The organism is Mycobacterium innocens (assembly GCF_900566055.1).
GTDB classification, from domain to species: Bacteria; Actinomycetota; Actinomycetes; order Mycobacteriales; family Mycobacteriaceae; genus Mycobacterium; species Mycobacterium innocens.
Map to the genome: position 1 here is coordinate 1 of NZ_UPHQ01000253.1, position 57,177 is coordinate 57,177.

54 protein-coding genes (1 of these 54 only partly in view) are annotated in these 57,177 nt (G+C 67.2%); 19 read left to right on the forward strand and 35 right to left on the reverse strand.

The window, feature by feature from the left end; genetic code table 11:
- The 4 genes from EET03_RS32535 to EET03_RS24110 form a co-directional block, all read right to left on the reverse strand.
- On the reverse strand, window positions 1-819 hold an 819-nt coding region (locus EET03_RS32535; protein ID WP_341868769.1), incomplete at its 3' end, for a PGRS repeat-containing protein.
- Window positions 813-2,507 (reverse strand): PE domain-containing protein, encoded by a 1,695-nt coding sequence (locus EET03_RS24100; RefSeq protein ID WP_099193775.1) that lies wholly within the window; start codon window positions 2,505-2,507, stop codon window positions 813-815. The genes EET03_RS24100 and EET03_RS32535, both read right to left, overlap by 7 nt.
- Before the next feature lie 156 nt (window positions 2,508-2,663).
- Window positions 2,664-3,812: a PE family protein gene (locus EET03_RS24105; protein ID WP_075543741.1), complete on the reverse strand. Its 1,149-nt coding sequence runs from the start codon at window positions 3,810-3,812 to the stop codon at window positions 2,664-2,666.
- Window positions 3,813-4,115: 303 nt separating this feature from the next.
- Window positions 4,116-5,021 carry a LysR family transcriptional regulator gene (locus EET03_RS24110; RefSeq protein WP_075543742.1) on the reverse strand — a complete coding sequence of 302 codons (906 nt, stop codon included), beginning with the start codon at window positions 5,019-5,021 and terminating at the stop codon, window positions 4,116-4,118.
- Between the two features lie 131 nt (window positions 5,022-5,152).
- Here EET03_RS24110 and EET03_RS24115 point away from each other — a divergent pair, with 131 nt between their 5' ends.
- Genes EET03_RS24115 through EET03_RS24125 form a run of 3 tightly spaced genes read left to right on the forward strand, consistent with a single transcriptional unit; the run spans window position 5,153 to window position 8,002 of the window.
- The gene (locus EET03_RS24115) at window positions 5,153-6,253 is read left to right on the forward strand and encodes a tartrate dehydrogenase (protein WP_075543743.1); all 1,101 of its coding nucleotides are present in this window, start codon (window positions 5,153-5,155) and stop codon (window positions 6,251-6,253) included.
- Window positions 6,254-6,285: 32 nt separating this feature from the next.
- A complete protein-coding gene (locus tag EET03_RS24120) occupies window positions 6,286-7,635 on the forward strand; it encodes a cation:dicarboxylate symporter family transporter (protein WP_082274751.1) in 1,350 nt (449 codons plus the stop codon).
- Complete coding sequence (locus tag EET03_RS24125) at window positions 7,613-8,002, forward strand: glycerate kinase (protein WP_075543744.1); 390 nt, start codon at window positions 7,613-7,615, stop codon at window positions 8,000-8,002. Before EET03_RS24120 ends, EET03_RS24125 begins: the two co-directional genes overlap by 23 nt.
- Window positions 8,003-8,209: 207 nt before the next feature.
- Here the strand turns inward: EET03_RS24125 and EET03_RS24130 are convergent, their stop codons facing one another.
- Window positions 8,210-9,604 carry a WS/DGAT/MGAT family O-acyltransferase gene (locus EET03_RS24130; RefSeq protein WP_075543745.1) on the reverse strand — a complete coding sequence of 465 codons (1,395 nt, stop codon included), beginning with the start codon at window positions 9,602-9,604 and terminating at the stop codon, window positions 8,210-8,212.
- A 288-nt stretch (window positions 9,605-9,892) separates the two neighbouring features.
- Here EET03_RS24130 and EET03_RS24135 point away from each other — a divergent pair, with 288 nt between their 5' ends.
- Entirely contained in the window at window positions 9,893-11,389 is a 1,497-nt protein-coding gene (locus EET03_RS24135) for an amidase (protein ID WP_099193776.1), read from the forward strand.
- Window positions 11,390-11,397: 8 nt separating this feature from the next.
- Here EET03_RS24135 and EET03_RS24140 read toward each other — a convergent pair whose 3' ends face one another.
- The 5 genes from EET03_RS24140 to EET03_RS24160 all read right to left on the reverse strand — a co-directional run bounded on the left by EET03_RS24140 (window position 11,398) and on the right by EET03_RS24160 (window position 17,071).
- Entirely contained in the window at window positions 11,398-12,876 is a 1,479-nt protein-coding gene (locus tag EET03_RS24140) for a glutamate-cysteine ligase family protein (protein WP_075543747.1), read from the reverse strand.
- A gap of 54 nt (window positions 12,877-12,930) precedes the next feature.
- A complete protein-coding gene (locus EET03_RS24145) occupies window positions 12,931-13,926 on the reverse strand; it encodes an NAD-dependent epimerase/dehydratase family protein (RefSeq protein ID WP_244232513.1) in 996 nt (331 codons plus the stop codon).
- Between the two features lie 93 nt (window positions 13,927-14,019).
- Complete coding sequence (locus EET03_RS24150; protein ID WP_075543748.1) at window positions 14,020-15,060, reverse strand: 4-hyroxy-2-oxovalerate aldolase; 1,041 nt, start codon at window positions 15,058-15,060, stop codon at window positions 14,020-14,022.
- Window positions 15,057-16,706, reverse strand: coding sequence for a thiamine pyrophosphate-binding protein (locus EET03_RS24155; RefSeq protein WP_244232509.1), 1,650 nt, complete (start codon window positions 16,704-16,706; stop codon window positions 15,057-15,059). The genes EET03_RS24150 and EET03_RS24155 overlap by 4 nt, the downstream gene beginning before the upstream one ends.
- Window positions 16,703-17,071 (reverse strand): cupin domain-containing protein, encoded by a 369-nt coding sequence (locus EET03_RS24160; RefSeq protein ID WP_082274756.1) that lies wholly within the window; start codon window positions 17,069-17,071, stop codon window positions 16,703-16,705. Before EET03_RS24160 ends, EET03_RS24155 begins: the two co-directional genes overlap by 4 nt.
- Before the next feature lie 94 nt (window positions 17,072-17,165).
- Between EET03_RS24160 and EET03_RS24165 the strand changes: the two genes are divergently transcribed.
- Window positions 17,166-18,827, forward strand: a complete 1,662-nt coding sequence (locus EET03_RS24165) for a DHA2 family efflux MFS transporter permease subunit (protein WP_075543750.1) — start codon at window positions 17,166-17,168, stop codon at window positions 18,825-18,827.
- A gap of 21 nt (window positions 18,828-18,848) precedes the next feature.
- Here EET03_RS24165 and EET03_RS24170 read toward each other — a convergent pair whose 3' ends face one another.
- Window positions 18,849-19,265: a hypothetical protein gene (locus EET03_RS24170; protein ID WP_244232511.1), complete on the reverse strand. Its 417-nt coding sequence runs from the start codon at window positions 19,263-19,265 to the stop codon at window positions 18,849-18,851.
- Between the two features lie 209 nt (window positions 19,266-19,474).
- Between EET03_RS24170 and EET03_RS24175 the strand changes: the two genes are divergently transcribed.
- Window positions 19,475-19,858 (forward strand): hypothetical protein, encoded by a 384-nt coding sequence (locus tag EET03_RS24175; RefSeq protein ID WP_075543751.1) that lies wholly within the window; start codon window positions 19,475-19,477, stop codon window positions 19,856-19,858.
- 236 nt (window positions 19,859-20,094) lie between these two features.
- Here EET03_RS24175 and EET03_RS24180 read toward each other — a convergent pair whose 3' ends face one another.
- Window positions 20,095-20,970, reverse strand: a complete 876-nt coding sequence (locus tag EET03_RS24180) for an alpha/beta fold hydrolase (protein ID WP_208649130.1) — start codon at window positions 20,968-20,970, stop codon at window positions 20,095-20,097.
- Between the two features lie 97 nt (window positions 20,971-21,067).
- On the opposite strand from EET03_RS24180, the gene EET03_RS24185 reads away from it, so the two are divergent.
- On the forward strand, window positions 21,068-24,214 hold the full coding sequence (locus tag EET03_RS24185) for a patatin-like protein (RefSeq protein WP_122508838.1): 3,147 nt from the start codon (window positions 21,068-21,070) through the stop codon (window positions 24,212-24,214).
- Here the strand turns inward: EET03_RS24185 and EET03_RS24190 are convergent.
- Complete coding sequence (locus tag EET03_RS24190) at window positions 24,209-24,898, reverse strand: GAP family protein (protein ID WP_075543752.1); 690 nt, start codon at window positions 24,896-24,898, stop codon at window positions 24,209-24,211. The two genes, EET03_RS24185 and EET03_RS24190, sit on opposite strands and share 6 nt — an antisense overlap.
- A gap of 85 nt (window positions 24,899-24,983) precedes the next feature.
- On the opposite strand from EET03_RS24190, the gene EET03_RS24195 reads away from it, so the two are divergent.
- Entirely contained in the window at window positions 24,984-26,213 is a 1,230-nt protein-coding gene (locus EET03_RS24195; RefSeq protein WP_244232512.1) for a multidrug effflux MFS transporter, read from the forward strand.
- Window positions 26,214-26,265: 52 nt separating this feature from the next.
- Here EET03_RS24195 and EET03_RS24200 read toward each other — a convergent pair whose 3' ends face one another.
- The gene (locus tag EET03_RS24200) at window positions 26,266-26,664 is read right to left on the reverse strand and encodes a hypothetical protein (protein ID WP_167470694.1); all 399 of its coding nucleotides are present in this window, start codon (window positions 26,662-26,664) and stop codon (window positions 26,266-26,268) included.
- 51 nt (window positions 26,665-26,715) lie between these two features.
- On the opposite strand from EET03_RS24200, the gene EET03_RS30455 reads away from it, so the two are divergent.
- Together EET03_RS30455 and EET03_RS24210 are read left to right on the forward strand one after the other, a co-directional pair.
- On the forward strand, window positions 26,716-27,207 hold the full coding sequence (locus tag EET03_RS30455; RefSeq protein WP_075543754.1) for an NHL repeat-containing protein: 492 nt from the start codon (window positions 26,716-26,718) through the stop codon (window positions 27,205-27,207).
- Between the two features lie 99 nt (window positions 27,208-27,306).
- The gene (locus EET03_RS24210; protein WP_075543788.1) at window positions 27,307-27,540 is read left to right on the forward strand and encodes a hypothetical protein; all 234 of its coding nucleotides are present in this window, start codon (window positions 27,307-27,309) and stop codon (window positions 27,538-27,540) included.
- Between the two features lie 24 nt (window positions 27,541-27,564).
- On the opposite strand, the gene EET03_RS24215 is transcribed toward EET03_RS24210, so the two are convergent.
- Together EET03_RS24215 and EET03_RS24220 are read right to left on the reverse strand one after the other, a co-directional pair.
- The gene (locus EET03_RS24215) at window positions 27,565-28,311 is read right to left on the reverse strand and encodes a DUF2510 domain-containing protein (RefSeq protein ID WP_075543789.1); all 747 of its coding nucleotides are present in this window, start codon (window positions 28,309-28,311) and stop codon (window positions 27,565-27,567) included.
- A 54-nt stretch (window positions 28,312-28,365) separates the two neighbouring features.
- Window positions 28,366-29,046, reverse strand: a complete 681-nt coding sequence (locus EET03_RS24220) for an LppP/LprE family lipoprotein (protein WP_075543755.1) — start codon at window positions 29,044-29,046, stop codon at window positions 28,366-28,368.
- Window positions 29,047-29,315: 269 nt separating this feature from the next.
- Between EET03_RS24220 and EET03_RS24225 the strand changes: the two genes are divergently transcribed.
- Complete coding sequence (locus EET03_RS24225) at window positions 29,316-30,893, forward strand: LCP family protein (protein WP_075543756.1); 1,578 nt, start codon at window positions 29,316-29,318, stop codon at window positions 30,891-30,893.
- A 28-nt stretch (window positions 30,894-30,921) separates the two neighbouring features.
- Here the strand turns inward: EET03_RS24225 and EET03_RS24230 are convergent, their stop codons facing one another.
- The 3 genes from EET03_RS24230 to EET03_RS24240 all read right to left on the reverse strand — a co-directional run bounded on the left by EET03_RS24230 (window position 30,922) and on the right by EET03_RS24240 (window position 33,753).
- The gene (locus tag EET03_RS24230) at window positions 30,922-31,713 is read right to left on the reverse strand and encodes an SDR family NAD(P)-dependent oxidoreductase (protein WP_075543757.1); all 792 of its coding nucleotides are present in this window, start codon (window positions 31,711-31,713) and stop codon (window positions 30,922-30,924) included.
- A 4-nt stretch (window positions 31,714-31,717) separates the two neighbouring features.
- A complete protein-coding gene (locus EET03_RS24235; RefSeq protein ID WP_075543758.1) occupies window positions 31,718-32,551 on the reverse strand; it encodes an SDR family oxidoreductase in 834 nt (277 codons plus the stop codon).
- 266 nt (window positions 32,552-32,817) lie between these two features.
- Window positions 32,818-33,753: an enoyl-CoA hydratase gene (locus tag EET03_RS24240; RefSeq protein WP_075543759.1), complete on the reverse strand. Its 936-nt coding sequence runs from the start codon at window positions 33,751-33,753 to the stop codon at window positions 32,818-32,820.
- A gap of 203 nt (window positions 33,754-33,956) precedes the next feature.
- On the opposite strand from EET03_RS24240, the gene EET03_RS24245 reads away from it, so the two are divergent.
- Both EET03_RS24245 and EET03_RS24250 read left to right on the forward strand, forming a co-directional pair.
- Window positions 33,957-34,121: a hypothetical protein gene (locus tag EET03_RS24245; RefSeq protein WP_099193779.1), complete on the forward strand. Its 165-nt coding sequence runs from the start codon at window positions 33,957-33,959 to the stop codon at window positions 34,119-34,121.
- Entirely contained in the window at window positions 34,121-35,605 is a 1,485-nt protein-coding gene (locus EET03_RS24250) for an alpha,alpha-trehalose-phosphate synthase (UDP-forming) (protein WP_075543760.1), read from the forward strand. The genes EET03_RS24245 and EET03_RS24250 overlap by 1 nt, the downstream gene beginning before the upstream one ends.
- On the opposite strand, the gene EET03_RS24255 is transcribed toward EET03_RS24250, so the two are convergent.
- Window positions 35,602-36,384: an ABC transporter permease gene (locus EET03_RS24255; protein WP_075543761.1), complete on the reverse strand. Its 783-nt coding sequence runs from the start codon at window positions 36,382-36,384 to the stop codon at window positions 35,602-35,604. The genes EET03_RS24250 and EET03_RS24255 overlap by 4 nt on opposite strands.
- Window positions 36,381-37,076, reverse strand: coding sequence for an ABC transporter ATP-binding protein (locus EET03_RS24260; RefSeq protein ID WP_075543790.1), 696 nt, complete (start codon window positions 37,074-37,076; stop codon window positions 36,381-36,383). The genes EET03_RS24255 and EET03_RS24260 overlap by 4 nt, the downstream gene beginning before the upstream one ends.
- A 612-nt stretch (window positions 37,077-37,688) precedes the next feature.
- On the opposite strand from EET03_RS24260, the gene EET03_RS24270 reads away from it, so the two are divergent.
- Window positions 37,689-37,991 carry an Rv3488 family transcriptional regulator gene (locus EET03_RS24270; RefSeq protein ID WP_075543762.1) on the forward strand — a complete coding sequence of 101 codons (303 nt, stop codon included), beginning with the start codon at window positions 37,689-37,691 and terminating at the stop codon, window positions 37,989-37,991.
- Window positions 37,992-38,124: 133 nt separating this feature from the next.
- Window positions 38,125-38,703, forward strand: a complete 579-nt coding sequence (locus EET03_RS24275; protein WP_063470968.1) for a hypothetical protein — start codon at window positions 38,125-38,127, stop codon at window positions 38,701-38,703.
- A gap of 100 nt (window positions 38,704-38,803) precedes the next feature.
- Here EET03_RS24275 and usfY read toward each other — a convergent pair whose 3' ends face one another.
- From usfY to EET03_RS24340, 13 genes are all read right to left on the reverse strand, one after another.
- The gene (gene usfY, locus EET03_RS24280; RefSeq protein ID WP_063470967.1) at window positions 38,804-39,118 is read right to left on the reverse strand and encodes a protein UsfY; all 315 of its coding nucleotides are present in this window, start codon (window positions 39,116-39,118) and stop codon (window positions 38,804-38,806) included.
- A 121-nt stretch (window positions 39,119-39,239) separates the two neighbouring features.
- A complete protein-coding gene (locus tag EET03_RS24285; RefSeq protein ID WP_063470966.1) occupies window positions 39,240-39,740 on the reverse strand; it encodes a hypothetical protein in 501 nt (166 codons plus the stop codon).
- Window positions 39,740-40,474, reverse strand: a complete 735-nt coding sequence (locus EET03_RS24290) for a hypothetical protein (protein WP_063470965.1) — start codon at window positions 40,472-40,474, stop codon at window positions 39,740-39,742. Before EET03_RS24290 ends, EET03_RS24285 begins: the two co-directional genes overlap by 1 nt.
- The gene (locus tag EET03_RS24295) at window positions 40,474-42,144 is read right to left on the reverse strand and encodes a virulence factor Mce family protein (protein ID WP_075543763.1); all 1,671 of its coding nucleotides are present in this window, start codon (window positions 42,142-42,144) and stop codon (window positions 40,474-40,476) included. Before EET03_RS24295 ends, EET03_RS24290 begins: the two co-directional genes overlap by 1 nt.
- Window positions 42,145-42,164: 20 nt before the next feature.
- A complete protein-coding gene (locus tag EET03_RS24300) occupies window positions 42,165-43,325 on the reverse strand; it encodes an MCE family protein (RefSeq protein ID WP_099193780.1) in 1,161 nt (386 codons plus the stop codon).
- Window positions 43,322-44,728 carry a virulence factor Mce family protein gene (locus EET03_RS24305; RefSeq protein WP_063470962.1) on the reverse strand — a complete coding sequence of 469 codons (1,407 nt, stop codon included), beginning with the start codon at window positions 44,726-44,728 and terminating at the stop codon, window positions 43,322-43,324. The genes EET03_RS24300 and EET03_RS24305 overlap by 4 nt, the downstream gene beginning before the upstream one ends.
- The gene (locus tag EET03_RS24310) at window positions 44,725-45,801 is read right to left on the reverse strand and encodes a virulence factor Mce family protein (RefSeq protein WP_099193781.1); all 1,077 of its coding nucleotides are present in this window, start codon (window positions 45,799-45,801) and stop codon (window positions 44,725-44,727) included. Before EET03_RS24310 ends, EET03_RS24305 begins: the two co-directional genes overlap by 4 nt.
- Window positions 45,791-46,843 carry an MCE family protein gene (locus tag EET03_RS24315; protein ID WP_075543765.1) on the reverse strand — a complete coding sequence of 351 codons (1,053 nt, stop codon included), beginning with the start codon at window positions 46,841-46,843 and terminating at the stop codon, window positions 45,791-45,793. Before EET03_RS24315 ends, EET03_RS24310 begins: the two co-directional genes overlap by 11 nt.
- The gene (locus EET03_RS24320; protein WP_075543766.1) at window positions 46,843-48,045 is read right to left on the reverse strand and encodes a virulence factor Mce family protein; all 1,203 of its coding nucleotides are present in this window, start codon (window positions 48,043-48,045) and stop codon (window positions 46,843-46,845) included. Before EET03_RS24320 ends, EET03_RS24315 begins: the two co-directional genes overlap by 1 nt.
- 15 nt (window positions 48,046-48,060) lie before the next feature.
- Window positions 48,061-48,903 carry an MlaE family ABC transporter permease gene (locus EET03_RS24325; RefSeq protein ID WP_075543767.1) on the reverse strand — a complete coding sequence of 281 codons (843 nt, stop codon included), beginning with the start codon at window positions 48,901-48,903 and terminating at the stop codon, window positions 48,061-48,063.
- Window positions 48,904-48,937: 34 nt separating this feature from the next.
- Window positions 48,938-49,702 (reverse strand): MlaE family ABC transporter permease, encoded by a 765-nt coding sequence (locus tag EET03_RS24330; protein ID WP_063470958.1) that lies wholly within the window; start codon window positions 49,700-49,702, stop codon window positions 48,938-48,940.
- A gap of 241 nt (window positions 49,703-49,943) precedes the next feature.
- Entirely contained in the window at window positions 49,944-50,930 is a 987-nt protein-coding gene (locus EET03_RS24335) for a 3-oxoacyl-ACP reductase (RefSeq protein WP_082274755.1), read from the reverse strand.
- Window positions 50,897-51,088: a ferredoxin gene (locus EET03_RS24340; RefSeq protein WP_036395462.1), complete on the reverse strand. Its 192-nt coding sequence runs from the start codon at window positions 51,086-51,088 to the stop codon at window positions 50,897-50,899. The genes EET03_RS24335 and EET03_RS24340 overlap by 34 nt, the downstream gene beginning before the upstream one ends.
- A gap of 212 nt (window positions 51,089-51,300) precedes the next feature.
- Here EET03_RS24340 and EET03_RS24345 point away from each other — a divergent pair, with 212 nt between their 5' ends.
- The 4 genes from EET03_RS24345 to EET03_RS24360 all read left to right on the forward strand — a co-directional run bounded on the left by EET03_RS24345 (window position 51,301) and on the right by EET03_RS24360 (window position 55,939).
- Entirely contained in the window at window positions 51,301-52,482 is a 1,182-nt protein-coding gene (locus EET03_RS24345; RefSeq protein WP_063470956.1) for an acyl-CoA dehydrogenase, read from the forward strand.
- Between the two features lie 12 nt (window positions 52,483-52,494).
- A complete protein-coding gene (locus EET03_RS24350; RefSeq protein WP_075543769.1) occupies window positions 52,495-53,592 on the forward strand; it encodes an acyl-CoA dehydrogenase family protein in 1,098 nt (365 codons plus the stop codon).
- A 78-nt stretch (window positions 53,593-53,670) separates the two neighbouring features.
- Window positions 53,671-55,176, forward strand: a complete 1,506-nt coding sequence (gene fadD17 / locus EET03_RS24355) for a long-chain-fatty-acid--CoA ligase FadD17 (RefSeq protein WP_075543770.1) — start codon at window positions 53,671-53,673, stop codon at window positions 55,174-55,176.
- Window positions 55,177-55,228: 52 nt separating this feature from the next.
- Complete coding sequence (locus EET03_RS24360) at window positions 55,229-55,939, forward strand: serine hydrolase family protein (protein ID WP_075543791.1); 711 nt, start codon at window positions 55,229-55,231, stop codon at window positions 55,937-55,939.
- Between the two features lie 17 nt (window positions 55,940-55,956).
- Here the strand turns inward: EET03_RS24360 and EET03_RS24365 are convergent, their stop codons facing one another.
- Window positions 55,957-57,177, reverse strand: partial view of an acetolactate synthase large subunit gene (locus EET03_RS24365; protein WP_075543771.1) — the 3' portion only. Its footprint extends 327 nt past the window's final position; 1,221 of the gene's 1,548 nt are visible here — the last part of the coding sequence; its start codon lies beyond the right edge, outside the window — the gene reads right to left on this strand; the stop codon is at window positions 55,957-55,959.

The following is a 57,177-nucleotide window of genomic DNA, read 5'->3' on the forward strand; positions in this document are numbered from 1 at the left end:
CCCGCCGTTACCGCCGTTACCGCCCGGGCCGAAGGCCTGGCCGAGGCTGCCGGCACCGCCTTGCCCGCCAGCCCCGCCGTCGCCGAGTAGCAGACCGCCGTTACCGCCGGTACCGCCGTTGCCGCCGTTGCCGGTACCAAAGGCCTGCACCAGACCGGAGCCGCCGTCGCCACCCTTGCCGCCCTGGCCGATCAGCCCGGCGTTGCCGCCGTTGCCGCCGAAGCCGCCGTTGCCGTTGAGGCTCGCGAGGGCGTTTCCGCCGTCGCCGCCGCTACCGAACAACAGCCCCCCATCGGCGCCGTCTTGACCAAACCCCCCACTGCCCCCGCTGCCGCCATCGCCGATCAGCAGCCCGGCCCTGCCGGCGTTGCCGCCGAAGCCGTCGACATTGCCGGTTCCGCCGCCGCCGCCGTTGCCCCACAGCAACCCGCCGGACCCCCCGGTGGCGCCGGCGCCGACAGTCCCGACGAGCCCGGTAACCTCGCCGCCGGCCCCGCCGGCTCCGCCGCTGCCCAACAGCCAGGCGCAACCGCCGTGCCCGCCGTTACCGCCGGTGCCCTGGACGATGGATCCGCCGGCCCCGCCGTTGCCGTAAAGCCACCCGCCAGCGCCGCCAGCCCCGCCGTTGGCGGCGGGACCACCGCCAGAGGTGGTGGGCCCGCCGATCCCGCCGTGCCCGCCGTGACCGATCAGCCCGGCGTTCCCGCCGTGTCCGCCGGCCAGCCCCGCCGTTGTCTGGTTGTAGCCGTTGCCGCCGTCGCCGTACAGCAGGCCGCTTGCTCCCCCGTTCGGGTTGGCGGCCGTGGGCCGGATCAGCACACGGCGTCGATCAGATCCGTGGCCACCGCGATGGGGAACTGGACCACCGCCGTGCCGACCTCGTCGATCCCGGTCCGGACCGCGTTCACGATCGTCGCCGGATCGCCGGTGAACAGCGACCAGCCGATGTCGAAAGCGGCAATCTGCGGCGCGGTGATGAGGTTACGCACGTCGACGAACAGCTCGGTCGGCAACGACGCCGGTGCGACGGGTATCCCGTCCCAACTGACCATCGTCCAGCCCCCGGTGGGATTGCCCTCCACCACGACAACGCCGGTGTTGGGCAGTGGATGGGTGAGGATGAGCAGCGGATTCGGGTTGTCGACGCCCATCATCGTCGCGACGCCGATGGTGAATGCGCTCGAGTAGGACACCACGGTGACCTTGCCGTCCGCTGCCGGCACCGGGTTCGCCAGCGCCGTGTCGTACATCGTTTGCACCGCGCCGTTGAAGGTGTGGCCGAAGACCACTCCGTTGAAATCGATCGAGCCCGGGTTCAGCATCGGCACGATGGGGAATCCGAACGTCCATGCCATCGGGCCAACCAGATACAGCAGACCCGCGGGACTGATCTGCGGAAAGTCTTCGAAAATGCCGGCATTGATCTCGTTGAGCCCCGGCAAATCCAGGGGGGTCATCCCGAAGATGGTGGCCAGCGGCGCCGCGGTCTGCTGCGTGCGGACCAATTGCGAGTCGAACAGCCCGGCGAAGGGGCCCTGCGGCGCAAGCACGTTGGCGATGTCTATTGCCTGTTGCTGGCCCACCGCGGTGAGATTGGCTCCCGGTATCGCCGTGTCCATCAAGCCCGCCACGTTGTCCGTGGTCTGCCCGTGCCGCACGAAGTCGATGACGATCGACTGCTCGTTGCCGCTGCTGGGGTGCAGCCAGTTCGCGACGTTGACGGGCTCGCCGATGAACAGCCCGCCGCGACCACTCGGCGCGCCGGGCCCGCCGAGGCCGCCGGTGCCGAACAACAAGGCCTGGCCGCCCGCACCGCCGACCCCGCCGGTACCGCCGATGCCGCCGTTGCCCATCAGCAATCCGCCGGTGCCGCCCATGCCGCCCGGCCCGCCGCCAAAGCCGTCGCCCCCGGGGCCGCCGTTGCCGATGAATCCGGCGTTCCCGCCTCTACCGCCGGCCACAGCTCCGGGACCACCGGTGGGCGTATAGCCGGCCCCGCCGTCGCCGAATAGCACCCCGCCGGCGCCGCCGGTCGGATTTGCCGCCGTGCCGGCAGTTCCGTTGCCGATCAGGTCACGCCCCAACAGCAGGTGGGTTGGCGCATTGATGACCGGGTCGAGCACCTGGCCGAACGGGCTGGTGATCCATGCTTGGCCGGCGGTGCGGATCGGACCGTAGACCCCCGTCTGGAATCCGTCGGAAACAGCTGAGACGAGAGCGCCCGCGACGGTCGCCTCGGCACTCGCATACGATGTCGCCGCCGCGCTCAAGGTGGCCACGAACTGCTCGTGGAACGTCGCTGCCTGCGCCGCCGCCGCCTGATACTCCTGGGCGTGCGCGCCGAACAGCGTCGCAATGGCCGCCGACACCTCGTCGGCGGCCGCTGCCGCGACTGTGGTCGTCGGAATGACCGCCGCCAAATTGCCCGCACTCACTGCCGAACCGATCCGCGCCACATCCGCCGCGGCCGTCGCCACCATGTCCGGCCCCACCAGCACAAACGACATCGCCTACCCCTGGCTATCGCGTACTAGTCATCATGGGGCCCGACGCCGGAAAACACGCGGGTATCGGAAAAATGGAACGGGCCGGGTGCTCGTCGACAGACCACCGGCGCGCAACCCCGGCATCACCTCACGGGCTGATAGCGGATCCTCAGACGACTACGCCGGGGTGATCGCCAGCGCGAGTTGTTGCGGCACAACGTTCATCAGGGCGGGAAGAATGCCACTGACGGGGGGACCGGAGATATCGTCCACAAACGGCGGCAAGAACCACACCAGAGTCCCTGTCATGGCGTGTGGCGGGACAAGAATCCCGTCAAAGGGGATATCAAGCACCACAAGTCCCAGGCCAAGCGGCAGGAACAAGGGTAGGGTCACTTCGCCGTTGAGGAAGCCGTTGGCGACGAACGCAGGAGCATCGATCAGCGCTCCTAACGCTCCCGCGACATCCCCGGTCTGCACCGCGCCGGTAAAGGCCGCCACGGCGGTCCCGAATCCCCCGAGGGTGCTGAGCGGGGGACCTAACGCCGCGAGGGCCGCCGCCGGTGTCACCTTCGCGAGTGCGGTCCCGATATTGACGAGGTTCTGCTGGATCTGCGCGGGAATGGCAGCGATCGGGAATAGGTCTGTCACAACATGATTCAGCGCCGACGGGTCGGACAGCGCGGTACCGAGGTGTTGGGCCGCGTTCTGCAGCGACGTGGCGATCGTCTGACCGTACGCCATCTGGTTGGCAACGATCTGACGCAAGAACGGCGCCGGGTTGGTAACCCAGGTGCTGCCGAGGCTTTGCAGGTTGGCGGATGTATTCGCAATGAGGTCCTGGTACGGGCCGGCAATGCCCGGAGTCGCCTCTGCTGCCAGAGCTGCGGTTGCCCCGGCAGCCGCATCGACCGCACCGCGTCCGGCGGCCATGATCGCACTGACGCCCTGTCCGACCGCCGAGGGGCCGCCGGTGGGGATCAACGGGTGTCCCAGCAAGGTCTGCGCGGGCGCATTAACCGCGCTGATCAACGCCTGCTCGGCGTTGGCGATCTCGGTGCCGAGATATGCTGCCGCGCCGCCATTCAACAAGCTCACCAGCCGCTCATGGAAGGTCGCGGCCCGGGCGCTCAGGGCTTGAAATTCCCGGGCGTACGCGTTGAACAATCCGGAAATCGCCGCTGACACCTCATCGGCGCCGGCAGCCACCACCCCCGTGGTGGGCGCCGCCGCCGCCGCGTTAGCCGAACTGATCGTCGAGCTGATGTCCGCGAGATCTGTTGCGGCCACCGCTATGGTCTCCGGGGCCGTGATCACAAACGACATCTGACACCTCCACTCGCCTGCGGCCAGTGACGCTGGTCTTGCGTTTCTCGAGCGACGTACAGTTTCGTTGGCGCGATACCCATCCCGATAGGGGATTTGTACCTTTGTTGAACAGGCCGTAGTGCTCATGAGTGCGCGGACCGATCGTCGGGCTTCAGCATGCCTGCGGTGCGACCGCCGGTCATCCGGGCGGAGATCGAAAATCGCAGGGCACCAAGGTTTTGACGTCGTTCTACGGGTGGCGGAGAGACGTCCGGTCAGATAGACCGCCGGCCCAACGGCGCGGCGCCAAGGTTCACCACGCTAGAACTTCGTGGGCTCCGGCGCCAGCTCGCCGTAGCGGCGCGCCGTGTCCATCAGCGCGGTGGCGCCGGCGGTCAGGTGGCTGCGACGGCTGACGGCTGCCACGTAAAGGTAAGCCTCCGGAACGATGCGCTGCACCCGCGCGCCGGCGCGCTGCGCCACCCGTGTCCACGACGACGGCATGACAGCCCGGCCTATCCCGTTGAGCACCATCGGCAGCATGGAGGTGCGGTGCGCCACCTCGGCGACGATGGTGGCCGGAATGCCTTCGGCCAGGACATCATCGACGAGCGCACGCATCAACGAGCCACGCTGGGATACGATCAGCCGGCACCCGGCCAAGCCTTCGGGTCGCACCGTCGCGCCTGCCGGCCCGTCATCATCGAGACGCGAAATCAATACCAGCGCTTGACGTTCCAGCGCGACGACGTCGAGATCGGAAGCGCGCGTGGGTTCGGCCGATCCCAACACCCCGATCTCGGTTGCGCCGCTGCGCACGCTGTCCAGAATCTCTTGCGGAGTAAAGCCGGCCTCGACGTTGACGGCGACGTCCGGATGGTCGCCGGCAAAAGCGGCCAAAATCGTTGTCAGCGGTTCCATTCCCGGCGACGGCATGGTGATCAGATCGACCCGACCACCACGCAGTCCCTTCAGCTCCCGCATGACGGCTGATGCCTCGTCGATATCGCGGAGTACCACCCGGGCCGGACCCACCAACGCCTTACCGGCGTCGGAGAGCACCACCCCGCGCCCGACCCGGTGAAACAGCGGCATGCCCAGCTCACGTTCGAAGCCGGCGATGGCCTGCGACAGCGACGGCTGGGCGATCATCAGCTGTTCGGCCGCCCTGCCAAAGCCGCCGTAGTCGACGACCGCCAGGAAGAACTTGAGCTGCCTGACATCCATAGCCATTCCTCTGATCAGCTTCGATAGGCAAAGCCTATACCACCGATTGCAACTTGGTCTTGGACGCGCACCGGCCGGCGTCCCGCTAATGGACTGAGTAACAACCACAGAGTCAGCAACGGAGGCTTCCCATGACAGGGCAGACAGGGCAGGTTTTCAAGATCGCCGCGATTCCCGGCGACGGCGTCGGCAAGGAAGTCGTCGCCGCGGGCCGACGGGTCCTGGACACCCTGGCGGCCCAGTCAGGCCGGTTTACCTTCGAGTGGACCGAATTCCCCTGGGGCTGCGAGCACTACGAGTGGACCGGGCGGATGATGGCCGCCGACGGGCTGGAAACCCTGCAGGCGTTCGACGCCATCTATTTCGGCGCGGTGGGCTGGCCCGACGTGCCCGACCACATCAGCCTGTGGGGACTGCGGCTGAACATCACCCAGAATTTCGACCAGTGGGCCAACGTCCGCCCGGTCAAGTTCCTGCCCGGCGTGGTTTCACCACTACGCAACGCCGACGACCACGACCTGGACTGGGTAGTCGTGCGGGAAAACAGCGAAGGCGAGTACGCGGGACTGGGTGGGCGCAACCTGAGCGGTCGCGGCCCCGGCAACGAGGTGGCCCTGCAAACCGCCTTGTTCACCGACAAGGGCTGCGAACGCATCATCCGGTTCGCGTTCGATCTGGCCCGCACCCGGCGAGTAAAGAAGGTCTCCAGCGTCACCAAGTCCAACGCCCAGCAATACGGAATGGTGTTGTGGGACGAGGTCTTTGCGCGGGTCGCCCAGGACTATCCCGACGTGGCGCACGAGAGCGTGCTGGTGGACGCGATGAGCGCCAAGTTCGTTCTGCACCCCGAAGACCTGTCGGTTGTCGTGGCGTCCAACCTCAACGCTGACATCCTGTCGGATCTGGGCTCGGCGCTGGCCGGCAGCCTGGGCGTGGCCGCCAGCGCCAACCTCAACCCGGAACGGCGCTTCCCCAGCATGTTCGAACCCGTGCACGGTTCGGCACCCGACATCGCCGGGCGCGGGATCAGCAACCCCATCGGCGCGATCGCCAGTGCCGCGCTGATGCTCGACCACTTCGGCCTGCACCACGAGGCTCGCCGCGTCGAATCAGCGATCGAAATCGCCACTAGCCGTGGCGTATTGACCCGCGACATCGGCGGCACCGCCAGCACCGACGAGATGACCGACGCGGTGATCGCCGCGCTGGCACCGGTTCTCAGCGCGGCCTGACCCGCGCCGCCACGGACACGGGAAGTCACGTCATGACGGCACACGGGAAGACACCGTGGTACCGACAGCTGTATTTCTGGGTGCTGGTCGCCATCGTGGCGGGCATCGTGCTGGGCTGGCTGGCGCCGGCCGCCGGTGTGGCGATGGAACCGGTCGGCACCACGTTCGTCGCAGCGATGAAAATGCTGATCGGGCCCATCGTGTTCCTCACCATCGTCGGAGGCATCGCCAGCGTCGCGGACCTTCGCAAGGTCGGCCTGACCGGTGTGAAAGCGCTGGCCTACTTCCAGGCCGGGACGATCGTCGCGATGGTCACCGGGCTGGTGGCGATCAACGTCTTCCGGTTCGGTGACGGCGTCAACGCCGACCCAGGCAAGATTCCCGCCGGCTACCCGGGGCCGAAACCGACCACCGGAGGCAAGCACGGGTGGGAGCTGCTGACACACCTCGTTCCCAGCAGCGTGGTGGGCCCGTTCGTCGACGGTGACGTGCTGCAGATCATCTTTCTCGCCGTGCTTTTCGGGGTGGCGCTCAACGCGGTCGGCCAGGTCGGCGGCCCGGTGCTGGACGCGGTCAACCGACTGACCGCGGTCGTCTTCAAGGTGTTGTCCTACCTCATGAAGCTGGCGCCACTCGGGGCATTCGGGGCAATGGCCGTTGCAACCGGCGGATACGGCGTCCACATGCTGACCAGCCTGGCCGGCCTGATCCTGCTGTTCTACGTCACGTCGGCGTTGTTCGTGGTGGTCGTGCTGGGTTCGGTGATGGCGTATTTGCGGCTCAACATCTTTCACCTGCTGGGCTACCTGCGTGCGGAGCTGTTGCTGGTCCTGGGCACCTCCAGCCCCGAGCCCGCACTGCCCGGATTGATGAGCAAGCTCGAACACGCCGGGGTCAGTGCGGCCACCGTGCGGCTGATCGTGCCGACCGGTTACGCGTTCAACCTCGACGGCGCGGCGATCTATCTCTCCCTGGCCGCGGTCTACATCGCCCAGGCGACCAACACCCGCCTGAGCATCGGTGCGCAAATCGGTTTGCTCGCAGTCATGTTGCTGACGTCCAAGGGCGCGGCCGGCACGGCCGGGGGCGGGTTCATCGCGCTGACCGCGACTCTGAGCACCGTCGGCCACATTCCGGCCTCCGGGATCATGCTGATCTTCGGGATCGACAAATTCATGGCCGAGTGCCGAGCCCTGGTCAACTTCACCGGTAACGCGGTGGCCACCCTGTTCGTGGCCAGGTGGAACCGCGAGCTCGACGTTGATCAGGCTCGAAAAGTGCTTGCCGGCAAGCATATTCGTCCACTGAGCCAAGGCGTTGCTCCCGTCACACCAATACTCGTCGCAAGCGGAATGCACCATGCGGGCACTCGTCGCACCTGACAAGTTCAAGGGCAGCCTGCCGGCCACCGATGTTGCCGACGCCATCGCCGACGGCCTGGCCGCAACCGGCGTGGATGCCGTGACCATGCCGTTGGCAGATGGCGGCGACGGCAGCGTCGCCGCCGCTGTGGCCGCCGGGATGCGGCCACATGCGTGCGCCGTCACCGACGCACTCGGTCGCCCACACATCGCCACCATCGCCGTCGACGCCGGAACAGCCGTCGTGGAAGTGGCCTGTTGGAGACGTGAATTGCCGCGTCCTCATGTAGGTCACGACAGAACCCCTGAAACTCGGCGGCAAGCGCAACAAAGAGAGCGTGATTCAAGTGCTTCGCGTCACACTTGCGCCCGCGCCTGCGTCCCGTGATTTTGCCGTGGATGGAGTCCAGGCTGTCGAGCGCTTCGGCCCGCTCGGTCTGCCATCTCTCCAAGGCGTCGGACATGGGGAAACACTAGAGCGCGAAGCGCTGGGCGGTCGATGCGACAGCCGGAAGGACAAATAGATTTCAAACCGACCCCTAACAGAAAGGCAGCCACAGCCCTATTCGCCGCTCGCGCGGTCGTCGCGGCGGCGTCAACCGGGCGGTGAAGCGGCGAGCAGTTCCTGCAGCGCGGCGGTGAAGTCGTCGGCGAGGGCCGCCAGATCGGGCAGCAGCTTCGGGCAGGAAATGATGCCGAGATCGAGTTTGTCGTTGAGCGACATGACGGTGATGTTGAGCCCACAGCCGTGAAAGATCGGGCCGAGCGGATATATCGCGGTCAGCCTTGCGCCCAGGAAATAGAGGGTGGCCCTAGGGCCGGCCACATTGGAGACGATCAGATTATGCACCGGTGAATGAGTGAGCGGGGTCTTGGCGTAGAGCCACATCGCGGCACCGAACACTGTCGGGTCGGCGAACTGCGCCCAGTCCTGCAACAGCGTGGCTCCGATCGCCGAACTATGGTCCTTGGCGCGCGAGTTCGCTTGCGCGATGGCCTGCAACCGCCTGCCCGGGTCGGCGATGTGGGTCTCCAACGGCGAGAACATGCCCGAGACCTGGTTATGACCGGGCCGAGGAGAGGTCTGCCGCACCGACACCGGCACCATCGCCACCAGCGGCTTGCTGGGCAGTTCGCCGCGGTCGAACAGCCAGCGCCGTAACGCCCCCGCGCACAGCGCCATGACCACGTCGTTGACCTTGACGCCGAACCGGTTCTTGACCTTTTTGATGTCGGATAACTCCAGCTGCGTATACGCGATGTTGCGCTGGGCGGTAACGGCGGCATTGAACGCCGTCGGCGGTGCGGCGAACGGACGTGCCATGCTTTGCCCGCTACGTGCTCGGCGGGCCGTCTCGACGAGCGACGCACCCGTCAGCGACAACACGTTGACCAGCCGCCATGATCGGGCGGCAAAGCCCAGCAGCCCGCTCGCGGCAATCTGTAGCCAATTGGCACCACCGGGGCCGGCCACCGCATCTGGCGGTGGCGCGTCCGGTTCGGTGCTGCACAGCTGCGCCAGCAGGTCGGCGCCCATGACACCGTCCACCGCGGCGTGATGCATTTTGGTCAGCACCGCCACTCGGCCACCGGCGGATGCGGGTGTGCCGGCGAGGCCCTCAATGACCCACATCTCCCATAGCGGGTGGTCGCGGTCCAACGGCACCGCGGCGATTTGTGCGCAGATCTCGGCCACTTCCGCCTGCCCGCCCGGGGCCGGCACGCCGATGCACTGCAGATGGTGGTCGAGATCGAACGCGCGGTCCTCCACCCATACCGGGTGATCCAGATTCAGCCGGCTGTCGGCCAGCTTCTCGCGGAATTGCGGCATCGCCTTGATCCGCATCCCTAACGCGTCGCGCAGCCGGTCGAACGTGTATCCGCCCGGCATTGTCGAAGTGTCCAGTTCCAGCAGAGAACACACATGCAACGGCTGCGTGAAGGTCTCCAGGTACAGAAAGCTGGCGTCCAGCCCGCTTAGTCGTTCCACAATGGTCTCCCTTGATTCGCCGTGGTATCAGCTATCGGACCGAAGTCGGCTACGGATTCCGGACACACAACACCGCGCGGGGGTACCCGTTCTGGCGGTGCTTAAACCTGACGGTCCGAAGATGCTTTGGCGGTTCGGCAGACGGTTGGCACCCCGCCGGTCCAGCCGCATGGCTTCGAGCCGTGGGTCGCCGGCCGTTTCGGCCGGCCCGGCTTCGGCTCGTTGCAACGGGCACCCGACGCAATGCCGGCGGGCGCGCGGCAGCGGCCCGGCTCGTAGGATCGGCCAATGCAGCTTGACGAGTACCTGTCACTGGATGCGACGGCTCTGGCCGAGCTCGTCGAACGCAAACAGGTCACCCCGGCCGAACTTCTCGCCCTGGCGCGCCGGCGCGCCGAGGCGGTCAATCCGCGGTTGAACGCTATCGTTCGTCGCCTCGACGAGGTCGCCGACCGGCAAGCCGCCGACCCGCAGTTGCAGGGCAGATTCGCCGGTGTGCCATTTCTGATCAAGGATCTCGACCAGGAATATCAGGGCTTTCCCACCTCGTCCGGATCCCGGTCGCTGGCCAACGACGTGGCCGACCGGCACGCCCTGATCACGCAGCGGTTCCTGGACGCCGGCCTGGTGATCTTCGGCAAGACCAACACCCCGGAGTTCGGCGCCAAGGGCGTGACCGAGCCCGAGTACTGGGGTCCGGCTCGCAACCCCTGGAACCTGCAGCGCACCCCGGGCGGCTCGTCGGGCGGATCGGGAGCTGCGGTCGCCGCCGGCATCGTGCCGGCAGCCGGGGCGAACGACGGCGGCGGGTCGATCCGCATCCCCGCCGCCTGCAACGGGCTCGTCGGCCTCAAACCCAGCCGGGGCCTGGCGCCGTACGGTCCGCAGACCGGCGAGCCGATGTTCGGCATGGCGGTCCAGGGCGTCGTGTCACGCACCGTGCGCGACAGCGCCGGGCTCTACGACGCGATCGTCGGACCCAATCCCCGTGCCGGCTACCAGGTTCGGCTCCCCGACGCCCCGTTCGCCGAACACATCAAGAACCGTCCGGGCGTCCTTACGATCGGCTACTCGACGTCGTCGGCGATCAACCCCAGCCCCCACCCGGAGGCCGTCGCCGCGGTCGACGGCGCGGCCAAGCTGCTGCAGGACCTCGGTCACCGGGTCGAGGAGGTCAAGCCGCCCTACGACGACGCCGCCCTGGCGCGTGATTTTCTGATCATCTGGTTCGCTCAGCTCTACCGCCACGTCGCCGACATCAAAGCGCGAATCGGCGCCCGCGACAGCGACTTCGAGGCCGACACGCTGGGCATGTGTGAGCTCGCGCGATCCGCCGGTGTGCTGGCGCCGATGCAGGCGCTGGAGAACATCAACAACTACATCCAATCCCTGACGACGTTCCACGAGAGCTACGACTACTTTCTGACGCCGACCCTGGCCACGCCACCCCTGGCGGTCGGCGCCACGGCGACGTCACCCCGCCTGCAGACGGTGGCCCGGGTGCTGAGCAAGCTGCATGCCGGAAAAGTGTTGGCGCTCAGCGGGATTCTGGACCAGCTGATTCAGGAGAGCCTGGGCTGGGTGCCTTACACGCAACTGGCCAATCTGACCGGCCGGCCGGCCATCAGTGTGCCGTTGCACTGGACCGACGACGGGCTGCCCCTGGGGGTGCAGTTCGTCGGACGGCTGGGCGCCGACGGTGACCTGTTGCAGCTGGCCGCCCAACTCGAAGAAGCCCGCCCCTGGGCGCAGCGGCATCCGGCGACCGCGGTGGCAGCGAGTTAGGTTCCCGCTCAAGGCCATTCGTGCACCGGAGCGCCGGCGTGCGCGTTCTCGGCATAACGCCGGGTCATCTCGTGCAGCGCCGTGATGCGCGGCATCCCGCCGTCCTCGAGGCGGCGCACCACCCCGGTTTGCCAGGCCGCCCCGGTCTGCCCGGTCCGCACCCGCGCTTCGACGACACCGAGATAGCGGTCGCGGTCAGCCGCATCGACTCCCCAGGCATCCAACCCGGCAGCGGCGGCCGGTAGCAGCCACTCACCGACGAGCCGCTCGACCGGCTGCTCGCCTCCCTGCCAATGCAGCCGCGCGGCCAGCCCGTCGCGGGCGCCGCGATGCAGGTTCTGCTCGGCCGCCGCGAACGGCAGCTGCCGCGACGGCGCGGCATCGCTGTCGGTGCTGTCGGCGATCGACCGGACCAGCCCGTAATAGAAGGCGGCGTTGGCGACCATGTCGACGGCGGTCGGACCGCTTGGCAGCACCCGGTTTTCGATGCGCAATTGCGGTTGCCCGCCCTGGACGTCGTAGACCGGACGATTCCAGCGCCACACGGTGCCGTTGTGCAGCCGAAGCTCCCGCAGGGTGGGCGCGTCACCGGCCTGCAGGGCGGCATCGGGGTCCTGGGCCTCCAGCATCGGAAACAGCGGCGGAAACAACCGGACGAGGTCGTCGAACAGCTCGACGGGGCCGACGATCCAGCGGTCACCGAGCCGCACCCGCGCCGGTGCGCCGGCGCGTACCTCTTCGCGTCGACGGGTGTCGAGCAGCTGTTCGAGCAGCGTGATGCGGGTCTCCTGCCATGCCTGGCGGCCGAGCAGATACGGCGAGTTGGCCGCCACCGCCACCTGCGCCCCCGCGATTGCCTGGGCGGCGTTGTAGTAAGCGGCGAACCGGTCCGGCGCTACCCGCAGGTGCAGTTGCAGGCTGGTGGTGGCCGCATCGGGTGCCACCGAATCGGTGGTGAACTCCACCGGCTCGCAGCCGTCGACGATGCGCACCAGGAACGGCCGCTGCCGAGCGGCGGACATCCGGCTGGTCAGCAGCTCGTAGCGGGGGTTGTGCGAGATGCGCTCGACGGTGAGCTGCTCGGCGCTCAGTGTCGGCAACATGCCGACCGCGAGCAGCCGGGTGCCCAGCGGCTCGATGCGTGCCCGGCACCCGTCGAGGACCTCGGCGAGGTCGCTTTCGCTGTCGCGCAGCACGCTGCCGTGTAGCCGGCGGGGCGCCAGGTTCAGCTCGACGTTGAACTGGCCGAGCTCATGCTGCATGTCCGCGCGGCCGAGGCGGGCCAGGACCGCGTCGTTGACCAGCCGCGGCCGGCCCAACGGGTCCACCAGATCCAGTTCCACCTCCATACCGATGGAATCCTGGTGGCCGGTGAACCAGCCGTCGTCGACCATGCGGCGCAACGCGGCAACGCATCGCCCCAACCGGTCCCGCACCTCGCGCTCGTGGCCGACGACCAGGCCGGAAGCATCGACGCGGTCGCCCACAGCACACCTCCCTGCGGCACGGCTGGATGCCACCGCAACTACAGCATGCCCTTCCTAGATCGGCACAGCCATCGGCTGGAACACGCCGAGGTGGTAAGAACTGCTCGGGTACTCCTTGGCACCCACCTGCAGTGACAGCGGCGTCTGGACCGGCTCACCGCTGGCCACGCGCGCGGCGATGGAGTCGAGGTCGAACCGCGGGCGCCAGCCCAGGTGGTGCCGGGCCCGAGCGTTGACGTACACGCGGTCCAGGCGGTCCGGAAAGCGCCACCCGCGGCGCTGCCACACCCGCGCGGCCAGCGGTGCCCGCCGGGCGAAAACCGTTGCCGCGTCGGTGCGCAACAGCGCGAGGTCCTCGCGAGTGAACGGCGTGGTGGCCGAGACGACATACCGGCCGAACCCGAGGTGCGGGGCGCGCGCGGCGGCTCGCAGGTGCGCGTCGACGACGTCTTCGAGCGCGACCCGGCGGAACGCATATTCGTTGGCCTTGATGTTGTCGTCGCTGCGGCCGTCGTACTGCTCCGGCATGTCGTCGCCGTCGGCGAAGAAGCGGGACGCGCGCAGCACGACGCAGGGCAGGCCGTGGTTGCGGCGCGCCAATTGGCAGAGGTCCTCCGCGCCGACCTTCGATACGCCGTAGATGTTCTTCGGCACCGACAGCACCGACTCGTCGATCCACGCGGCGGGCCGGCCGGCCGGCGGGACCAGCGCGTCCCCGTACACCGTTGTCGAGGAGGTCATGACGAAGGCCCGCACCTTCGCGGCAACCGCGGCTTCCAGCACGGTGTTCGTGCCGCTGATGTTGGTGTCCAGAAATGCCTGGCCCGCGACGAACGCCAGCTGCGGCTTGTGCAGGGCCGCCGCGTGGTACACCACGTCCACCCCGGCCATCACCTCGCGCACCAAGCCCGAATCTGTCACCGAGCCAACGACATTCGTGTACTCCGAGGGCCGAGAGTCGAGGCCCGCGACATTGGCGCCGCGGGCGCGCAGCGTCCGCACCAGGGCCTCACCGAGGTGCCCGGAGCTGCCGGTGACCAGCGTGCGCACCGCACGGCCGCTGTGCGCGAACAACTGCGCGGTTCGGATAGCGGTGTGAGTTCTCGTGGCGGCTGGGTGAGCTCCGGTTGGAGTGACGAGCATCTATGTCCCCTTACGTGGTACTGGCGGATTCTTGAAGGACCGGCCTCGGCCGCGCATTCCGGCGACCGCCCGATCGATGTCGTCGGGTGAAACCCACGGCCCGGTAGCGTCTTTCGCGATCCGGCGGATCACGCGGGACACCGCGAGGCCGGCCTGTTGCGCCGCTGCCCACAGATGCTCGACGTGCAGCGAATCAAGGCCGTGGAATCCGAAGCAGACCTCCCACGGATCGATGCCGTAGCTTTCGGGTGCGCGTCCCAGCATGTCCGAACGTGCCGCGTCGAAAAGCCGGTCCACATCGATGCCCGCCAGGTTTCCGCGGCGCTGCAGTGCGGCGACCAGGCACTCGGTCTGGCAGTTGCCCGCTCCGCGCCCGACGCCCATCAGCGTCGCGTCCAGGAAATCGGCCCCCGCCTCGAACGCCTGCAGCGTGTTCGCCACCGCCAGACCCAGATTGTTGTGCCCGTGGTAACCGACTCTGACATCCGTCGCGTCGCGGATGGCCTCGACGTAACGTCGCACGTCTTCGGGCAGGAACGTGCCCGTGGTGTCCACCACGTAGACGATTCCGACGCCCAGATCGCGGGCCCGCGTCGCGGCGCCGGCAAGGACCTGAGGCTCGAACAGATGAGACTTGACCAGCTGGACCGAAACCTCCAGACCCCTGGATTGCGCGCGCTCGATGAACGGCGCAAAGCTCTCCAGTTCGGTGGCGATCACGCACATCCGAAGAAAGTCGAGGTAGTCGCCGGCCAGGTCCACCGCCTCGATGGGCGCCAGGGCCGGGACGATCACCGCGCCCAGTTTCGCCTTGCGCACCACGGCCCGACCGGTGCGGAAATACTCTTCGTCGGTCTGAGCCGCCCGCCCCTGCGCGGCCGGAGCGCCGATGGTGACACCGTGCCCGATTTCGATATAGGGAATGCCCGCCTCGTCGAGATCGCCGATGATGGTGCGCAAATCGTCATCGCGGTAACCGAAGTTGACCGCGTAGCTGCCGTCGCGGATGGTCGTATCGAGGATGACCGGTTCACGTGTCATTTTCCGACTCCTATCTCGGGTGTGTTGAGTTCCGGATCGATCGCGATATCGACCACACACGGGCCGGTCGCAACCAGGGCTTTTTCCAGGGCGACGCGCAGATCAGCCGCGTTGTCGACGCGAATCCCCTGCGCGCCAAGGGCATTGGCCATCGCGGCCAAGTCGTTGACGCCGGTCGAGGCCAGCGGCGACGGATCCATGCGCCCGCGGATCACCGCGGTGGTGGCGCTCAACTGCCCGTCGTTCAAGACCACCCAGGTGACCGGGAGTCCCTGCGCGACGGCCGTGGAGACCTCGGTGCCATGCATCAGAAAGGCGCCGTCGCCGGCGATGCAGATGACACGTTCGCCGGGCCGGGCCAGAGCCACGCCGATGGCGCCGGCGACACCGCATCCCATAGGGGCGAAGTCGACGGTGGCGAAGAACGTGCCGGGCCGTCGCACCGGTATCCCGCGAAAGGCCCAAAAGATGCAGGTCCCGGAATCCGTGCAGAGCGTGCTGTTCGACGCCAGCAGCGAGTCCAGCTCCCGCATGACCGCCAGCGGATGGATGGCGTCGCCTCGGGTTTGCGGGACCGGCAACGAAACCCGCGCCGGCACCGTAACCGTTTGCGACGATCGCACCTGCCGGGCGCTCAGCGATTCCACGAAGCCCCGGGCGGTGGCGGTGACGCCGAGCGAGGTGGCGACGAGGCGGCCGAACGCCGCCGGGTCGGGATCGACGTGGATGACCTCGGCTCGCAGCCCGCTCCAGCGCGGCGAAAAAGCGCGGGTGACCAAGCCGTCGAAGGAGACACCGACCGCGATCAGCAGATCGCAGGGTGTGCCGAAAAGATAGTCTTCGGCCCTGCCGTCGCCGAACAACCCGAGCACGCCGAGGGAAAGCGGGTGTGTTTCCGGGACAATCCCGCGTCCGTTGGGGGTCGTCGCGAACGGGAGGCCGGCTTTCGCGGCGAACGCGACGATCTCGGTGTCGATCCTGTCCCTGCGAGCGCCGTTGCCCAGCAACAGCATTGGCGCCACGGAGCGCTGCAGCCTGTCGATCACCGCGTCGGCGATCTCCGTACCACTCGGGGTGAGAATTGCGGCGGCGGCGGGGCCGGTGGCGGTCATCGCGAGCGGGTCGACGGGCAGCACCTCATCCACCAGGTCGCGCGGTACGCCGATGTGCACCGGTCCGCTCGGGATGCTCGCCAGCGCCCGAAAGGCGCGGTCGATCTTGGACCGCGCGTTGGCCACCGATTCGATCGATACCGAACTGCGGCAAAGCCGGCGGAAGACCGCACCCAGGCCGAGCCCGTCCTCGCTGGTGTCCTGCTGCGAATGCATACCGAATTCAGGGACCGAAACCTCGCCGGTAAGAACGAGCATCGGCACATGGTTTACCGACGCGTTGGCCACGGCGGTTACCACGTTGGTGGCCCCGGGTCCGGCCGCGAAGACCGCAGCCGGCCGGCCGGAAGCCCGGGCGTAGCCGTCGGCGAGATAGCCGGCGCCACCCTCGTGCCGGGTCAACACGATCTTGAAGTCGCCGTCGCGGGCAACACGCACCAGCAATGAGTCGAGCCTGGAAGTCGGGAGCCCGCACAGCACAGCTATGCCGGCCTCGCGCATCCGGTTGACCAGGTGGTCGCCGACCGTCGTCACGGCCGGACCTGACGCTTGTCGCATTCGGGTGCGTAGGCCGGACCACAGGCACACAGGAACACCAGCGGGTCGCGACCGAGATTGCGGATCTTCTGGGGCACCCCGGCCGGGATCCAGACGGTGTCGCCGCTGCCCACCGCTCGGGTTTCCGATCCGACGAACACCAGGCCGCTGCCGGACAGGACGAAATAGATCTCGTCGGTGTTTTCCAGGCAGTGCCATACCGTTTCGGAGCCGGCCGCCACCGTGGCGTGCGCCAGGCTGACCGACGCGATGCCCACGTTCAACCGGTCGACCAACAGCCGGACCTCGGAGTGGTCCGCCGCGACAAACGGCTGCGCATGCCTGACGTTGCTGACAAACATGGGCACAGCGTCGGCGCACGTGCTGGTCGAATCCTTGGCAGATCCTTGGAAAGAGATGGCCTTACGCAGCCATTTCAGGAGATACAGTGACACGATGCGCCGCCAGGCGGGTCGGCCACCGCGCGCTCCGACGACCGTAGCCAGCACTCATGCCAGAAGCCAACAGCGTCTGGACGATGATGCCCGGACAGCCGACCGCCCCGCCGCGCCGGATCCCAGGACGGACTGCCGACTGGATTCCAGGCTTTTGCTGATCACCGTGACGTGCATGATGCTTCCGCTGATGGTCACGCTGGACACCACGGTCGTCAATGTGGCGCAGCGGACGTTCATCGAGGAGTTCTCGTCGACCCAGGCCGTGGTGGCCTGGGCATCGACCGGCTATACCTTGGCGCTGGCGGCGGTGATCCCGCTGACCGGCTGGTTGGCCAATCGGCTGGGCACCAAGCGGCTCCTGATGGCCTCGGTGCTGATGTTCACCGCGGGATCATTGCTGTGCGCGCTGGCGTCGAATATCGGACTGCTGGTGGCTTTTCGGGCGGTGCAGGGTTTCGGCGGCGGGATGCTGTTGCCGCTGCAGCTGATCATTCTGGCGCGCGCGGCGGGTCCGGCGCGGTTGGGCCGGGTGATGACGATCAGCATGATCACCGTCTTGTTGGCCCCCATCGTCGGACCCATTCTCGGCGGCTGGCTGATCGACTCGTTCGGCTGGCAGTGGATCTTCCTGATCAATCTCCCGATCGGAGCGGTGACCCTGCTGCTGGCGGGATTTACGCTGCCCCAAGATGATTCGCTGCCCGCGGAGTCGCTGGACGTGGTCGGCATGGCGCTGCTGTCACCGGGTCTGGTGCTGCTGCTCTATGGGGTGTCACAGCTGCCCGGGCGCGGCACCTTCGCCGACCCGTATGTCTGGGCACCGGCCACCATCGGTGTGCTGCTGATCGGCGCTTTCGCCCACCACGCGCTGCGCCGGAGCGACTGTGCGCTGATCGATCTGCGGCTGCTCAAGAATCGGTCAGTCGCGGCCGCCAACGCGACCCGGTTCCTGTTCGCCATCACCTTTTTCGGCAGCTGCCTACTGTTTCCGGCGTACTTCCAGCAGGTGCTCGGCAAGAGCCCGATGCAGTCGGGGCTGCTGCTCATCCCGCAGACCGTGGCCGCTGCCACGGTGATGCCGATCGTCGGACGGCTGATGGAAACCCGGGGACCGCGCAACGTGGTGTTGGTCGGCATAGCGGTGACCGTCGTCGGCATGGGCATGTTTGTTTACGCCATCCGCCACCAGGGCATCGACCTCACCGTGCTGCTGGGGGGGCTCGGCCTTTTCGGCCTGGGCACCGCCTGTTTGATGGTTCCGGTGACCTGGGCGGCCGTGCACACGCTCAATTCCAGCGAAGTAGCTCATGGCTCGACGCTGTTCAACGTCAACCACAACGTCGCCGCGTCCGTCGGCACGGCCTTGATGTCGGTAATGCTCACCAGCAGCTTCAACGGCAGCGCCGCCATTGCCGCGGCCAGACAAGCCGATTCGATCCGGGAACGGGCGGCCCCGCGAGGCTTTTCCGCCGACCTGTCCGGGCTGCCGTCACAGGTGCGCGCCCCCGACTTCGCCGAACACCTCGCCGACGACCTGGCGCTCTCCTACACCGGGGTGTTCGGGGTCGCCATGGTCTTGACCGCGATGATCGCTATTCCGGCGTCGTTTCTGCCGAAACGGGCCGCACCCCGGGTTCAGTTGATCGAGGCGGATTCGTAGCATCCGCCGGCGGTATTCGGGTCAGTTGCCTTCGGTAGCCGGGCTCGCATCCTTGGCGCCCATCTTCAGGATTGCCGCGGCCAACGGGTAGTCGGCGCCTTCGCGTTGCTCGATATAGCGGCGAATCCGCTCGTTGCCGAACAGCGCGACACCGGCCTGCTCCATATATTGGCGCATCTCGTCGATGTCGAGCAGGATCAGCTCGTCCTCGCCGCGCCATCCGAACGCGATCTGCAGCACCCGCGGCGACAGATCGAAGTACTCGCCGACCGCGGTGAGCTCGGCAAAGTCGGGGAAGTCGGCGGCCTCCTTGCGTCGGGAGTAGGTGGCTTTGGGCAGTTTGAGCGCGGAACCGATTTCGCTGTCCGGAACGTCGCGGTTGAGCAGCCACTCCAGCACGCGGCCAAGGTCCTTACCCGCTCGGTTAAGTCTTGGCATCCCACCAACGTAGTGCCGGTTCCGAGAGCCGTCAATCCTGACACGCTCGTGGAACCTGACCGGATAGGCACGCGCCAATAATATTTTTTCGGGAAGGTATTCCATTTTTGGAACGAATGACGTAACGTACCTACCGTGAGGCGCTGAGACGGCACGGAGGCCCGTCACACGAAACGAGATCCTCACCGGACCAGATTGGGGTTAACGACATGGCACACAGCGCAGCCACCACGAACCACGCCTTGCCGTCACAACGGCGCCGCACCGCCGGGCGGCTCTCTCGTCTGCTCGTCGTCGCCGCCGCCGGAGCAGCCCTGCTGGCCTCCGCGCCCGCTTTTGCCGACGTCGCCGAAACCGGCCCGTCCTACCAGCTGGGCTACACCAAGGCGGTCCAGGATGGCGGTTTCACGGTCAGCAGAATGCGCGCCATGGGCTTTCCGGACGAAGCGATCGTCATCTCGAGCCAGGCGCACAAAGTCTGCGCCAGGGAACTGGCCTCGGTGCAGGCCGTCGCTGGGGTCAATGACGCCGACTTCCTGCGTGGTTGTGCCAGCGGAGTGCAAAGCCTGGTCGATGCCGGAATGGCCTCCTGACGCCTGCGCCGCCCGCTGCGGATCTCGGCACCGGTAACCCGGCCCCGCCTGGCTAGGAGGAAATTCCGACAATCGATCCGCACAACCCTTACGACGCCGACGTGGCCACACCAGAGGATCTCGACGGCGTCCTGGCAAATCTGAAAACACGCGTCGCGGCGGTAGAATCTCCTCACCCGGGCGCTCGAGCGCTGACCGTCGTCCGCGCACCGACGCGTGGCCGGGACGCAACCGGGTCACCCGTTGTCGACCCGACGGGCCAGGAAGTCCAGGACAGCGCCGGCGAAGATGTCGTTGCGGTCTCCGGCCACCATGTGCCCCGCACCACGCACGTCGGTGAACTCCACCTGCGGAAAGCGGGACAGAAATTCGTCAGCGCGTTCCTGACTGACCAGGTCGCTCATCTGACCGCGAATGAGCAGCATGGGCACGCCGCCGTCCAGGATCGCCTCGACGGCGGCGTACAGGCGGTCGGCCTCGGTGACCTCGATCGGGGGAAACGCCGCGGCGCCGCTGATGAACTGCGGGTCCCAGTGCCAGTACCAGCGATCGCCGCGGCGGCGGAGGTTGCTGGTCAGACCCTCCAGATCGGACGGTCGTGGGCGATGCGGGTTGTACTCGGCGATCATGTCAGCGACTTCGTCGAGTGAACCGAACCCCGATTCCACCCGGTTGGCCATGAACGCGTGCACCCGATTCGCCCCGGACGGGTCCATGTTCGGCACGATGTCCACCAGCACCACCGCGCTGGCGATGCCCCGCGCCAGTTCGCCGGCCAGCAGCATCGCGGTGAACCCGCCCAGCGACGCGCCCACCAGCACCGGGCGTGGCGGCAGGCCGCGCAGTAGCTCCCGGACATCGCCGGCGAAGCTCACCACGCGATAGTCTCCTTCGCTGGACCAGTCCGATTCGCCATGGCCCCGCAAGTCGACGGTGACGGCTTGCCAACCCCGTTCGGCTACGGCGGCAGCCGCCCGACCCCAGGAGCGACGGGTCTGCCCGCCGCCGTGCAGGAACACCACGGCGCGCGCCCGCGGATCACCCAATCGGTCGGCGACGATGCGGACACCACCCGGCCCCTGGATCGAGAACGATTCCGGTGCAGTCGTCATCAGCTGATGTTAAGACGCTCTGACGTAGCCCCGGCTGGCTAATCTAAGCCCCGGGACTCGGCTCGGTCAGCCGGTCCCCGACATTGAAGGGTGCGCGATGGCATTCGAAAAGCCGACACCGGTGACCCAGCTGACGCTGGAACTCCGACTCGCCACGATGATGACGGGCGGAGTCAGTCTCGCGGTCTGGATAGCCGGCGTCGCGCGCGAGCTCAACCTGCTTGCGCAAGCCTCGCAATGGCGCAGGGCGGGCGGGACCTTCCCGACGAACAGCCGGCTCACCACCGAGTCGACGGCATCCCTGCGGCATTATGCCCAACTCATCGACCTGCTCGACATGATCGTCGACGTCGACATCCTTTCCGGGACAAGCGGGGGCGGCATCAACGCGGCTTTGCTTGCGTCGTCGCGCATCTCGGGCGCCGACCTCGGTGGGCTCCGTGACCTGTGGCTCGATCTCGGGTCCCTGACCGACCTGTTGCGAGACCCGCGAGACGAGTTCACGCCGTCCCTGCTGTACGGCGACGAGAAGCTGTTCGCCACGCTGGCGACGCAGCTGCCCAGACTCGAGACCGGCCCGTTCCCGCCTGCGGAGTTTCCCGGCGGTCTCCGGATCCCGTCCACCACCCTGTACGTCACGACAACCCTGCTGTCCGGGGAGGCGAGCAGTTTCACCGACTCGTTCGGCACTCGCGTCCAATACGTCAACCGGCGTGGCCTGTTCACCTTCACCGAGGCAGACCTGACGAACAAGGGCATCGCCCCGGCTCTGGCGCTGGCTGCGCGCAGCTCGGCCTCGTTTCCCCTCGCGTTCGAACCCTCCTTCGTGCCGTTCATGAAGGGGACCCCGGCACAGGGCGCTGTCCCTGCCCGACCACCGATGGCGCCGTACGCCAATATCACCCGTCCGCACTGGGTCGCCGACGGCAGCCTGCTCGACAACCGGCCCATTGACGTGTTGCTCAAACGCATCTGCGACCGCCCCGCCCGGCGTCCGGTACGCCGGGTGCTGCTGTTCGTCGTGCCGTCGTCCGGACCCCCACCGAACCTGATGCAACAAGCGGCAGCCGACAGCGCCGACGAGCGGCTCGGGCTGCTGGCCAGTCTGCTGAGGGATCTGGGGGCGATCACCACTCAGTCCATCGCCACCGACCTGCGAGCGATTCGCGGCCATCAGGACCGCACCGCGGCGCGGATCGACGCGAAGTTGCGCCTGGCCGAGCTGGCCGCGACGCTGCCGCACGGCTCTCGGCTACTGACACCGCCGCTGCTGGCCGACTACCAGTCACGTGAGGCACAAAAACATGCGCGCGAGCTGACCGATGCGCTGTTCCGCCAGCTCGGCAGCTGGCTACCGGCGTCGAGCACCGCAACCGAACGGGTTCCCAAGAACTGGGAACCCGAACTGGCGGCAGTCGACACCGAGAAGGCGTGCCGCCAACACATCACCGCGGCGCTGCTGAGATGTTGGTCGCACCCGCCACACCAGCCGCTGCCCGACAGCACCGCCGACCTCGCCCGGTATGGCCAGCCGGCATACGAGCTTGCCAAAGGCAGCGCGCTCGCCGTCGCCCAGGCGGCATACCACCTGGCGCAGTCGGACGCCGATATCGCCGAATTGGCAGCGCTCACCGCCGCTATCCATGCCGCCGGCCCGTCGCCCACCGCAGTCGACCTGGGTGATCTTGTTCGCGCGGTATGCGAGAACACGTCCATCCGCGAAGGGTCGCTCAAGGATGCCGCCGCCTTGATCGCCGACGGCTATCTCCAACAGTTAGCGGTGCAACACGACGCCTGGGACCGGCTCGGCGACGCGTTGGTCACCGGCTATGACACGCTAAAGCGGTTGTGCGCCAACGCCGCAGCTGCCGTCGGCACCGATCGAGGCGGGTTGCTGTCACATGATCGCGTCGGTCCCAGTGCGCTCGATACCTACCTGGACTACCTGGGGGCCGGGGACGACCCGACGGCGATCGCGACGAAATTGTTCGATCTGGCCGCGACACAGCGGGCCATGCTGCCGGCAGACTCGGGCATCGAGCAGCCGGTGGAGCTCGTGCAGGTGAGTGCCGATACCCGCAGTCTGCTCGCGCCCGACTGCCGCAGTGCCCAGCAAAAGCTCACCGGTATGCAATTCCATCAGTTCGGCGCCTTCTACAAGCGGTCCTGGCGAGTCAACGACTGGATGTGGGGACGGCTCGACGGAGCCGGCTGGCTCGTCCATGTCCTGCTGAACCCACGACGCGTGCACTGGATTGCACAGACCCGGGTCGGCACGCCCGGACCAGAGAGCCGGGCGCAGTGGTTTCTGCGCCAACTCAAAGCCCTTGGCGCACCTGAATTTCCGCGTTCGGGTTACCGGCTGCCGACCTTTAGTGGCGGCCCCGAGCAGCTACTCACCGAAACCATGGTGCTCGACGAGCTGGCATTTCTGGACGACCCGACGATGCCGTTGCCGACGAGCATTCCGCTGACGGCGCTGTGGCTGGCGCAGGCGTGGCACCGGCGAATCCTCGACGAGGAGTTGGACACACTGGCCAACACGGTGATCGACCCGCAGCCGGGACAGCGGCCGGATTGGAGCCCGACAACGTCGCGCAGCTGGGCCAAGAAAGTGTTGGCCGCAACCCCGGGGGACGCCAAATACGCTCTCTTGAACGAGAACCCGGTCGCGGGCGAAACGTTTGCCAGCGACAAGCGATCACCACTGATGGCGCAAACCCTCGCGAAGGCGGTCGCGACCGCATCCGCAGCGGCGGGCTCAATTCGGTTGCTGCCCAGTGCTTTCAAACCATCTGTGGTAACCCTGCGAACGTTGGCGCTCGGTGGGTACCGGGTGGTGTCGTTGACCAAAGGCATTGCCCGGACCACGATCATGGTCGGCGTGATGCTGCTGATCCTGGGTGTTGCCACCGCGATTCAATCGGCAACAGTGCTCGGCGTCACCGGCCTGATCATGGCCGGAACCGGTAGTTATCTGATCGTCCTGGGAACATGGCAGTTCTCCAGCAGGTCGCTCTTTGCGCTGCTATCGGTCACGCTGGCCGGCTCGGTGCTTTCGCTGGCAACGCCCGTCGTACGCAGCTGGCTGTTCGGCGACGCGGACCATCCCGGTCTGCTCGGCGCCAACATCTACTGGCTCGGCGAACAGTGGTGGCGGCCGCTGATCGCCGTGGGCGCGGTCGCGCTGGGCATCACGGTCATCGCGGCCGCCAAGCCCGGACGCCGTGACAGCACGTCATAGCGCACGGATCCCGTTGTAGAGCACCATCACTCCGATCAAGACCAACACCACCGCGAGCATTGCGGCGTGGTTCTTCGCCATCCAATCCTTGAGCCGGGTCAGCGGCTCGTCGAGGCGATCACCGGCACTCAGGTAACCCACTATCGGGAAGGCGACCGTACTACCGGCGAGGGCGACGAAGATCGCGGCGCATATCCACTTACCGGCAACGCCGAGCGCACTGGTGCCGATAGCCAATCCGCCGGCCAGGCAAATGATCAGCACCTCGGGTCGCAGCACCACCAGCACCGCCGCGGTGATGCCGGCACGCCGCGGAGTAATCGTCGAGAACGACCGCATCCAGCGCGGCGATTCGGCGTGTCCATGGCGGGTCAGCCAGCGGTAGCCGCCGAACAGGATCAGCGCCGAACCAAGGACCACCCGCAACCAGGACGCCCAGGCCGGCTGGGTCCGGTGCAGGCCGCCGAGCAGGCCGGACCCCGCGATGAAGATCGCGGTCACCGCCGCCAGCCCCAACAGCCAGCCGCCCAGGAATGCCAGGCCCGTCGGCCGCGGCCGCGGCGCGTGTAGAACCAGGACCGCCGGGATGACCGTCAACGGCGAAACCGCGATCACGAGCGCGAGCGGAACCAGACTAGCCAGCACCGCACCCCAATTTGCTGTCACGGCCTGCAATCTTCGCATCGACCGGCCACCCCGACGTGCCCCGGGGTTCGATCTCCAAAAGATTCGCGTTGACGAGCGATCATCCGGTCTATGATCCGGCGTTGTGAGGGACGCGTATCCCGAACATGGGCCCGCGTCGCCGCCACGGTATCTCGTAGCGATCCTGATGTTCGTCGTGCCGATGAGCCAGATACCGCTGGACCTCTACACCCCGGCGCTGCCACAGATGGCTGTCGATCTGCGCGCGTCGTCGACGGCGATGCAACATACCGTGGCGGCCTACCTCCTTGGGATGAGTTTGGCGTTCGTCCCCGTCGGAATCGTCGCGGACGCCCGGGGCCGCAAACCGGTCCTGCTGACCTGCCTGGGCATCGTTGTCGCCACCAGCGTGCTGTGCGCGGTAGCCGGCAGCGTGCCGGTGCTTCTCGCGGCGCGCTTCGTCGAGGGCGCGGCCGCGTCCGCCTGCATGGTGGTGCCCTACGCCATTGCCGCTGATTGCTTCCGCGGCCGGCGATTGACGTCGGTGTCGGGACTGCTCGGGGTCGCATGGGGGCTGGCGCCGGTGCTGGCGCCCGCGGCCGGCGGGGTAATGGTCCAGTTTCTCGACTGGCGGCTGGTGTTCGCCTCGATCGCGGCATTGGCCGCGCTCGCCGCGGTGGTCGTGGTGCTGCTGTTGCCTGAAACGCTTGCGCGGCAGAAGCGTTCACCGATCCACCCGAGGGCGATCACCCGGGTGCTGGCCGACGCGCTGCGGCATCGGGTGTTCACCAGTTTCGTGCTGGTTTTCGGCCTGATGGCCTCGGCGCAGCTTGCCTTCGGGGTGGCCGGACCCTTCCTCTACCAGGAGAACCTGGGGTTCTCGCCGGCGGCATACGGTTTGATGGCACTGATCGTCGGGGTGGCCAACCTGTGCGGCGAACTGGCCTGCGGCATTCTGGCGGTTCGCCTCTCGGCGCGCCGGCTGGCCATGGGCGCGCTGACGGTCTTTGGCATCGGCACCTCGATACTGGTCGGATCGGGACTGCTGATCGGAAACGACGCGTGGGCGCTCACCATCGGCTCCTGTCTGGCATTGTCCGGGTGCGGAGTGCTCTGCCCGCAGATGTACGGCCTGGCGATGGGCCTGTTCGCCCGCAATCTCGGATTGATCGGCGGTCTGGTGAGCGGCATCGGTTATCTCGTGGTCAGCGCCGCCACGGCTGCTGTGGGCGCGTTCCATGAACGGACCCAGACACCGCTGGGGCTGTTGTTCGCGGCATGTGGCGCAACAGCATTCGTGTTGCTCGCCTGGGCCATGGCCAGGTACGGACAAATCCGGCAACCGGCACATTGACGACGGCCAGTGACCGGGCATCCGTCCGGGGCCGCCGGACCGGCCGGCGCGGTCAGGACTGCGGGTTCTCAAACCCGAACTGCCGGCCGGCTTCGACGAGGTGATCGCCCGGGGGTTGGCCAAGGACCCCGACCAGCGCTACCCCCGCCCGGGAACTCGCCGCCGCGGCTCGCCAGGTGCTCGACGACGCAGCCGAGCTCGGCCCGGGCGACGCCGCCCGGACCCCGAACGGCGACGCCCCCACCCCGGCGGAACCGCAGCGGCCCGACGCCACACCGGACAACAGCGACCCGGCCGAGAGGCCAGCCCGATCGGAGACGGCCACGCCACCGCCCTCGCAGGCCGCACCGGCATGGCACCGACGCAGGCCCTGGCAACTCGGCGGTGCGGCCGCTGCCCTGGTCATCGCCGTCGTCGGGGTCGGCGCGATCGCGGGAACCCGACGGCTCATACCGTCTCGCAGGCTGCGGGACCGTCCGAGCCGCTCCGGCCGGCACCGGTCGTGCTGCCGTTCACCGGGCTCAACGGCCCCACCCCGGTCGCGGTCGGCCCCGGTGGCGCCGTTTACGTCGGCGACTACTACAACAATCGGGTGGTGCAGCTGGCGTCCGGTTCATTCGCCGAGACCGAGCTGCCGTTCACCGGCCTGAAAGCTCCCGCCGGCGTGGCGGTCGACAGCTCGGGCGCGGTGTATGTCTGCGACGCGTACAACAACCGGGTGCTCAAACTGTCCGCCGGAGCGAGCACTCAGATCGTCCTACCGTTCACCGAGCTCGTCTTCCCCACGGCCGTCGCGGTAGACAAGACCGGCGCCGTCTACGTCAGTGACTCTCCCAAGAACCAGATCCTGAAATTACCGGCGGGAGCCGGCTCCCCAACAGTGTTACCGCTCAGCGGGCTCAACCATCCCGAAGGCGTGGCGGTAGACGCAGCCGGAAACGTCTACGTCACCGACAGCAACAACAACCGGGTGCTCAAACTACCCGCGCACTAACCGATTGGTCCGGATTTCGGTCGCCCGATGCGGGCCAAGACGCTCCGCTAGCCGCATACACTGCCTGCAGTAATGCTTTCTTCGCAGACGAGGTTCGCATTGAGAAGAGTCCCGCTTGGGGTGTGGTTTTCGGTCGTGCTACTGGTCGCCGCGCTAGCCATGCCGATCAAGCAACGGTGCGGGACACCGAGCCGCAGCTGCGCCAGCACGCTGGACGCAAACGGCAACCTTCATTACTACTACGAGGTCGAACCGCTGGGGGTGTTCCTCCTGGAAATGATTTCCGGCACCAACATCCGCTGGTATTACACGTCGGGCGAGGAAATCTCGTGACCGCAAGGCGCGTAACGGGTTTGGCTAGCCCCGGCAGACTTGCGGCGCATACTGCACGGTCGTGGTAGACGGCGTGTTGAACTGAGAGTCGACGGTGAGCTCGGGAATCACCGGCTGATTTTCGACGCCGAGCCGCTTCAGCTCGAGGTTGATCTGCATGGTGTCGGGCGTGATCCTGCGCGCATTGGTGTCCCGGTCCGGCCGCATCGACGCATCGGTGCTGGAGGGGCCCTGCGTGCGGATGATGGCAAGGTCGTCGGTGTCCTGTTCCGGGCCGAGCTCGACGAATTTCTTGCCGTTGTTGGCGACACTGTACGTCAGGACGTAACCCACAAAGCCGGACGAGTGGTTGCCCGCCGGCGACTGCGGCAACGGCTGCGCGAATCGCACCACCAGCTGCAACACGCCGCTTCGGGGATGGCCGACGTCTACGGACGCCACGGTGAGGTTGTCCGGCGGCTTCGGTCCCTCTTGCAGCTGGCAGTTGAGCCGCTTCGGCAGGCGTGCCCAGTCGTCGCGAGGTGATTTCACCCAGAACGCAAATCCGATTCCGACCAATGTCAGCACCAAGGCGATGGGAAGTAGCAGCCGCAGTGCCGCCGGCAACCCCGACCAGCCCCGGCGCACCCCGTTGGCAACGGCCCGCAACGGTGAGGGTGCCGTCGAGCGGTCCGCCCGGCAATGCTTGGTCCAGTGCTGACCGTCCCAGTATCGCTGTCCGCCCGAACCGTCGGGATTGAAATACCAGCCTGCCGGCGGTGAAGTCGGCACGGTCACGCTCCATTCAACGTCGGGGTCGGTGAGGGCTCGGCCGGGCGCGCCGGATCACGGCGGCGCGTCCAATGACTCCGGGGGCGGATCGAGCATTTGGACGTGGTCGCCTTGCCACTGAAACCCGACGGTGGTCAGAGTGCCGTCATCGCAGGCGTCACAGCTTTGTCTGCTCCGGTAGGTGAGGACGACCAGGTCGTCGGTGGAGGCCGGAACCTCCAATTCGGTGAACGGATACGCCACCGGGGTGGCAGTGCCGACGAACGCCCCCCGGTGAAACATCAGCGCCTGGTCCGGTGAGCTGCGGGTGGCATCCACCACCGTCACCACCACCGCCGACAAGTCCGCGCACGGATCGTAGTCACTGAACTGCGGGGTGGGATTCCACGCTTTACCGGTCTTCTTGTCCGGGGGAAGCTGGGCGAGCGCCGCGGATACCGCGGTTGCCTCATCCGGCCCGCACGGGCCCGCGGGCGCGGTGGACGTCGTCGTCGGCGGGTTCGACGGGGCGGTCGTGGGCGCCGCCGAAGGACCGGCGCCGGGACGCGGCTTGCCCGAGAACACCACGACCGCCACGATGACGACCGCCACGACGGCTAGGACAGCTAGGAGCGCCGCCGCCAGCCCGATGGCGCGCGCGGACCGCGCCAGCCCCGACGGTGGCGTCGTATCGACATCGTCGGACGGCTCGTAGGCCGGCGGGGGCCAGTTACGGTCGATATCGCCCGATGCCATGTTCGTGCCCGACACCCCTCCCTGTTGGGCGGCAGACGCCTCCCCGGTACTTCCGAGCTTGGCGAATTGTAGCCACACGGTGCAGGTAGGGGAAATGAACCGCCCGCCGAGTAGCCGCTGCTCAGCGGGTGAATCTGCCCACATCCGCGCATCTGGAGTGGGGACTGCGCAGCAATCTGCCGCATACTAGACGGCATGCAGCAAGCGACGTCCCCGCAAACCACCGGCCCGGCGCCGTCCGGTGAACCGGTGACGGGTCGAGGCTTGTGATGGGTCGTTCGGGCGGACGTCACCGCCGTCGCGCTGTCCGTAAGCCGTCGCCGCTGCGCCGACGGCTGTCGCGAAGCTTCATGACCCTGGTCTCCGTGGTGGCCCTGGGCATGACCGGGGCCGGATATTGGGTGGCCCACGGCGCGCTGAGCGGCATCACTATTTCCCAGGCCCTGACCGCCGAGGACCCGCGGTCCACCGGCAACAACATGAACATCCTGCTGATCGGGCTGGACTCCCGCAAAGACCAGGAGGGCAACGACCTGCCGTGGTCGATCCTCAAACACCTGCACGCCGGTGATTCGGACCAGGGGGGCTACAACACCAACACCCTGATCCTCGTGCACGTCGGCGCCGACGGAAAGGTCGTCGCCTTCTCGATCCCCCGTGACGACTGGGTGCCCTTCGCCGGCGTTCCGGGCTACAACCACATCAAGATCAAGGAAGCATACGGGCTCACCAAGCAGTACGTCGCTCAGCAGTTGGCCAATCAAGGGGTGAGTTCCCAGCGAGAGCTGGAGACCCGGGGCCGCGAGGCCGGCCGCGCCGCGACCCTGCGGGCGGTGCGCAGCCTGACCGGCGTTCCGATCGACTACTTCGCCGAGGTCAATCTGGCCGGTTTCTACGATCTGGCCGAGACGCTGGGCGGCGTCGAGGTGTGTTTGAACCACGCCGTGTACGACTCATATTCGGGCGCCGACTTTCCCGCCGGGCACCAGCGACTCGACGCGACCCAGGCGCTGGCGTTCGTACGGCAGCGTCACGGTCTGGATAACGGGGACCTGGACCGGACCCATCGGCAGCAGGCATTCCTGTCGTCGGTGATGCACGATCTGCAGGATTCGGGCACCTTCACCAATCTGGACCGCCTCGACAGCCTGATGGCCGTAGCCCGTAAAGACGTCGTGTTGTCGGCCGGCTGGGATGAGGACCTGTTCCGCCGCATGGGCGAACTGGCGGGCGGGAACGTCGAGTTCCGGACCCTGCCCGTGGTGCGTTATGACAACATCGACGGCCAGGACGTCAACATCATCGACCCGGCCGCGATCAAGGCCGAGGTAGCCGCGGCGATCGGCACCGGTGCCCCGGCGGCGACAACCACGACCCCCGCGGCGAAGCCGGACCCGTCCACCGTCGTCGACGTGGTCAATGCCGGCAGCATCAGTGGGATGGCCAGCCAGGTGTCCAGCACGCTGCGAAAGCGCGGCTACACCGCCGGCCAGGTCCGGGACCGCCAAGCCGGCGATCCGTCGACCAGCACGATCAAATACGGCACCGGCGCCCAAACCGACGCGCAGAATCTGGCCAGCCTGCTCGGCGTCGACACGTTGAAAGCGGACCCCAGCTTGGCACCCGGACACATCCAGCTGACCGTGGATACCGAGTTCGCGATGCCGGCCCTCGACGAATCCCAAGAAACGAGCACGACCACCACATCGACCGGGACATCGACCGGGACGACCGGGACGACCGGCAACACGTACAACACCTATTACAGCGGTGGTACTACCAGCACATATCCGACGCCCGATCACGGAAAGCCGATCGACGGCGGTGGAGTTCCCTGCGTGAATTAAGGCGCGCAACGCGCGCTGGGTGAAGTAGCTAGGCGTGCGTTCCGCCGTCGATGCGGATTTCGGTGCCGGTGATGAACGCACCGTCCGCCGACACCAGCATGGCGATGACGCCGGCGACCACCGACGGATCTGCCATTCCGGCGCCGCTGGATGTCTCGGTGGTGGGCAGAACCGGCATCAGCCGGGTGAACAGCGACCAGTCGGCGTCTTGCGGAAGGTAACCGCCGGTGGCATCGGTGATGCCGGACTTGATGCTGCCCGGCGCCACGCACACCGCCCGCAGACCGCGCTTCGCATACTCGAGTGCCAGGGAATGCGTGAAGGCTTGCACGCCGCCTTTACTCGCGGCGTAGGCGGCCATGTACGGGTGGGCAAACGACGCCGAGGTGGAGCTGAAATTCACGATCGTGCTGCGCTGGTTGGCCAGCAGCGCTGGCAGGGCTTCCCGGACCACCAAAAAGGTGCCGGTCAGGTTGACCGCGATGATCTGATTCCACTGCTCGGTGCCGGTCTGGTGAGTGTGCGCGGCGCGCAGCATGCCGGCGGCGTTGACCAGTGAGTCCAGGCCGCCCAGGGTGTCGACGGCGCGGCGCACCCCCTCGATCACCGACCGCTCGTCGGCGACGTTCATCTCGCATGTGGTGAACCTGCCACCGGTCCCGGCCTCGGCGGCGCGGGCCGCTGTCGCGGCCAAGCCGTCGGCCGCGATGTCGCTGCCCACCACCGCGGCCCCCTCGTCCAGTAGCCGCAATGCGGTGGCCCGGCCGATCCCGGAGGCGGCGCCGGTCACCAGGATCCGCTGGCCGTGGAGTCGCTTCATCGCCTCAGACGACTCCGCGTAACCCGTCGCGGCCGAACACCGGTTCCAGCATCGCCGAGAAGTCCGGGCCCCGTCGCAACATGTGGCCGCCGTCGACGTTGATCACCTGCCCGGTGATGAAGCCGGCGGCGTCGCTGAGCAGAAACATCGCCAGGTTGGCGACGTCCTCGACCTCGCCGACCCGCGGCAGCGGCGTGCAGAGCGCATAGTCGCGGCTCAGCTCCGGCGATTCGGTGACCGGTGCGACGAGTTCGGTGCGGATCAGGCCCGGGCGGATGCTGTTGACCCGCACCCAGGACGGGCCGAGCTCGTCGGCCGCCAACTGCATCAGGTGGTCGACGGCGGACTTGGTTACCCCGTAGGCGCCGAACCAGCGGTGGGTGTTGCTGGCCGCGATCGACGAGATGCCGACGAAGGACCCGCCGCCGCCGCGCACCATCTCGCGCGCGGCGTGTTTGAGGACGTACATGGTGCCGTTGACGTTGAGGTCGACGGTGCGACGCCAGGCCGCCGAGTCGATCTGGGTGATCGGCCCGATGGTCTCCGACCCGCCCGCGCAATGCACCACGCCGTGCAGCTGCCCGTGCCATGCCGTCACCGCGTGAACCGCGCGGGCGGTCTCCTCCTCGTCGGTGACATCCGCGGGCTCGTAGCGGATGGACCCGCCGCGTGCCTTCAGCGCTTCGAGTTCTTGCACGGCGCCCGCCAGCCGGTCGGGGTTGCGGCCGACGATCATGACCGAGGCTCCGGCCGCCACCAGACCGGCGGCCACCCCCTTGCCGATTCCGCTGCCGCCGCCGGTGACCAGATACGTCCGGTCTTGAAAGGAAAGCTGCATTCGAGCCCCTCACGGTGAAGCTGAAACAGGTTCTCGTTATCGAACCATGCGGCCGTCGGCGCGGGCATCGGTCCCCGGTGTCGCCGAACACTTTCGTCACAGCTGCCCCACCGGTTTCTCGCGGGGGTGGGTGGCAATCTGTCCGCCTATTAGCGACACGTCGGGTGGCCCGCCCGTCGCGACCGAAGGTGTCGCTATTAGGCGGGCACAACGACACTCGCCCCTCCCTGGGACAGGCGTGACGGATGTGACTGCGACCCGCGACGCTACGGCGTATCGCGGCGGGCCACCTTGGTCGGTTTGGCCGTACGCCAGTCTTCGACGTCGGGCGGCAGGCCGACCGGGAACCTGTTCTGGTTGTGGGCGGCCCAGTGGGCATGTCCCAACTCGTGGACGTGGAACGCGTGCCGCAGCGCCTCGGTGAAGCCCATGGCGTCGGAGGCCGCGTTGACCGAATCCTTGACCAGCAACGCCGCCATTGTGGGACGCTCGGCGATGCGCCGCGCGAACTCCAGGGTCTTTTCCTCCAGCTCGGCGGCCGGAAAGACCTTCGACACCATGCCGAGCCGGTAGGCCTCGTCGGCATCCAGCGAATCACCGGTCAACAGCAGCTCTTTGGCCTTGCGTGGACCGAATTCCCAAGGGTGCGCGTAGTATTCGACGCCCGGCATGCCCAGTCGCACCGCCACCACGTCGCTGAACTTGGCGTTGTCGGCGGCAACGATCAGGTCGCACGCCCAGATCAACATCAGGCCCGCCGAGATCGCATTGCCCTGCACCTGGGCGATGGTGATCTTGCGCAAATCGCGCCAGCGACAGGTGTTCTGGAAGTAGAAGTGCCACTCCTGCAGGTACAGCTTTTCCATGACCGCGTCGCGGGTGGCGCCGTGGGAGCGGAAGGTCGGATGCTGCGCCGGTCCGGGCTTGCGCTCCAGCATCGCCGCCTCCGACCCAAGATCGTGCCCGGCGGAGAAGTTCTTTCCCCGCGCGGCCAGGATCACCACTCGCACGGCGTCGTCGGCCTCGGCCCGGCAGAACGCCTCGTCGAGCTGCACCAGCAGGGTCCGGTTCTGCGCGTTGTGGGCCTCCGGACGGTTGAGCCAGATCCGCGCGATCCGCCCGTCGTCCAGGGTCTCGTAGGCCACCAGCTCAGCGGGCTTGGCGCCGTCGGCCTGGGTATCGGCGTGATCCGAGAGTGTCATTGCGCCCACCTACCTAGGTCTCGGGTATCGATCTTTACAGATTACGGCGACTCTGTAAGAAGGGCGCGGGCCGGGCCGCCGGCTCAATGCGGCGCAATCGGGCGAACGGGCGGCCCGGGAGGTGCTCGCAGTGCTCGCAGCCGATTGAGCTTGGCTCGCCGGCGCGGCTGCGTCCCGGATTTAGCTTCGCTTACAGTTGTGTAATGCCTACCAAAACTGACCATGGCGATATCGGCGACGTGGAACCGGTGGCCGACAGCACCGCGAGCCAGGCCAGGAGGGTCGTCGCCGCATACGCCACCGACGCCGACGAGTGCCGCATTTTCTTGTCCATGCTCGGTATTGGGCCGGCGAAGCTCGAGAGCTAATGGCTTCCAGGGGATCCGCGGAGCCCACAACAACGGAAGTCTTCGGGGACTCTGACTTCGTAGTCGTCGCCAACCGACTGCCCGTGGACCAGGAGCGGCTTCCCGACGGCACCACCACCTGGAAGCGCAGCCCTGGCGGGCTGGTCACCGCGCTCGAGCCGCTACTGCGGCGCCGGCGCGGGGCCTGGGTCGGCTGGCCCGGTGTTGCCGAAGCCGATGTCGACGTGGTAGACGAGCACATCGTCCAGGACGAGCTGCGGCTGCATCCGGTACGGCTGTCCGCCGACGACGTCGCCGAATATTACGAGGGGTTTTCCAACGCCACACTGTGGCCCCTGTACCACGACGTCATCGTCAAGCCGCTCTACCACCGCGAGTGGTGGGAGCGGTATGTCGACGTCAACCGCCGCTTCGCCGAAGCCACCGCACGCGCGGCCGGTCGCGGCGGAACCGTCTGGGTTCAGGACTACCAGCTGCAACTGGTCCCGAAGATGCTGCGCACGATGCGGCCGGACCTGACCATCGGCTTCTTCTTGCACATCCCGTTTCCGCCGGTGGAGCTGTTCATGCAGCTGCCGTGGCGCACCGAGATCATCGAGGGCCTGCTCGGCGCCGACCTGGTGGGGTTCCACCTGGTCGGCGACGCCCAGAACTTCCTCTTTCTGGCCAGGCAGCTGCTCGACGTCGAAACGTCGCGCGGAGCTGTCGGCGTGCGGTCGCGATTCGGTGCGGTCCAGCTCGAGTCGCGCACGATTCGGGTGGGCGCCTTCCCCATCTCCATCGACTCCGGGGCGCTCGACCAGGCGGCGCGCCATCGCGACATCAAACGCCGGGCTCGCGAGATCCGCGCCGAACTCGGTAACCCCCGCAAGATCCTGCTCGGCGTGGACCGCCTCGACTACACCAAGGGCATCGACGTGCGGCTGAAGGCGTTCTACGAGCTACTGGCCGAGGGGCGCGCCAAACGCGACGACACCGTGTTGATCCAGCTGGCAACACCCAGCCGCGAGCGGGTCGAGAGTTACCAGATACTGCGTAACGATATCGAACGCCAGGTCGGCCACATCAACGGCGAGTACGCCGAGGTCGGTCACCCGGTCGTGCACTACCTGCACCGTCCGGTGCCCCGCAATGAGCTGATCGCCTATTTCGTGGCCAGCGACGTCATGTTGGTCACCCCGCTGCGGGACGGGATGAACCTGGTGGCCAAGGAGTACGTCGCGTGCCGCAGTGATCTCGGTGGCGCCCTGGTCCTCAGCGAATTCACCGGGGCCGCCGCCGAACTGCGACAGGCGTACCTGGTCAACCCGCATGACCTCGAAGGGCTCAAGGACGCGATCGAGGGGGCGCTGAACCAGACCGACGAGGAGGGACGGCGGCGGATGCGCGCGCTGCGGCGCCAGGTGCTGGCCCATGACGTGGACCGCTGGGCCCGCTCGTTCCTCGACGCCCTCGCCGAGGCGCGTCCGAAGGACCCGGGTTAACTCCGGGGCCGCGAGCGCAGCGGCAGTAACCGATGGTCCCGGGTGAAAACCAGCCGCACCAGGCCCAGGGCCACGACGACGGTGGTGGTCGCGACCGAGCCCAGGACCAGGAACATCACCACCGCCTGCACCAGCACGGCCTGCACCGGTGGCACCCCGGCGAGGATGAGTCCGGTCATGGCGCCCGGAAGGAACACCAGTCCGGTGGCTTTCGTGGTCTCGATCTGCGGCGAGATCGCCGACCGCAGCGCGATCCGCAGATAGGGAGCCACGGCCTGACGCGACGGTTGCCCGAGGGCGAGTCTGGCTTCCACCTCGTCACGTTTGTCGCGCAGCTCGTCGACCAGGCGCCGGGCTACCAGCACCATGGCGGTCATCGAGTTGCCGATCATCATTCCGGCAATCGGCACCAGGGTTCGGGCCTGCAGCGGAAAGACCCGCAGCCCGAATATCACCCCCAAGGTGATCGCGGCCGCTGCGGCGAACGCGGCAATGGCCAGCGGCGCCAGCCGCGGCACCTCGGGTGCCCGCCGGCGGGCGACATCGCCGGCGTAGCCGATCATGCCCGCCATCCACGCCGCCGACCACCACAGCGACCGGCCGGGCGCGAAGAGCAGCGTCAGCGCGCCCCCGACGAGCAGCAACTGGACCAGCGCGCGGGCGGCCGCCCACACCACCTGCCTTTCCAGGCCCAGCCGCTGCCAGAGTGAAATCGCGGCCGCGAACGCCACCAGCGCCAGCGATGTCGCCAGCCCGATCCAACCGACCTGGCCGGTCACGACGTCACCTGATCGTCGGCCTGACCGTCGGCCGGCTTGGAGGCAACGTCGACGAGTCCCACGCAGCGGCCCCGTTCGATGTGCAATATCCGGTCGGCGGCCCGCTCGGCTTGCGCCGGGTCGTGGGTGACCCACAGGGCGGGAATGCCGTCGTCGGCCAGCCCACGCACCGCACGCTCGATCACCCGGGCCGCTTCGGCGTCGACGGCTGAAGTGGGTTCGTCGAGCAGCAGCACCTGTGGGCGGACCATCAGGGTGCGGGCCAGGCACATGCGCTGCGCCTCCCCGCCCGACAACGCGGTCGCGTCGCGATCCAACCATGACCCGGTGAGCGCCACCCGCGCCAGCGTGTCCCGCAACTGCGCTTGCGACGCAGTCGGCTCGGCGGCCAGCAGGTTGTCGGCCACCGTGCCCGGAAACGGTGTGGGACGCTGGAAACACATGCCCACCCGGCGCCGCAGCCATAACGGGTCTGTCTCGGCAATATCCTTGCCGCAGAACAACACTCGCCCACTCGTCGGCACCTCCAGTCGATTGCACAAGCGCAGCAGGGTCGACTTGCCCGATCCCGACGGGCCGAACACCGCCGTCACCCCGCGCCGGGGAATGGCGGCGGTGAACCCGTCCAACGCTCGCACCCGGTCACGTTCGACGACAACGTCGGCGAATTCGAACACCGAAACGTCATCCACTGCCAAATCCACTGCTATGCCTCGATCTGCCCGGGGGTCGGTCGCGAACAACTCCTGCGGTACGCTCACCCGGAAGACTATCGGAACACGATATCGGAGTCCGAGTTGGCGGTGACAGGTTCGTCCGTCTGCTCACTGGATGCGCGGCTGGCCAATGCCGGTTGATCGACGCGGCTTCCTCACGTGGAGCGGCCTGGGGGTGCTCACCGCCACTGGCCTGGCGACCGCCTGCTCGCATAGCCCGCCGGCCGGTAAGGCCGACTACACGCCGAGCAGGTGCCCCTGGACGGCAATCCGCTGCCCAAACCCGTTGCGGTTGCGGTGTTGTGGCTGGGCGCCGCCGAACGCATCTCCGCGATCATCGAGATGAACCACCCCGGCGTCTGGATTCCTCGGCGACCTCTCCGACGAGGACCGTCAAGCGGGTATGGGCACCGGCGTCGAATACGCCGGCCGCACCGGTGACCCGCAGTGGGCCGCGCCGCCCGAGTTTGCCTGGGAACCGGTTTCATGACGCTGCTGCGCAGCTCCTAGACCTGCACGCCGTAGAATCGGAACCCGATATCGGCTTCGTCACTGACCCGAAAGGGGTTGTCCCGAAAGGGGTTGTCCATGCGGGAATTTCAGCGGGCTGCGCTTCGCCTGCACATCCTGCATCACGCCACCGAGGAAGAAGTCCATGGCGCATGGCTGACCGGGGAACTGAGCCGCCACGGATACCAGGTGAGCCCCGGCACACTGTATCCGACACTGCACCGGCTGGAGGCCGACGGTCTGCTGGTGTCGGAGCAACAGGTGGTGGCCGGCCGGGCCCGCCGCGTCTACCGGGCCACCGCGGCCGGCCGCGCGGCTTTGTCCGATGATCGCCGTGCCCTTCGAGAGCTGGCCCACGAAATCCTCGGCACGAAGGCCTGAAGGGGGGCCTGAGCTGGCCTGAGCCAGGCGCCGGCCGGCGTTGCGAAGCCATGGTGTTCCCGCCGAAACGCTGTGATACTCGATGCAGCACCGCAGCGCGGTAGCCAGCAAAGAAGATCAAGGAGGAAGCGACGTGAACATCCGTCACGGACTGGCCGCCGGCGCGGGCATCGTCTCGGCCGTCGCACTGGCGACCGCGCTGGAATCAGGCGAACCGGCCCATGCCGTCGCGCCACCGCCGGACGGTGCCTACTCCTTCAGCCAGGCCGGCGTTTCCGGGGTTACCTGGACCATCACCGCGCTGTGCGACCAGCCGTCCGGAACGCGCAACATGAACGACTACTCCGACCCGGTCACGTGGGCGTTCCAGTGTGCGCTCAATATCGCGAGCACGACGCCCCAACAGATCACCCGCGCCGACAAGCTGCAGAACTTCGGCGCCCGGGCTCGGCTGACCAGTGTCCTGTGGACCTTCCAGGTGAACCAGGCGGAGGGCGTGTTGTGCCCCGACGGCAGCACCGCGCCGTCGACGGAAACCTATGCGTTCAGCGACGAGAACATGACCGGCACGCACACCACCTTGCATGGCGCGGTCTGCGGTCTGGCGCCGGACATGAAAAAGGAACCGTTCTCGCTCCAGCTGGTGGGGCCGCCGCCTAGCCCGATCGAACGGTACCCGTTGCGCTGCAACCAGATTGCGATCTGCTACTGACCGGCGACGGAGCAGCAGAGCTACGGGCGCGCGTGCCATCGACAGTGCGCTCGACGGGCGCCCGAGTGCCCTAAACGGCGCTAAACGGCCCTACCCGGAGCTAAACGTCGTGGTGTTGCTGACGCCAGTAGTCCGGGTGTTCGGCCAGCCACCGACGCTCCACGCGTTGCACGCGGTGATGCTCGGCCATGATCAACAACCCACCGGCCATCAGCAAACCCGCCGCGCCTGAGCCCAGCGTCAGTAGCAACTCGCCGTGATTGTAGGCCAGGGCCGCCACAATCCCGGCCATGCCGATCACTCCGAGTACGATCAGGAACAACCCCGGCAGCCACAACGTGTCGATAAACGATTCACCGGCATGCGGTTGGGTGGTTCGGGAGTGTTCCACCGGATCGCGATATGCACCCTTCATTAACGTCTCCCTTCTCCAAGAGACGCCTTTAGGGTACGCCTAGATTGTGCGCCAGGTCACAGATAATTTTCCGGGTCGCGCAACCTGCGTCGGCTCCGGCCTCGATCGCTCGGGACTGGACTCAGATCGGCGTGATGTAGGCGATCAGCCACTTGCCGTCGATCCGTTTGTAGTCCACCCGCAGCCGGCTGCCGTCGTAGAGCGGCTGGCGTGACTTGTCGGTCACGGTACGGTTCATGTACACCATCACCGACGCCGAATTGCGTTGCACCGACATCACTCCCACGCCGACGACATTGGCCTGGACCACCACCTCGCGCTTCTTGGCCTCCGGGATGATCTGCGCGTTGGCGCTGCGCTTGAACTCCTGGCGATAGTCGGGCGTCAGGAACAGATAAGCGTCGTTGAGGCTGCGTTCGACCGTCTGGTAGTCGTAGGCGAACACCTTCGGTATCTGGTCGGCGGCCACCTTCGGCAACTCCGCCCGCGCAATCCGCTCGCCGCTGGTCTCCACCCGGTCCCAGTAGAACCACCCACCGGCCGCGGCCAGTCCCACGATCGCGACGACCAGCAGGACGCCGGCAACGGCACCCAGCGCACGCCACACGCGCCGCAGTCGCATCAGTTGCCCCCGTCGGGATACTTCAGGTCGTAGCCGGTCATCCGCCCGGTCTCGTCCTCGTGCACGATGACCCGTAACCGATAGGGCATGGACGGCTTGTTGACGCCGTCGATGTCGGCAACCGTCACCCGCACCGAAACCAGCACCGAAGCGTTGTCGCTGACGGTGTCGATGCCTTCCAGGGCGGCACCGTTGATGACGGCCTCGGACGTGGCGTTGGTGGCGCGGAACAAGCCTTTGAGGTTGTCGACGTTGTTGTTGGCGCTGAGCATCCCGCGCAGCGGACCGCTGGTGCTGTTGACGAATCGGTTGACTGCCTCGTCGATGGTGTTCGGCGTGTAGCTGAACATGTTGACCACCAACTGCGTGGCGGTGTCGACGAAGCGTCGCTGCCGGGCCTGCTCGGCGTCGGCGTCCCGGTGCTGACCGACCAGGGCCAGCACCCCCCAGCTCAGCGCGGCGATGATCACCACCGCGGCGGCCAGCGATATCCAGGCCACCAGCCTGCCCCGGGCCCGTCGGCGGGGCGGCGGCCGGACCGCCGACCGAGCCTTGACCGCCGTGACCGGCGTGACCGGCGTGACCGGCTTGGCCGGCCGCTTCGGGTCGGCCGTGGACGTGACCTTGACGGGGGTTTCGGCTGCTTCACGCTGGCTCGATGCGGCTTTTGCCGGACCCGCCGCGCGAGACGCCCGCCGGCGCACCCGCTGCGCGCCCGGCTGCTGTGGTGCCACTACATAGCCTTCGGAGCAAGCATGAGGTCCACCCAATTCTCCGCGCTGGATGCGCCGTTGATGCCAGGCGCGAAGATACCAGTGCCGCCGGCCGGGTCCTTGAAGACTCCGGTGCTCTGGTCATAGGTGGTGTAAGCCTGGCCGCTGGCTTGCGGTTCCGGTCCGGTGCCCACGGGCGGGGGCGGCGGCGGCAGCGTCTTCGGGTACGGAAGCAGCGGTGGCTGCGGTGGATAATCCGGCGGCATCCACGACGTGAAGGGCGGCGGCGGGCCGTTGTCGTTGGGCGGCGGCGCCGGCTGCGCCGGCTGGTGCAACGCCGGTCCGGGACCGGGCACCACACCCGGTGGCGGCGGCCCGGCGATCGGCGTGCCCGGGTCCGGATCGGCGTCCGGCGGAATGTAGGGAAACTTGTTGGGCGGCAAGACGTTCAGTCCATTGGTTACCGGTGTGTCGTACGGGACCGGCGGCCCGCGCCACGGGTTGCGACCAGTGGGCACGTAGCCCTTCGGGTCGCGGCACAACTGGATCGTCGGTGCCCGCTTGCCGGGAAACTCCTGGCACGGGTAGTTCCGGGCGCCGCGCACCGTGCTGGGGTCGTTCTGCGCGGTCTTGCAGTACATGTCCTGCGGGAGTTCCCGCAGCCCCTCGTCGGCGGGCGAGCGGATCAGCGGCGGCGGAATGAAGCCGACGTTGCACGACGGCGGGTCGTTGAGGTCGATCTTGAAGTCCAGCTTGGCGCCCTCGTCCTGGGGCACCCCGCCGGCAGCGGTGGTGAGCGCGGCGAACAGCGCCGGCAGCACCACCAGAAGCTGCTCGATCGACTTGTGGTAGATCACGCCCACCCGGCCCAGGTTGGCCAGGCTGGCCGCCAGCGCCGGGAAGGAGGGCCGGATACCGGAGAACGCCGTGTTGGCCTCGTCGATCGCGTCCGGAGCGGTGGCCAGGGTGTCACGCAGCCGCGGGTCGGCCGCACGGAGCTCGGCGGTGAACCGCGCCAGCCCGTCGGCCAGTGATTTGATGTCAGCGCCGGCGCGGACTTGAGCCTGCAGGAACGGACCTGCCTGGTCGATCAGCTGCGAGACCTGCGGGTAGTTGGTATTGGCCTCGTCCACCAGCAACCGCGCCGATTCCACCAGCCGGGCCAACTCCGGACCGGTGCCGTTGGTGGCGGTGAACGCCTCGTGCAGCAATTCTCGTAGCCGCGTGTCGCCGAGACTGTTGACCAGCACCTCGGCCTTGTGCAGCAGATCGGCGACGTCCTGGCCGATCCGGGTGTTCTGGCGCTCGATCGTGGATCCGTTGCGCAGCTTGGCCGGCGACGGATTGGCGGGCGGCACCAGGTCGACGTACTGCTCGCCGATGGCCGACACGCTCTTCACGGTGGCGGTGACGTTCGACGGAATCGGAGTGCCGCTGTTCAGCCGCATTTCGGCGGTGACGCCGGACGGATTCAGCTCGACCGACTCCACCCGCCCCACTTCCACACCGCGGTAGGTGACGTTGGCGTTCTTGTACAAACCGCCACCGGCGACGAAATCGGCGCTGACACCGTAGGTTCCGAGGCCGAACGTGGCCGGCAACCGCAGGTAGAAGACGCCCATCACCACCAGGGTGATGACGGTGATCACCCCGAAGATGGCCAGCTGGATCCTGGTGAGTCTGTCGATCATCTCCGCATCCCTACTGCCCCTTACTGACCCGAAGCCGTACCGGGCGGAATCTTGAACGGGTCGGCCGCCTGTCCGGACAGGTTGGCCATTTCCCCGGTCAGGAAGTCGGGCGGGTTGAGGATCTCGTCCATGTGCGCCATGTTCGGGTCAAGGGCATACGACGTGGTGAAGAATGTCTCACCGATACGCCGCAGGGTCAGGTCGAATGTGGTGAACACGTTGAGATAGTCGCCGCGCACCGCCTGCTTGATGCCGAAGTTGGGGAACGGGAAGGTCAGCAGCAGCTGCTGCGAGGTGACGAATTCCTTACGGTTGTCGTTGATCGCCTTCACGACCGAGTAGAGGTCTTTCAAGTCCGCGGCGAAGTCGGTCTTGGTCTTGGACAGCACGTGCGAGGTGACGATGGCCAGCTTTTTCAGCGCGGCGAACGCCTCGACGATGCTGGCGCGGTTCTTGTTGAGCACCCGAAGCGCGTCGGGCAAGGTGTCCAGCGCCCGGCCCAGATTATCCTTGTCCCGCGCCAGGATTGCGGCGAATCTGTTCAGCCCGTCGACCGCGTTGATGATGTCGTTGACCTGCTTGTTGAGTCCGGCCGTCAACTCCGCGAGCCTGGGGATCAGGTCTTTGAACTGACCCTGCCGGCCCGCCACGGCTTGATAGGTCTCGTCGGTGATCTCCTCCAGCGCACCGACATTGCCCTTGTTGACCACCACCCCGAGTGCGGCGAACACCTCCTCGGTGGTGGGCGCGCGGCCCGTGCGGGACTCCGGGATGGACTGGCAGTTGCGGTCCCCCAGCCTGCCGGTCGGACGGTCAGCCGGACGCACCAGGTCGATGTGCATCGAGCCCAGCAGCGACGTCTGGGCGACCGTGGCGGTCGAGTTGCACGGCAGCACCACTTGCTTGTCCAGGGCCAATTTCACCGCGGCATAAAAGGATCCGTCGGGCCGCTGCATGGCTTCGATGCCGGCGACACTGCCGACGGTGACGTCGTCGACCATCACCGGCGAGTTCTGCGGCAGCGTCGCCACGTCGGGCAGCTCGGCGGTGATCGTGAATGCGCCTTCGCCGTGGCCGGCGGTCCCGGGCAACGGAAGCGAGTTCAGCCCGCCGAACTGACAACCCGCAAGCAGCGTGCTGCCGGCAGCAAAAACACCGGCGCGCAACATGATTCGTCTCATCGGCCGGCCCCCTGCTCGGCGGGTAGCGGTGCCGCGGGCGCCGGGGAGGCAGCCGGAGCAGGCGGCGGTCCCGGCAGCGGGCCGTACCCGGGCGGGGGGCCGGGCGCTTGCGGGACAAACAGGCTCTGCAGGTCCGTGGTGTTGCCCGGCGCCGGCTGTGTCGCCGGCTTGGCCGGAATCCAGGTCAACTCTGGAACCGGCGTCTCGGCCTTGGCCTGGGTGGCCGGGGTGTCGTAGATGACCTGGCCCTTGTAGGCCGTGATCGTGTTGAGCGGGTGGAACATGATCGGCGGGTAGTTCGCCGTGAGCCGGCGCAGCACCGGACCCAAGCGCTCCCGGCACAATTCGGCGCGCCGGTAGTAGTCGGGTCCCGAAGTTCCCGCAGGGGTGTCGAACGAGCCGCCGCAGATGAATTGCACCGGGTTGGCGAAGTTGGGTATCGACAGCAGACCGTTCAGGGTGCCCTGCGCGGGGTCGTAGATGTTGTAGAAGTTGGCGATACCGGGACCCGCCACGTGCAACACCTGCTCGAGGTTGTCGCTCTGGTTACTCAAGGTCTGGGTAAGGTCGCCCAGCTGGCTGACCGTTTCGATCAGCGTCGAGTTGTTCTCGTGCAGAAAGCCCCGGATATCGGAGAGCGCCTGGTTGAGTGTGCCCAGGGTGTGGTCCAGGTTGCGTGAGCTGTCGGCGAGCACCTGCGACACCGAGGCCACGTGCCCGGCGAACTGCACGATCTGTTCGTTGCTCTGCGACAGCGCGTCGACCAGCACCTGCAGGTTCTTGACGGTGCTGAAAATGTCGCTGCGCGAATCCCCCAGGCGCCCGGCGACTTGCGAGAGTTCCTGCAGCGCCTTGTGGAACGAGTCGCCGTTGCCGTCAAGGGTGTCGGCAGCCTGGTTGATCGCTGCTCCCAGCGGGCCCTGCAGTTCTCCCGCGGCCGGACTGAGGGTGACCGACAGTTGGGTCAGCGCCTCCTTGACCTCGTCCCACTCCACCGGGACCGCGGTGCGAGACAGCTCGATGCTGGCGCCGTCGGGCAGCACGGCGCCGCCGGTGTAGGCGGGGGTGAGCTGAATGAACCGCGCCGCCACCAGGTTTGGCGACATGATGACGGCCTGGGCGTCGCGGGGAATCTTGACGTCCTCGGACACCGACATGGTGATCTTGACGTCCGACGGCCGCGGCTCGATCGTGTCCACCGTACCGACCGGAACCCCGAGGATGCGGACCTCGTCGCCAGGGTAGAGCCCCACGGCGGAGGTGAAGTACGCGACGATCTTGCGACCGTTGCCGCCCACCGAAGCCAGCACGTAGACACCGCCCACCAGCACCGCGACCAAAGCGATGATGGTGACGGTGCGCACGCCCCGGCGGCCGAAACGTCGCTGTATGGCGGTCGTCATGGCGACTTCGGCCTGATGATCCAGCGTTCCTGGATGAGCCCGCGCAGATAGTCGGCGAAGCTGTCCGGCAGTTTGCCGGGCTGATAGACCATGTCGAACACCATGGCCATCAGCGGCGCCGGAATAGCGCTGAAGACGTTGACGTTGAATCCCGGTCCGGACCCGACGACCTCGCCCAGCGTGGTCGCGTAGGCGGGCAGCCGCTTGAGGGCTTCGGTGATGTAGTCGCGGCGCTCGTTGAGGTTGCTCAGCACCTGGTTGAGCTTGGAGAGGGCCGGGCCGAACTCTCGGCGGTTGTCGGCGACGAAGCCGGAAATCTGCGCCGAGACGTCGTCGATGCCGGAGATGAGCGCGCCCAGCGCGGCACGGCGCTCGTCGAGCGCGGCGAACAGCTGGTTGCCGTCATCGATCAGCTTGTTGACCTGCGCGGCGCGCTGCGACAACACCCCGGTTACCGTCTTGGCGTGCGCCAGCAGGCCCTGCAGCGCTTCGTCGCGACTGTTCAGGGTGCGCGACAGCGACGTCACGCCGTCCAGCGCACCGCGCAGCTGCGGCGTGGCGTCATGCAGCGTCTCGGTGAGCACCTTCAAGGCCTGCTCGAACTGCGGCTTGTTCAGGTCGTTGGCGTTGCGGCCCAGCTCCTCGAGGGCGCCGTTGAGCGTGTAGGGCGTGGTGGTCCGGTTCAACGGAATCGTGGTGGCATGCCCGCTGCCGGCCGGGGTCACCGAGATGGACCGCTCGCCGAGGATGGTGTCGGTCCGGATCGCGGCCAGCGACTGGTCGCCGACGACGACCTTGCGGTCGACGCTGAAGGTGATCTTGGCGCTGTCACCGGCCAGGCTCACCTCCGAGACCTTGCCCACCTTGAAGCCCGAGACGTAGACGGCGTTACCGGGCGTGATGCCGCCCGCATCGGTGAAGTAGGCGTCGTAGGTCTTGCCCTGGGGAATGAAGGGCAGCCCGGCGTAGCCGAAGGCGATCAGCACGACGCAGACCACCAGCACCACACCGAAGATGCCGGTGCGCAGCGGGTCGCGATCGCGTTTACTGCTTGGCTTGTTGTTATTTGGCAAAGGCGCACCTTCCCTTGCTGGGATCCGGCTGACCGCCCATCGGGATCAGGATGTCGCTGCCGGCCGGACCGTTGATCTTGATCGTCACGGTGCAGAAGTAGATGTTGAAGAACGCCCCGTAGGAGCCCAGCGCGGCCAACCGCAGGTAGTCCTCGCCCAGCTGCTCGACGTCGTTGTTGATCTCGGCCTTGCGGTCGTCGAGCTCGGTGGCCAGCGGCCGGGTGTTTTCCAGGATGCCCTGCAACGGCCGACGCGAATTTCTCAGCAGGTCGGTGAGATCGGTCGTCGTCGAGGCCAGCGGCGGGATCGCGCCGGCAACCGCGTCCTTGTTGTCGGCCAGCCCGGTGATCAGCTGTTGCAGCTGGTCGACACTGGCGGAGAATTGCGCGCTCTTCTGGTCGACGGTGGCCAGCACCGCGTTGAGGTTGGTGATCGCGTCGCCGATCAGCTGGTCGCGTTGGCCCAGGGCCGTCGAAAAGGCGCTGGTTTCGGCGAGCACGTCGGACAATGCGCCGCCCTGGCCCTGCAGCAACTCGATGACCGCGCTGGTGATCGTGTTGACCTTGTCCGCGTCGAGGCCCTTGAGCACCGGCTTCAGTCCGCCCAGCAGCGCATCGAGGTCCAGCGCCGGCTGGGTGTGCTGGGCGTTGATGGTGCCGCCCGGCGGCAGCTTGCGCAGCTCCCCGGGCCCGGAGGTGATCTCCAGGTAGCGGTCGCCGACCAGGTTTTCGTACCGGACCACCGCACGCGTGGACGAATAGAGCGTGTAGCGCTTGTCGACTCCGAACGTCACGTCAACGGTGTTGTCCGGATTCAGCGCGACCCCCGACACCGCCCCGACCGGTATGCCGGCGATGCGCACCTTCTGGCCGGCCTTCAACCGGGACGCGTTGGTGAAGGTGGCGTGGTAGGTGGCTTCCGGGCCGAACCGGAAGTCGCCGAACACCACCACCAGCGCCGCGGCCACCAGCAACATCGCCAGTGCGAAGATGCTGACCTTGATCACCATCGAGCGATGCGACGGCATGCCCCCGCCCGCCATCAGAAGTCGTCCCGTTCCGCGAAGGCACCGTGGAACAAGAACTGCAAGGTCGACGGCGCGTCAACCTGCACCTCGGTGAACGGCTCGTACGGAATGTTGGCGTTGTCGGTGACCAGGAACGGTGCGCGGTAGAACGACCCGCCGTTCTGCTTGGTCGGGATGTCGGGCAAACCGCGGCAGTTCGGCCCGCCGGAGGCGTTGACGATCGGCAGGCTCTCCGGGTAGGTGTAGGCCGGCGCGCCCAGCACGAAGTTCGACGAGGTGAACAGGCCCGCCTTGCGGACCCCGATCAGCGGGGCGAATTCTTTGATACCGCGGCCGATTCCCTTGAACAGGCAGCCGAATTCCGGCGAGTAGTCGGCGGCCACCTTCAGCGGGGCCCGCAGCCGGTTGATGGCGTCGATGAAGTTCTGCTCGGCGGGCTCCAGCGTCTCGTAGGCGTTGTTCGCCAGGCCGATGGTGGCCAGCAGCGTGGTGTTCAGGTCTTTCTGCTTGTCCACCAGTGTCTTGTTGATGGTGGGCAGGCTGTCGAACACGGTGTTCAGATCGGGCGCGGCGTCGGCGTAGACGTTGGTCACGATGCCCGCCTTGCGGAAATCCTCCTGCAGGGTGGGCAGCTTCGGATTCGCTTGGCGGGTCAGGGTATTCAGCCCCGACAACAGCGCGCCGAGGTCGTCGCCGTGGCCCCGCAGGCCTTCGGACAGCGCGCTGAGCGTTCCGTTCAATTCGACCGGGTCGATTTTGTGCAGCAAGTCGATGAGCGACTGGAACAGCGTGTTGACCTCCAGCTGCACCTGGGATGCCTCGACATGCGCGTCAGGGCGCAGCGACGTCGGCGACGGCGCCGTCTTGGGCGGAATGAACTCCACCGATTTGGCGCCGAAGATGGTGTTGCCGGCGATGTGCACGGTGGCGTTGGACGGGATGAAGCGCATCTCGCCGCTTCTGATGGCCAGCCGCAGCCGTGCCTGGTCACCGCTGTAGGTGATGTCCTCGACGGTGCCGACCTGGACGCCGCGGAACTTGACCTTGGCGCCCTTCTCCATCACCAGCCCGGCCCGCGGCGAGGAGACGATGACGGTGTCGGTCGAGGTGAATGCCGCGGTATAGGACAGGTAGGTCAGGACGGCCGATCCCACCAGCAGGCCGGCCAGCAGCGCTGCCGCCACCCGCACGCTGGTGCGCCGCGATCCGCCTGCCATGGTCTCTACCCAGTCCTATCCAGAGAGGTTGAAGTTGCCGGACGCGCCGTAGACGGCGAGCGAGATGAACAGCGTGATGACGACCACCACGATCAGCGAAGTCCGCACGGCCTGACCGACGGCGATCCCGACGCCGACCGACCCGCCGCTGGCGTTGTAGCCGTAATAGGTATGCACCAGCATCACCGCGATCGACATCACGATCGCCTGCAGAAACGACCACAGCAGGTCGGACGGAATAAGGAAGGTGTTGAAGTAGTGGTCGTAAAGGCCTTTGGACTGCCCGTTGATGAACACCGTGGTGAACCGGGCGGCGAAGAACGCGGCCAGCACCGACAGCGAATACAGCGGAACGATGGCGACCAGGCCGGCGATCAACCGGGTCGACACCAGGTACGAGACCGAGTGGACGGCCATGCATTCGACAGCGTCGATCTCCTCGGACACCCGCATGGCGCCCAGCTGGGCGGTGGCGCCGGCGCCGATGGTGGCCGCCAGGGCGATGCCGGCGATCACCGGTGCGACGACGCGCACGTTCAAAAACGCCGAGAGGAATCCGGTCAGCGCTTCGATCCCGATGTTGCCCAGCGACGAGTAGCCCTGCACTGCGATGACGCCGCCGGAGGCCAGGGTCAGGAAGGCCGCCACGCCGACCGTGCCGCCGATCATGACCAGCGCGCCCGCACCCAGGGTCATCTCGGCGACCAGCCGGATGGTCTCTTTGCGGTATCGCGTGATGGCGTTGGGGATGTAGCGCACGGTTTCGCCGTAGAACAGCGCCTGCTCGCCGAAGCTGTCGACCGGCTCCTGCAGCCGGGACATGAGTCGGCGGAAGCGGATAGTGACGTCATAGCTCATCGCTTCATCACCATCGCTTGCTTTCCTTCATGTGTTACTTCGCCGAGATTCGTACGCCGATGGCCGTCATCACCACGTTGATCACGAACAGGCAGATGAACGCGTAGACGACGGTTTCGTTGACCGCGTTGCCGACGCCCTTGGGCCCGCCCTTGACGGTCAGGCCACGGTAACAGCCGACCAGCCCGGCCATCACGCCGAACAGCAGCGCTTTGACTTCGGCCAAGATCAACTCCCGCAGGCCGGTCAGCACGGTGAGCCCGTTGATGAAGGCACCGGGGTTGACACCCTGCAGGAAGACGGAGAACACATAGCCACCGGACAAACCGATGGCGCACACCAATCCGTTGAGCAGCAATGCGACCAGCGTCGACGCCAAAACCCTTGGCACGACCAGGCGTTGGATCGGGTCGATGCCCAGCACCCGCATCGCGTCGATCTCTTCGCGGATGGTGCGGGCGCCCAGGTCGGCGCAGATTGCGGTGGCGCCGGCGCCGGCGACCACCAGCACGGTCACCACCGGGCCCAGCTGGGTAATGGTGCCGAATGCCGTTCCGGCGCCGGAGAGGTCGGCCGCACCGATTTCGCGCAGCAGGATGTTGAGGGTGAAGGCCACCAGGACTGTGAACGGGATGGAGACCAGCAGGGTGGGGACCAGTGATACCCGGGCAACCATCCAGGTCTGATCGAGGAACTCGCGGAACTGAAACGGGCGCCGGAAAGCAGCGCGGGCGGTATCGATCGACATTTCGAAGAACCCGCCGACGGCCCGGGCCGGAACCGCAAGCTGTTGAATCAACTTGGTTCCCCCGTCTGCTAGGCGGCGAAGCCGATGTGTCCCCTGGGCCCGAGCAGGGGCCGGATGCGGCTTCTGGCGAGCCGGCTCATATTAACCCAGAACGACTTCGCCGTGTCAATGAACAGCACTTTGCATAACGTGCGTTAATTTGGCTGGTTAAACCCCTTCTCGTGCGGTCATTCTGACACAGGTTCTAACTGTCGACGCGGGCCCGACAAGCCCCCGGGCCGCCGTCGAGCCCCTACTGTGCCATCAGACCGGTAGCCGAAAAGCTGCGGTCCGGATCCCGGCCAGCAAAGTAGTCCCGCAAGGTGTCAGTCAGCTGCGCGGGCTCCCACGCCGAGCCGTCCGCGCTGAAACGCCGCTCGACCGTCGGCGCGGCCACCAGCGTCACCTGCGGGCCGTAGACGATGAACAGTTGCCCGTTGACCTCAGCGGCCGCCGGCGATGCCAGAAACTGGACCAGGCTGACCACGTGCTCCGGTGACAACGGGTCGATTTCACCTACTGCGATTTCGGGCTCGGCGCCGAAGACCTCGGCGGTCATCGCGGTGCGGGCCCGCGGGCAGATTGCGTTGGCGCGCACGCCGTAGCGGCCCAGCGCCCGCGCCGCGGACAGGGTGAGCGCGGTGATGCCCGCCTTGGCCGCGCCGTAGTTGGCCTGCCCCGCGGGACCGACCAGCCCCGCCTCCGAGGAGGTGTTGACCAGCCGGGCGTACACCGAGCCGTCCGGGGTGTCTTTGGCTTTCGCGCGCCAGTAGGTGGCCGCGTTACGGGTGAGCAGGAAATGGCCGCGCAGGTGTACCGCGATGACCTGGTCCCAGTCCTCGTCGGACATGTTGAACAGCATCCGGTCGCGGGTGATGCCGGCGTTGTTGACCACGATGTCCAGCCCGCCCAGCCCGTCGGCGGTCGCGACGAGTTCGTCGGCCGTCGCGCGCTGGCTGATGTCGCCGGCGACCGCGACCGCTTTGGCGCCGGTTGCGTTGATCTCGTCGATGACGTCCGAGTTGTGCAGGGCGGCGCCGATGTCGTTGACGACGACGACAGCGCCGAGCCTGGCCAGCCCCACCGCCTCGGCGCGGCCCAGTCCCGCAGCCGCGCCGGTGACCACCGCGACCTTCCCGGACAGATCGTTGGCCCTAGTCAATTTATGAATACCTCTAGTTCGGGTTGTCCGGGTTGTTCTGGGGCCTAGTCCTCGCGAAGCAGGGCGGCCCGCGGACATTCGGCGATCGCCTGCTCGGCCAGGGCCTCTCGGTCCGGCGGAATGGGGTCGAGCTTTACGACGGCATAGTCCTCGTCGTCCAGGTCGAAGATATCCGGTGCAATTCCCAAGCACACCGCGTTACCTTCGCACCGGTCACGGTCCACCTTTACCCGCACGGCATCCTCCCTGAAGCTGGCGCTTTACCTGATCACTCCGTAGCACCACCATAGGGCTGTGGCGCCTCTGACGAAACGGTCGCTGGATTCCCAGACTAGAACGTGTTACAACCGGGAGAACGGATGGGTAGCCGTTCGCGCTCGTTCAGGCGCTCGTTTAGGCGGCCAGTGACGGCATTTGTGTGCACGACGTTCGACCGGAGGCGGCAGGAATGCGCATCAGTTACACACCGGAGCAGGAAGAGCTGCGCCGCGAACTGCGGTCGTACTTCACCACCTTGATGACGCCGGAGCGGCGCGAGGCGCTGAGCTCGATCGGGGGCGAAATCGGCGTCGGGAATGTGTACCGGGAGACGGTCGCACAGATGGGCAAGGACGGCTGGCTCACCCTGAACTGGCCCAAGGAGTACGGTGGCCAGGACCGCTCTCCGATGGACTCGCTGATTTTCGCCGACGAGGCGGCGCTGGCAGGTGCACCGGTGCCGTTCCTCACGATCAACAGCGTCGCGCCGACCATCATGGCCTACGGCACCGACGAGCAGAAGAAGTTCTTCCTGCCGCGCATTGCTGCGGGGGACCTGCATTTCTCGATCGGCTACTCCGAGCCGGGCGCCGGCACCGACCTGGCGAACCTGCGCACCACCGCCGTCCGCGACGGCGACGACTACGTGATCAACGGGCAGAAGATGTGGACCAGCCTGATCCAGTACGCGGACTACGTCTGGCTGGCGGTGCGCACCAATCCGGAGGCCAAGAAGCACCGGGGCATCTCGGTGCTGATCGTGCCGACGACCGCCGACGGGTTCTCCTGGACGCCGGTGCACACCATGGCCGGCCCGGACACCAGCGCCACCTATTACACCGACGTGCGGGTGCCGGTGACCAACCGGGTCGGCGAGGAGAACGGCGGCTGGAAGCTGGTGACCAACCAGCTCAACCACGAGCGGGTCGCGCTGGTGTCGCCGGCTCCGATCTTCCTGTGCCTGCGCGAGGTTCGCGAATGGGCGCAGAACACCAAGGATTCCAGCGGAGCGCGGCTCATCGACTCGGAATGGGTCCAGCTCAACCTGGCCCGGGTGCACGCCAAAGCCGAGGTGCTCAAGCTGATCAACTGGGAGCTCGCGTCGTCTGCGAGCGAGGCGCTGTCCCCGGCCGACGCGTCGGCCGCCAAGGTGTTCGGGACCGAGCTGGCCACCGAGGCCTACCGGCTGCTGATGGAGGTGCTGGGTACCGCGGCGACGCTGCGCCAGGATTCGCCGGGCGTGTTGCTGCGCGGCCGGGTGGAGCGGATGCACCGGGCGTGCCTGATTCTGACCTTCGGTGGCGGCACCAACGAAGTGCAGCGCGACATCATCGGCATGGTCGCGCTCGGCCTGCCCCGGGCCAGCCGCTGATAAGGAGCGCTCATGGATTTCACGACAACCGAAGCCGCGGCCGACCTCGGCGGCCTGGTGGACACCATCGTCGACGCGGTATGCACCCCGCAGCATCAGCGGCAGCTGGACGCGCTGGAGCAACGGTTCGACCGCGAGCTGTGGGACAAGCTGGCCGCCGCCGACATCCTGACCAGCGCTGCCGCGTCGGCTCTGGGCGGTGACGGATTCGGGGTGCTCGAGCAGGTTGCGGTGCTGGTCGCGCTGGGTCACCAGCTGGCCGCGGTGCCCTACCTCGAGTCGGTGGTGCTGGCCGCCGGTGCGCTGGCCCGGTTCGGCTCCGAGGAACTGCAGCAAGGCTGGGGGGTGCCGGCGGTCAGCGGGTCGAAGATCTTGACCGTCGCGCTCGACGGTGAGATGGGCGAGGGCCCAGTGCAGGCCGTTGGCACCGGCGCGGCCTATCGGCTCACCGGCACGCGTACCCAGGTGGGCTACGGCCCGGTCGCGGACGCCTTCCTGGTTGCCGCAGAAACCGATTCCGGCACCGAGGTTTTCCTTGTCGCCGCCGATGACCCGGGGGTGACCGTGACCGCCCTGCACACCACCGGCCTGGGCAGCGTCGGACACCTGACCCTAGACGGTGTTGCGGTGGACGGCTCGCGCCGCGTTGGCGGCAGTGCTGCGGTCTCCTGGCTGCGCACGATATATGCCTTGGGCCGCAGTGCATTTCAGCTCGGCATTCTGGAGCGCGGACTGCAGATGACGGCCGAATACGCCCGTACCCGAGAGCAATTCGACCGCCCGATCGGCAGCTTCCAGGCGGTGGGGCAACGGCTGGCCGACGGTTACATCGACGTCAAGGGGCTGCGGCTGACGCTGACCCAGGCGGCCTGGAAGGTCGCCGAAGATCTGCCGGCCGAGCTCGACGTGGCCTCGGCGGCGTTCTGGGCCGCCGACGCCGGGCACCGGGTGGCGCACACGATCGTGCACGTGCATGGCGGTGTCGGCGTCGACACCGATCACCCGGTGCATCGATACTTTCTGGCGGCCAAGGAGACCGAGTTCGCCCTGGGCGGTGCCACCAGGCAGCTGCGCCAGATCGGGCGTGAGCTGGCAGAGACCCCGGCCTAGTGGCTGGCGTGACTGTAGCGTCACGGTGGGATGCGAACGTGACTGCGGCGTCACGCTCGAGACGAGGAATCCGACGCATTGAGCACTGATCCGACCGTCACCCAACTGCTGGTGCCGTTGGCCGAAATCGCCGACCGGGGTGTTTATTTCGAGGACTCGTTCACCAGTTGGCGAGATCACCTACGGCACGGCGCCGCCATCGCGGCAGCGCTGCGTGAGCGTCTGGACCCCGGGCGTCCGCCGCATGTCGGGGTGCTGCTGCAGAACACCCCGTTCTTCTCGGCGATGTTGGTGGCGGCCGGGATGTCGGGCATCGTTCCGGTGGGCCTCAATCCGGTGCGCCGCGGCGCGGCACTGGCCCGCGACATCCGGCACGCCGACTGTCAGCTCGTGCTCGCCGACTCGGGATCTGTTGCACCGCTGGATGATCTGGATCACGTCAACGTGGATTCCGCCGAATGGACCGCTGAGGTCGCCGCCCAACGGGATGCCGACGTGTGTTTTCAATCCGCCTCACCTGCAAACACTTTCATGTTGATCTACACCTCGGGCACCAGCGGTGACCCGAAGGCGGTGAAGTGCAGTCACAGCAAGGTGGCGATCGCCGGGGTGACCATGACCCAGCGCTTCGGCCTAAGCCGCGACGACGTCTGCTACGTGTCGATGCCGTTGTTCCATTCCAACGCGGTCCTGGTCGGATGGGCGGTGGCGCTGGCATGCCAAGGGTCAATGGCGTTGCGCCGTAAGTTTTCTGCCTCCGGCTTCATGACGGACGTGCGCCGCTACGGCGCGACCTACGCCAACTACGTCGGCAAACCGTTGTCGTACGTGCTTGCCACACCCGAGCAGCCCGACGACGCCGACAACCCGCTGCGGGCGGTGTACGGCAACGAAGGGGTGCCCGGCGACGTCGAGCGTTTCGCGCGCCGATTCGGCTGTGTGGTCATCGACGGGTTCGGTTCGACCGAAGGCGGCGTGGCGATCAGCCGCACACCCGACACTCCGGCCGGTGCGCTGGGACCGCTGCCGGAGGGTATTCAGATCGTCGACCCCGAGACCGGCGAACAGTGCCCACCGGGCGTCGTCGGCGAGTTGGTCAACATCGCCGGGCCCGGTCGCTTCGAGGGCTACTACAACGACGACGCCGCCTCCGCCGAGCGCATGGCCGGCGGCGTCTACCACAGCGGCGACCTGGCCTACCGCGACGAAGCCGGCTATGCCTATTTCGCTGGGCGGCTGGGTGACTGGATGCGAGTCGACGGAGAGAATCTCGGCACGGCACCGATCGAACGGGTGCTGCTGCGCTACCCCGGAGTCGTCGAGGTAGCGGTTTATCCGATACCCGACCCGGTGGTCGGTGACCAGGTGATGGCGGCGGTGGTGATGGCGTCCGGCGTCGACTTCGACGTCGACTCGTTCCGGGCTTTTCTGGCCGAACAGCCCGACCTCGGGCCCAAGCAGTGGCCGTCATACGTCCGGGTGAGCGCGACGCTGCCCCGCACCATGACCTTCAAGGTGCTCAAGCGCCAACTTTCGGCCGACGGTGTCGACTGCGGTGATCCGGTGTGGCCGATACGGCGATAGGCGGTTTATGGGGCGTCGCCAACTCGCAGGTACGCCTTCGACAATGGTGCCCATGACTACCGAGCGGAGCCCGGAACTCGACCAGAGCTTCGAAGATTTCGCTGCCGCCGTGTCCGGAGTGATTGGGCTTGCCGTCGCAGCACCGGGTCGAACCGAGGCATATACGTTGGGCCAATGGTCGACTGGCGTTGCTTGGTCAACGATCAAAGTTCCGTTGGCGATCGCTGCTCTACGTCGCGATCGCAGCCGTGCGAAAGACCCTGCGGTCAAGGCGATCGCCGAATCGGACAATGTGGCCGCGGAGTTGCTGTGGTCGCAACTGGGAGATCCCGCCGACGCGGCGCGGCAGGTGCAAACCGTGCTACGAGAGGCCGGCGACGCGGGCACCGCGGTCGAATCCCGGCGGCTTCGGCCGGATTTCACAGTATTTGGGCAAACGCGGTGGCCGCTGGACAGGCAAGCACAGTTCGCGGCGCGTCTGCCCGCTACCTCCGAGGCGGTCGGTGTTATCGATTTGATGCGCCAGCTCTGCAGCGATCATCGTTGGGGGCTGGCCGCTAAAGGTGTTGCCGCAAAAGGCGGTTGGGGACCGGGCAGCGACGGTGACTATCTGGTTCGGCAATTCGGCTTTTTCCCCACCGAATCCGGGTATGTGGGCGTGGCGTTGGCAGCCCAGACAGCGAAGTTCGAGACCGGCGTGGATGTGCTCAACCGGATGACGGATTGGCTCGTCAACCATTTTCGCGAGCTGACCGGGCAGTGACGAGATGCCGCCCGGTGTTATCCCAACAGTGACGGCACCACCGCGTCGATCAGGTGCGGTCCGGGTTCGGCGAGGGCGGCGCGCAGGGCGTCGGCGAACTCCTCACAGGTGGTGACCCGCCGCGCCGGAACACCCATGCCCTCGGCCATCTTGACGAAATCCATTCTGGGGGGCGAGATGTCGAGAAGATTCAGCGCCTTGGGGCCGGGAGCGGATCCGACGCCGACGCGCTGCAACTCGATCCGCAGGATGTCGTAGGCGCCGTTGTTGTAGATGACGGTGGTGACGTCGAGGTTTTCCCGCGCCTGGGTCCACAACCCCGAAATCGTGTACATCGCCGACCCGTCGGATTGCAGGCACAGTACCGGACGATCGGGAGCGGCGACCGCGGCACCCACCGCCGCCGGGATGCCGTAGCCGATCGCCCCGCCGGTCAGCGTCAGCCAGTCATGGGCCGGCGCCCCGGCGGTGGCTTGTGGCAGCAGCAGACCCGACGTGGTGGATTCGTCGACGACGATCGCCCGATCGGGCATCAGCGCGCCGATCACGTCGGCCGCCGACGCCGACGTCAGCGCACCCGTCGGAAGTTGCGGACGCGACGCGGCCGCCACCGGCGCGCTGGTGCCGGGTGCCAACTCGTCGGCCAGCGCGACCAGGGCGTCCGCTGCTCCCCTGGGCTCGGCGAGCAGATGCACCGCACATCCCGCCGGCACCAGATCGCTGGGCATGCCGGGGTAGGCGAAAAACGACACCGGCGATTTGGCGCCGGCCAGCACCAGATGCTTGGCCCCGTCCAGCTGTGCCGTCGCGGCTTCCGCGAAGTACGCGAGGCGCTCCACGGCGGGCACGCCGGCTCCGCGCTCCAGCCGGGTCGGAAACGTCTCGCACAGCCAGCGCGCCCCGGTGGCCTCGGCGATCCGCGCGGCCGCGGCCAGCCCCGGGCCGCGGGTGGCGTCCCCGCCGATCAGCAACATCACCGGTTCTCCGGAGCGCAACACGTTGGCCACCGACACCAGATCCCTACCGGTCGGCGCCGGCCGCTCCACAACCGGGGCAGCCGGCGCGGCGCCCTCCGACCAGGAGGCATCGGCGGGCAGGATCAGCGTCGAGATCTGCGGAACCAACCGGCTTGCGGCGACCGCGTCGGCGGTATCAGTTCCGACGTCAGCGGCGGCCTGCGTGCGACGCACCCATCCCGACACGCTGCCTGCCAGCGCATCGATGTCGGATTCCAAAGG

Bases quoted from the DNA above. Each gene is read 5' to 3' on its own strand.
- EET03_RS24135 (WP_099193776.1), top strand. From the start codon at position 9,893: ATGCAGCTTGACGAGTACCTGTCACTGGATGCGACGGCTCTGGCCGAG.
- EET03_RS24300 (WP_099193780.1), bottom strand. From the start codon at position 43,325: ATGAGACGAATCATGTTGCGCGCCGGTGTTTTTGCTGCCGGCAGCACG.
- EET03_RS24200 (WP_167470694.1), bottom strand. From the start codon at position 26,664: ATGAGCCGTCGGGTTCCCGCGATCGCGCCGACCCCGACGACGGCGATG.
- EET03_RS24245 (WP_099193779.1), top strand. From the start codon at position 33,957: ATGCCTACCAAAACTGACCATGGCGATATCGGCGACGTGGAACCGGTG.
- EET03_RS24315 (WP_075543765.1), bottom strand. From the start codon at position 46,843: ATGGCGGGCGGGGGCATGCCGTCGCATCGCTCGATGGTGATCAAGGTC.
- EET03_RS24305 (WP_063470962.1), bottom strand. From the start codon at position 44,728: ATGACGACCGCCATACAGCGACGTTTCGGCCGCCGGGGCGTGCGCACC.
- EET03_RS24150 (WP_075543748.1), bottom strand. From the start codon at position 15,060: ATGACACGTGAACCGGTCATCCTCGATACGACCATCCGCGACGGCAGC.
- EET03_RS24225 (WP_075543756.1), top strand. From the start codon at position 29,316: ATGGGTCGTTCGGGCGGACGTCACCGCCGTCGCGCTGTCCGTAAGCCG.
- EET03_RS24345 (WP_063470956.1), top strand. From the start codon at position 51,301: ATGCGCATCAGTTACACACCGGAGCAGGAAGAGCTGCGCCGCGAACTG.
- EET03_RS24325 (WP_075543767.1), bottom strand. From the start codon at position 48,903: ATGAGCTATGACGTCACTATCCGCTTCCGCCGACTCATGTCCCGGCTG.
- EET03_RS24185 (WP_122508838.1), top strand. From the start codon at position 21,068: ATGGCATTCGAAAAGCCGACACCGGTGACCCAGCTGACGCTGGAACTC.
- EET03_RS24110 (WP_075543742.1), bottom strand. From the start codon at position 5,021: ATGGATGTCAGGCAGCTCAAGTTCTTCCTGGCGGTCGTCGACTACGGC.
- EET03_RS24120 (WP_082274751.1), top strand. From the start codon at position 6,286: ATGACGGCACACGGGAAGACACCGTGGTACCGACAGCTGTATTTCTGG.
- EET03_RS24125 (WP_075543744.1), top strand. From the start codon at position 7,613: ATGCGGGCACTCGTCGCACCTGACAAGTTCAAGGGCAGCCTGCCGGCC.
- EET03_RS24235 (WP_075543758.1), bottom strand. From the start codon at position 32,551: ATGCAGCTTTCCTTTCAAGACCGGACGTATCTGGTCACCGGCGGCGGC.
- EET03_RS24170 (WP_244232511.1), bottom strand. From the start codon at position 19,265: ATGCCAAGACTTAACCGAGCGGGTAAGGACCTTGGCCGCGTGCTGGAG.
- EET03_RS24160 (WP_082274756.1), bottom strand. From the start codon at position 17,071: ATGTTTGTCAGCAACGTCAGGCATGCGCAGCCGTTTGTCGCGGCGGAC.
- usfY (WP_063470967.1), bottom strand. From the start codon at position 39,118: ATGAAGGGTGCATATCGCGATCCGGTGGAACACTCCCGAACCACCCAA.
- EET03_RS24105 (WP_075543741.1), bottom strand. From the start codon at position 3,812: ATGTCGTTTGTGATCACGGCCCCGGAGACCATAGCGGTGGCCGCAACA.
- EET03_RS24180 (WP_208649130.1), bottom strand. From the start codon at position 20,970: ATGACGACTGCACCGGAATCGTTCTCGATCCAGGGGCCGGGTGGTGTC.
- EET03_RS24240 (WP_075543759.1), bottom strand. From the start codon at position 33,753: ATGACACTCTCGGATCACGCCGATACCCAGGCCGACGGCGCCAAGCCC.
- EET03_RS24190 (WP_075543752.1), bottom strand. From the start codon at position 24,898: ATGCGAAGATTGCAGGCCGTGACAGCAAATTGGGGTGCGGTGCTGGCT.
- EET03_RS24350 (WP_075543769.1), top strand. From the start codon at position 52,495: ATGGATTTCACGACAACCGAAGCCGCGGCCGACCTCGGCGGCCTGGTG.
- EET03_RS24335 (WP_082274755.1), bottom strand. From the start codon at position 50,930: ATGTCCGCGGGCCGCCCTGCTTCGCGAGGACTAGGCCCCAGAACAACC.
- EET03_RS24250 (WP_075543760.1), top strand. From the start codon at position 34,121: ATGGCTTCCAGGGGATCCGCGGAGCCCACAACAACGGAAGTCTTCGGG.
- EET03_RS24270 (WP_075543762.1), top strand. From the start codon at position 37,689: ATGCGGGAATTTCAGCGGGCTGCGCTTCGCCTGCACATCCTGCATCAC.
- EET03_RS24285 (WP_063470966.1), bottom strand. From the start codon at position 39,740: ATGCGACTGCGGCGCGTGTGGCGTGCGCTGGGTGCCGTTGCCGGCGTC.
- EET03_RS24115 (WP_075543743.1), top strand. From the start codon at position 5,153: ATGACAGGGCAGACAGGGCAGGTTTTCAAGATCGCCGCGATTCCCGGC.
- EET03_RS24100 (WP_099193775.1), bottom strand. From the start codon at position 2,507: ATGTCGTTTGTGCTGGTGGGGCCGGACATGGTGGCGACGGCCGCGGCG.
- EET03_RS24360 (WP_075543791.1), top strand. From the start codon at position 55,229: ATGACTACCGAGCGGAGCCCGGAACTCGACCAGAGCTTCGAAGATTTC.
- EET03_RS24165 (WP_075543750.1), top strand. From the start codon at position 17,166: ATGCGCCGCCAGGCGGGTCGGCCACCGCGCGCTCCGACGACCGTAGCC.
- EET03_RS24230 (WP_075543757.1), bottom strand. From the start codon at position 31,713: ATGAAGCGACTCCACGGCCAGCGGATCCTGGTGACCGGCGCCGCCTCC.
- EET03_RS24295 (WP_075543763.1), bottom strand. From the start codon at position 42,144: ATGATCGACAGACTCACCAGGATCCAGCTGGCCATCTTCGGGGTGATC.
- EET03_RS24320 (WP_075543766.1), bottom strand. From the start codon at position 48,045: ATGGCAGGCGGATCGCGGCGCACCAGCGTGCGGGTGGCGGCAGCGCTG.
- EET03_RS24220 (WP_075543755.1), bottom strand. From the start codon at position 29,046: ATGGCATCGGGCGATATCGACCGTAACTGGCCCCCGCCGGCCTACGAG.
- EET03_RS24175 (WP_075543751.1), top strand. From the start codon at position 19,475: ATGGCACACAGCGCAGCCACCACGAACCACGCCTTGCCGTCACAACGG.